General features: G+C 66.2%; 51 protein-coding genes and 1 tRNA gene (1 of these 52 only partly in view). 12 read left to right on the forward strand and 40 right to left on the reverse strand.

All coding sequences use genetic code 11. From position 1 onward, the window contains the following. A partial coding sequence (locus ACIP1U_RS07735) for a glutamine synthetase beta-grasp domain-containing protein (protein WP_400313482.1) occupies positions 1-436 on the reverse strand: 436 nt, incomplete at its 3' end. A 484-nt stretch (positions 437-920) separates the two neighbouring features. On the opposite strand from ACIP1U_RS07735, the gene ACIP1U_RS07740 reads away from it, so the two are divergent. Then, positions 921-1385, forward strand: a complete 465-nt coding sequence (locus ACIP1U_RS07740; RefSeq protein WP_400313484.1) for a rhodanese-like domain-containing protein — start codon at positions 921-923, stop codon at positions 1383-1385. Positions 1386-1465: 80 nt separating this feature from the next. Here the strand turns inward: ACIP1U_RS07740 and ACIP1U_RS07745 are convergent, their stop codons facing one another. From ACIP1U_RS07745 to hrpA, 6 genes are all read right to left on the reverse strand, one after another. Beyond that, positions 1466-2290, reverse strand: a complete 825-nt coding sequence (locus ACIP1U_RS07745; protein WP_400313487.1) for a competence/damage-inducible protein A — start codon at positions 2288-2290, stop codon at positions 1466-1468. Between the two features lie 12 nt (positions 2291-2302). Further along, positions 2303-3205: an EI24 domain-containing protein gene (locus tag ACIP1U_RS07750; protein ID WP_400313490.1), complete on the reverse strand. Its 903-nt coding sequence runs from the start codon at positions 3203-3205 to the stop codon at positions 2303-2305. A 144-nt stretch (positions 3206-3349) separates the two neighbouring features. Continuing rightward, positions 3350-4324 (reverse strand): sterol desaturase family protein, encoded by a 975-nt coding sequence (locus ACIP1U_RS07755; RefSeq protein WP_400313492.1) that lies wholly within the window; start codon positions 4322-4324, stop codon positions 3350-3352. Then, positions 4324-5190, reverse strand: a complete 867-nt coding sequence (locus ACIP1U_RS07760; RefSeq protein WP_400313495.1) for a polysaccharide deacetylase family protein — start codon at positions 5188-5190, stop codon at positions 4324-4326. Before ACIP1U_RS07760 ends, ACIP1U_RS07755 begins: the two co-directional genes overlap by 1 nt. Before the next feature lie 18 nt (positions 5191-5208). Further along, a complete protein-coding gene (locus ACIP1U_RS07765) occupies positions 5209-6195 on the reverse strand; it encodes a beta-propeller fold lactonase family protein (RefSeq protein ID WP_400313497.1) in 987 nt (328 codons plus the stop codon). 142 nt (positions 6196-6337) lie between these two features. Continuing rightward, positions 6338-10471, reverse strand: coding sequence for an ATP-dependent RNA helicase HrpA (hrpA, locus tag ACIP1U_RS07770; RefSeq protein WP_400313500.1), 4134 nt, complete (start codon positions 10469-10471; stop codon positions 6338-6340). Positions 10472-10494: 23 nt separating this feature from the next. Here hrpA and argA point away from each other — a divergent pair, with 23 nt between their 5' ends. Continuing rightward, on the forward strand, positions 10495-11961 hold the full coding sequence (argA, locus tag ACIP1U_RS07775; RefSeq protein ID WP_400313503.1) for an amino-acid N-acetyltransferase: 1467 nt from the start codon (positions 10495-10497) through the stop codon (positions 11959-11961). A gap of 102 nt (positions 11962-12063) precedes the next feature. After that, complete coding sequence (locus ACIP1U_RS07780) at positions 12064-12336, forward strand: oxidative damage protection protein (protein WP_029046163.1); 273 nt, start codon at positions 12064-12066, stop codon at positions 12334-12336. Between the two features lie 70 nt (positions 12337-12406). Here the strand turns inward: ACIP1U_RS07780 and rpiA are convergent, their stop codons facing one another. Continuing rightward, positions 12407-13093, reverse strand: a complete 687-nt coding sequence (gene rpiA / locus ACIP1U_RS07785) for a ribose-5-phosphate isomerase RpiA (RefSeq protein ID WP_400313505.1) — start codon at positions 13091-13093, stop codon at positions 12407-12409. A gap of 166 nt (positions 13094-13259) precedes the next feature. On the opposite strand from rpiA, the gene tal reads away from it, so the two are divergent. Further along, positions 13260-14216, forward strand: a complete 957-nt coding sequence (gene tal / locus ACIP1U_RS07790; protein ID WP_400313507.1) for a transaldolase — start codon at positions 13260-13262, stop codon at positions 14214-14216. Between the two features lie 26 nt (positions 14217-14242). Here the strand turns inward: tal and ACIP1U_RS07795 are convergent, their stop codons facing one another. The 3 genes from ACIP1U_RS07795 to rnr all read right to left on the reverse strand — a co-directional run bounded on the left by ACIP1U_RS07795 (position 14243) and on the right by rnr (position 18433). Next, on the reverse strand, positions 14243-15019 hold the full coding sequence (locus ACIP1U_RS07795) for an SIR2 family NAD-dependent protein deacylase (RefSeq protein ID WP_400313510.1): 777 nt from the start codon (positions 15017-15019) through the stop codon (positions 14243-14245). A 4-nt stretch (positions 15020-15023) separates the two neighbouring features. Then, the gene (rlmB, locus tag ACIP1U_RS07800; protein WP_400313513.1) at positions 15024-15767 is read right to left on the reverse strand and encodes a 23S rRNA (guanosine(2251)-2'-O)-methyltransferase RlmB; all 744 of its coding nucleotides are present in this window, start codon (positions 15765-15767) and stop codon (positions 15024-15026) included. Positions 15768-15835: 68 nt separating this feature from the next. Beyond that, entirely contained in the window at positions 15836-18433 is a 2598-nt protein-coding gene (gene rnr / locus ACIP1U_RS07805; protein WP_400313515.1) for a ribonuclease R, read from the reverse strand. Positions 18434-18503: 70 nt separating this feature from the next. Here rnr and ACIP1U_RS07810 point away from each other — a divergent pair. The 3 genes from ACIP1U_RS07810 to ACIP1U_RS07820 all read left to right on the forward strand — a co-directional run bounded on the left by ACIP1U_RS07810 (position 18504) and on the right by ACIP1U_RS07820 (position 20061). Next, positions 18504-18590: transfer RNA gene (locus ACIP1U_RS07810), tRNA-Leu, on the forward strand. 341 nt (positions 18591-18931) lie between these two features. Further along, positions 18932-19378, forward strand: a complete 447-nt coding sequence (locus ACIP1U_RS07815; protein ID WP_400313517.1) for an Rrf2 family transcriptional regulator — start codon at positions 18932-18934, stop codon at positions 19376-19378. Positions 19379-19449: 71 nt separating this feature from the next. Beyond that, positions 19450-20061: an NAD(P)-dependent oxidoreductase gene (locus ACIP1U_RS07820; RefSeq protein ID WP_400313520.1), complete on the forward strand. Its 612-nt coding sequence runs from the start codon at positions 19450-19452 to the stop codon at positions 20059-20061. A 69-nt stretch (positions 20062-20130) separates the two neighbouring features. Here the strand turns inward: ACIP1U_RS07820 and ACIP1U_RS07825 are convergent, their stop codons facing one another. The 16 genes from ACIP1U_RS07825 to ndk form a co-directional block, all read right to left on the reverse strand. After that, complete coding sequence (locus tag ACIP1U_RS07825) at positions 20131-20700, reverse strand: phosphoribosyltransferase (protein ID WP_400313523.1); 570 nt, start codon at positions 20698-20700, stop codon at positions 20131-20133. Positions 20701-20838: 138 nt separating this feature from the next. Next, complete coding sequence (locus tag ACIP1U_RS07830) at positions 20839-22179, reverse strand: adenylosuccinate synthase (RefSeq protein WP_400313527.1); 1341 nt, start codon at positions 22177-22179, stop codon at positions 20839-20841. Positions 22180-22264: 85 nt separating this feature from the next. Continuing rightward, positions 22265-23416, reverse strand: a complete 1152-nt coding sequence (locus ACIP1U_RS07835; protein ID WP_400313530.1) for an ATP phosphoribosyltransferase regulatory subunit — start codon at positions 23414-23416, stop codon at positions 22265-22267. 194 nt (positions 23417-23610) lie between these two features. Further along, positions 23611-24519: a protease modulator HflC gene (hflC, locus tag ACIP1U_RS07840; RefSeq protein WP_400313533.1), complete on the reverse strand. Its 909-nt coding sequence runs from the start codon at positions 24517-24519 to the stop codon at positions 23611-23613. Between the two features lie 11 nt (positions 24520-24530). Then, positions 24531-25889 (reverse strand): FtsH protease activity modulator HflK, encoded by a 1359-nt coding sequence (gene hflK, locus ACIP1U_RS07845; protein WP_400313537.1) that lies wholly within the window; start codon positions 25887-25889, stop codon positions 24531-24533. Between the two features lie 165 nt (positions 25890-26054). Continuing rightward, a complete protein-coding gene (gene hflX, locus ACIP1U_RS07850; RefSeq protein WP_400313540.1) occupies positions 26055-27305 on the reverse strand; it encodes a GTPase HflX in 1251 nt (416 codons plus the stop codon). A 249-nt stretch (positions 27306-27554) separates the two neighbouring features. After that, positions 27555-27794 (reverse strand): RNA chaperone Hfq, encoded by a 240-nt coding sequence (hfq, locus tag ACIP1U_RS07855; protein ID WP_012353158.1) that lies wholly within the window; start codon positions 27792-27794, stop codon positions 27555-27557. Between the two features lie 211 nt (positions 27795-28005). Continuing rightward, positions 28006-29349 (reverse strand): ribosome biogenesis GTPase Der, encoded by a 1344-nt coding sequence (gene der / locus ACIP1U_RS07860; protein ID WP_400313545.1) that lies wholly within the window; start codon positions 29347-29349, stop codon positions 28006-28008. Positions 29350-29574: 225 nt separating this feature from the next. Further along, positions 29575-30750: an outer membrane protein assembly factor BamB gene (gene bamB / locus ACIP1U_RS07865; protein ID WP_400313547.1), complete on the reverse strand. Its 1176-nt coding sequence runs from the start codon at positions 30748-30750 to the stop codon at positions 29575-29577. 50 nt (positions 30751-30800) lie between these two features. Continuing rightward, the gene (locus tag ACIP1U_RS07870; RefSeq protein WP_400313550.1) at positions 30801-31433 is read right to left on the reverse strand and encodes a YfgM family protein; all 633 of its coding nucleotides are present in this window, start codon (positions 31431-31433) and stop codon (positions 30801-30803) included. 76 nt (positions 31434-31509) lie between these two features. Continuing rightward, a complete protein-coding gene (gene hisS, locus ACIP1U_RS07875) occupies positions 31510-32892 on the reverse strand; it encodes a histidine--tRNA ligase (RefSeq protein WP_400313553.1) in 1383 nt (460 codons plus the stop codon). A 38-nt stretch (positions 32893-32930) separates the two neighbouring features. Beyond that, positions 32931-34223, reverse strand: coding sequence for a flavodoxin-dependent (E)-4-hydroxy-3-methylbut-2-enyl-diphosphate synthase (gene ispG / locus ACIP1U_RS07880; RefSeq protein WP_400313556.1), 1293 nt, complete (start codon positions 34221-34223; stop codon positions 32931-32933). A 52-nt stretch (positions 34224-34275) separates the two neighbouring features. Then, a complete protein-coding gene (locus ACIP1U_RS07885) occupies positions 34276-35277 on the reverse strand; it encodes a helix-turn-helix domain-containing protein (RefSeq protein WP_400313559.1) in 1002 nt (333 codons plus the stop codon). Beyond that, complete coding sequence (gene pilW, locus ACIP1U_RS07890; RefSeq protein WP_400313562.1) at positions 35270-36049, reverse strand: type IV pilus biogenesis/stability protein PilW; 780 nt, start codon at positions 36047-36049, stop codon at positions 35270-35272. Before pilW ends, ACIP1U_RS07885 begins: the two co-directional genes overlap by 8 nt. Beyond that, positions 36046-37200: a 23S rRNA (adenine(2503)-C(2))-methyltransferase RlmN gene (gene rlmN / locus ACIP1U_RS07895; RefSeq protein ID WP_400313564.1), complete on the reverse strand. Its 1155-nt coding sequence runs from the start codon at positions 37198-37200 to the stop codon at positions 36046-36048. Before rlmN ends, pilW begins: the two co-directional genes overlap by 4 nt. A gap of 37 nt (positions 37201-37237) precedes the next feature. Further along, entirely contained in the window at positions 37238-37663 is a 426-nt protein-coding gene (ndk, locus tag ACIP1U_RS07900) for a nucleoside-diphosphate kinase (RefSeq protein WP_400313567.1), read from the reverse strand. Between the two features lie 372 nt (positions 37664-38035). On the opposite strand from ndk, the gene ACIP1U_RS07905 reads away from it, so the two are divergent. Beyond that, complete coding sequence (locus tag ACIP1U_RS07905; RefSeq protein ID WP_342912030.1) at positions 38036-38740, forward strand: Bax inhibitor-1/YccA family protein; 705 nt, start codon at positions 38036-38038, stop codon at positions 38738-38740. A 68-nt stretch (positions 38741-38808) separates the two neighbouring features. On the opposite strand, the gene rlmD is transcribed toward ACIP1U_RS07905, so the two are convergent. Beyond that, the gene (gene rlmD / locus ACIP1U_RS07910; RefSeq protein ID WP_400313841.1) at positions 38809-40113 is read right to left on the reverse strand and encodes a 23S rRNA (uracil(1939)-C(5))-methyltransferase RlmD; all 1305 of its coding nucleotides are present in this window, start codon (positions 40111-40113) and stop codon (positions 38809-38811) included. A gap of 236 nt (positions 40114-40349) precedes the next feature. Here rlmD and ACIP1U_RS07915 point away from each other — a divergent pair, with 236 nt between their 5' ends. Beyond that, positions 40350-41204 (forward strand): endonuclease/exonuclease/phosphatase family protein, encoded by an 855-nt coding sequence (locus ACIP1U_RS07915; protein ID WP_400313570.1) that lies wholly within the window; start codon positions 40350-40352, stop codon positions 41202-41204. A 33-nt stretch (positions 41205-41237) separates the two neighbouring features. Here the strand turns inward: ACIP1U_RS07915 and ACIP1U_RS07920 are convergent, their stop codons facing one another. Genes ACIP1U_RS07920 through surE form a run of 5 tightly spaced genes read right to left on the reverse strand, consistent with a single transcriptional unit; the run spans position 41238 to position 45841 of the window. Continuing rightward, the gene (locus ACIP1U_RS07920; protein ID WP_400313572.1) at positions 41238-42077 is read right to left on the reverse strand and encodes a 3'-5' exonuclease; all 840 of its coding nucleotides are present in this window, start codon (positions 42075-42077) and stop codon (positions 41238-41240) included. Then, entirely contained in the window at positions 42074-43255 is a 1182-nt protein-coding gene (gene rpoS / locus ACIP1U_RS07925) for an RNA polymerase sigma factor RpoS (protein ID WP_400313575.1), read from the reverse strand. Before rpoS ends, ACIP1U_RS07920 begins: the two co-directional genes overlap by 4 nt. A 6-nt stretch (positions 43256-43261) precedes the next feature. Then, positions 43262-44125, reverse strand: coding sequence for a peptidoglycan DD-metalloendopeptidase family protein (locus ACIP1U_RS07930; protein ID WP_400313578.1), 864 nt, complete (start codon positions 44123-44125; stop codon positions 43262-43264). A gap of 8 nt (positions 44126-44133) precedes the next feature. Next, a complete protein-coding gene (locus tag ACIP1U_RS07935) occupies positions 44134-45060 on the reverse strand; it encodes a protein-L-isoaspartate(D-aspartate) O-methyltransferase (RefSeq protein WP_400313581.1) in 927 nt (308 codons plus the stop codon). Between the two features lie 28 nt (positions 45061-45088). Continuing rightward, positions 45089-45841 carry a 5'/3'-nucleotidase SurE gene (surE, locus tag ACIP1U_RS07940; protein WP_400313584.1) on the reverse strand — a complete coding sequence of 251 codons (753 nt, stop codon included), beginning with the start codon at positions 45839-45841 and terminating at the stop codon, positions 45089-45091. Between the two features lie 231 nt (positions 45842-46072). On the opposite strand from surE, the gene ACIP1U_RS07945 reads away from it, so the two are divergent. Continuing rightward, positions 46073-47047 (forward strand): NADPH:quinone oxidoreductase family protein, encoded by a 975-nt coding sequence (locus ACIP1U_RS07945; RefSeq protein WP_116320375.1) that lies wholly within the window; start codon positions 46073-46075, stop codon positions 47045-47047. Between the two features lie 199 nt (positions 47048-47246). Here the strand turns inward: ACIP1U_RS07945 and ACIP1U_RS07950 are convergent, their stop codons facing one another. Beyond that, positions 47247-48305 carry a porin gene (locus ACIP1U_RS07950; protein ID WP_400313587.1) on the reverse strand — a complete coding sequence of 353 codons (1059 nt, stop codon included), beginning with the start codon at positions 48303-48305 and terminating at the stop codon, positions 47247-47249. Between the two features lie 238 nt (positions 48306-48543). Here ACIP1U_RS07950 and ACIP1U_RS07955 point away from each other — a divergent pair, with 238 nt between their 5' ends. After that, the gene (locus ACIP1U_RS07955; RefSeq protein ID WP_400313590.1) at positions 48544-49221 is read left to right on the forward strand and encodes a response regulator; all 678 of its coding nucleotides are present in this window, start codon (positions 48544-48546) and stop codon (positions 49219-49221) included. Positions 49222-49230: 9 nt separating this feature from the next. Next, a complete protein-coding gene (locus ACIP1U_RS07960) occupies positions 49231-50676 on the forward strand; it encodes a sensor histidine kinase N-terminal domain-containing protein (RefSeq protein WP_400313593.1) in 1446 nt (481 codons plus the stop codon). Here the strand turns inward: ACIP1U_RS07960 and ACIP1U_RS07965 are convergent. From ACIP1U_RS07965 to ACIP1U_RS07990, 6 genes are all read right to left on the reverse strand, one after another. After that, the gene (locus ACIP1U_RS07965) at positions 50648-51439 is read right to left on the reverse strand and encodes an ABC transporter permease (protein ID WP_400313596.1); all 792 of its coding nucleotides are present in this window, start codon (positions 51437-51439) and stop codon (positions 50648-50650) included. The two genes, ACIP1U_RS07960 and ACIP1U_RS07965, sit on opposite strands and share 29 nt — an antisense overlap. A gap of 42 nt (positions 51440-51481) precedes the next feature. Then, a complete protein-coding gene (locus tag ACIP1U_RS07970) occupies positions 51482-52294 on the reverse strand; it encodes an ABC transporter ATP-binding protein (protein ID WP_400313599.1) in 813 nt (270 codons plus the stop codon). A gap of 116 nt (positions 52295-52410) precedes the next feature. Next, positions 52411-53454: an ABC transporter substrate-binding protein gene (locus ACIP1U_RS07975; protein WP_400313601.1), complete on the reverse strand. Its 1044-nt coding sequence runs from the start codon at positions 53452-53454 to the stop codon at positions 52411-52413. Positions 53455-53649: 195 nt separating this feature from the next. After that, positions 53650-54681: a Bug family tripartite tricarboxylate transporter substrate binding protein gene (locus tag ACIP1U_RS07980; RefSeq protein ID WP_400313603.1), complete on the reverse strand. Its 1032-nt coding sequence runs from the start codon at positions 54679-54681 to the stop codon at positions 53650-53652. 50 nt (positions 54682-54731) lie between these two features. After that, positions 54732-55700, reverse strand: coding sequence for a hydroxymethylglutaryl-CoA lyase (locus tag ACIP1U_RS07985; protein ID WP_400313606.1), 969 nt, complete (start codon positions 55698-55700; stop codon positions 54732-54734). Further along, positions 55697-56067, reverse strand: partial view of a CaiB/BaiF CoA transferase family protein gene (locus tag ACIP1U_RS07990; RefSeq protein WP_400313609.1) — the 3' portion only. 826 nt of this gene lie beyond the right edge of the window; 371 of the gene's 1197 nt are visible here — the last part of the coding sequence; its start codon lies off the right edge, out of view; its stop codon occupies positions 55697-55699. The genes ACIP1U_RS07985 and ACIP1U_RS07990 overlap by 4 nt, the downstream gene beginning before the upstream one ends.

Genomic DNA, 56067 nt, shown 5'->3' on the forward strand with positions numbered 1-56067 from the left:
CGACGTTCCAGGTCACGCCGTCGAAGATGAAGAACTCGGGTTCCGGACCGAAGAAGGCGGTGTCGCCCAGGCCGGTGCTCTTCAGGTAGGCTTCGGCGCGCTTGGCGATCGAACGCGGGTCGCGGTCATAGCCCTTGCCATCCGACGGCTCGATCACGTCGCACGACAGCACCAGCGTCGGCTCTTCATAGAACGGGTCGATGTGAGCCGTGTTCGAATCCGGCATCAGCAGCATGTCCGAAGCTTCGATACCCTTCCAGCCGGCGATCGACGAGCCGTCGAAAGCGTGGCCGCTTTCGAACTTGTCTTCATCGAAGTGCGACACGGGCACGGACACGTGTTGCTCCTTGCCTTTGGTATCGGTGAAACGGAAGTCGACGAACTTGACGTCGTTTTCCTTCACCAGCTTCATCACGTCTGCAACGCTGTGGGCCATGCCAATCTCCTGGGTATTCGGCAAATGTCTTGAGAAAGCCAATTCTTGGGCCTGTCGCCGGCGGCGCCGCTGCATGTTGCCGCGCTTGCCGACCTTGCCACGAAAGGACGAGGAATGTTAGCAGAAAGCGTGCCAAGCAAACGCCCCACCATCCTCCATGGCCCGAAAAATGTGCAACTCCGGCGAACCGCGCACCGTCGCGGGGTCGGCGCCGCCTGCGACGTCGCCGAACGGAGCGCCCGGGTGGCGCACCATCGACATGCATTCTCGCAGGCCGCCAACCAATAAAACACCACAATGGTGCAATGAGCAATATTTCGCACCTATTTAGTGCGAAAGCACCAAAAACGGTCATGCCATGCCCGGTTCTGACGCCATCGAGTCAGCGCGCCGTGCGTTGAGGCCGCCGGATTGCCGCGTCGCTATAGAATACCGGGTTATGGCCCTTGCGCCCTCCATTCCATCCATTTCATTTGTCACGCAGATGACCACCCGAGACGATCTCCTCCAGGCCGCCCAGCAGCGCCAGCAACAGAACCAGCTCCCGTATTTCGGTGCGCTGTCGCCGCAGGAAGCCTATGCCCTGCTGCAAAACGACCCCGCCGCGGTTCTGGTCGACGTGCGCACGCAGGCCGAACTGGACTGGGTCGGCGGCGTCGATGTACCCGACGCGCAGTTCGCCCATGTCGAATGGATGTCCTACCCGGGCGGCGCGCAGAACGCCCGCTTCGTCGAGGAACTGAAGGCGCTTGTGCCGGCCGACGTGCCGGTGCTGTTCCTGTGCCGCAGCGCGGCCCGCTCCAAGCACGCCGCGCGCGTGGCGACCGAAGCCGGATACCACTTCGCCATGGACGTGCTGGAAGGTTTCGAGGGCAATCGCGACGAGCATCACCACCGCAAGACGGTCGAAGGCTGGTGCGTGCGCGGCCTGCCGTGGCACGGCGCCTGAGCGCCTAGGCGCCGCCGTGCCGGCATGACAAAAGGGGCAGCCTGGCTGCCCCTTCTTGTTTGGTCCGCCGCCGCGAAACCTCAGGCTTGCGTCGATTCCCGCGCCGGCTGCTCAACGACTTCAAACCCCATCGCGCGCACCCCGCCCAGCAGCATGGCATAGGCGGGCGCCACAAGTTCGGCCGGCCCCTTGACCCCCAGGTCGATATGCCGGCGCGCGAAGCGGTCACCGCGCTGCACATCGCCAACCGAAGGCAGGCTGAACACGCGGATGCCGGCAAAGACCGCTTCGACTTTCTCCATCAGCGGCGTCAGCGTGGACTCAGGTGCCTCGAAGACATAGAAGGCGCGCTCCTGATACTGCACCTGGTGGAACAGGTGCGCATACTCGTGGTCGAGTACCCATTCCATCATCGGCCATGCCATTACCGGGAAGCCGGGCATGAAGTGGTGATGTTCCACAGAAAAGCCCGGGATGCGGTTGTAGCTGTTGGGGATGATGCGCGCGCCTTCGGGAAACTCGCCCATCTTGAATCGGTGCTGGTTTTCCGGCTGGCTCAGGTCGGCCTTGACGGGATCGCCGCCGGCGGTCTCCGCAATGCGCAGTGCGATCTGCTCGCGCGCCTCGGGATGCAACCGCAGTGGCACGCCCAGCGCCGCCGCCGCGCACTGGCGCGTATGGTCGTCGGGCGTTGCGCCGATACCGCCGGTGCAGAACACCACGTCAGTTCCGGCGAAGGTGCGCTTGAGCGTGGCGGTAATGCGGCCGCGGTCGTCGCCGACATACTGCGCCCAGTCCAGCGCCAGGCCGCGCGCGCCCAGCAGTTCAATGGTGCGGCGCAGGTGCTTGTCTTCGCGCCGCCCCGACAGAATCTCGTCGCCGATGATAATCAGGCCGAAACCCATGTTGCCCTCGCTTCAGGAATGTTCGATGCGCCGCACGTCGGAGGGCGCCAGGTCGATGATGTCGCCGCCCGCGGACGGACCGGCGGGCTGCTGCGCCGGGGGCTGTGCGTCGCGTTCGGCGGCACGTTCGGCACGCAATTGCGCCAGCGCGCGCAGGCAGAAGTGGCCGAACCACAGTGCTGAAAAGATAAAGATCAGCACGTACAGCCATAGCGTGCCGGCCAGCACGAACGGGAACAGGAAGATCACCGCCGCGGACGACACCCACAGCAGTGTCGGCGCCGAACCCAGCAGACCCACCGCCACGCCGATCACCAGCAGCGGCGTGCGGTGGCGCCGCATCAGCGCCTTGCGCTCTTCCGCGCTGGCATGGTCGGACAGCGCGTCATAGGTCATCACCCGGTAGGTCAGCCAGCCCCACAGCACCGGCGGAATCAGCGCGAAGAACGGTGGCACCAGCCACAGCGGCAGCGTCACCAGCACCAGCAACAGGAACACGACGGTGCTGCCCAGGGACTGGAACACGCTGCCGAGCACGCTGCCGCCGTGAGCCTTGGACAAATCCGGGTAGCTGCGCTCAAGATGGCGCACCACGGCTGGCACCGAGAACACGCCGATGAACATCAGCATCGACGCGATCACCAGCGGCACCGCCAGCGCGGCGACGAACAGCGGCGCCACCACGGCCCGCATCGATTGCAGGCTGAACCAGTCCAGTGCGCTGTAGATCCAGCTGGTCAGCACCGAAGTTTCGAGGAAACCGCGCGTGGCGGTCATGATGGGATCCCAGCCCCACCAGAGCAGCCCGCCCCAGAAGAGCGTGGCCAGGACGAAAGGCAGCACGGTCAGCAGCAGCATGCGGGGATGCAACTGGCTGACAAGCGCGCGGCCAAACGAGCGGAAGATATCGTTCATGCAGCGTGGGTTCGAGCGTGGACTCGACGATTATGCAGTGGAAAACGGAAACAGCCGGCGCGGGGGCCGGCGGCAAACCGGAACACTAGCATACGCCACCTGCCGCCGCCGCGCGGACTGCGGCGCCAGCGGTAGAGGTTCGCTTCAGCGCAGCCGCAGCAGACGCTTGATGCCGTACCACTGGTGGGCGAGGAACCCCGCGCCGTAGTCGTGGCCCTTGCCCAGCGGCGGCGGCAGCTGGTCGCGGATACCGGTGGGGTGGTAGGTCCCGGTGAAGACCGCGGTGCCGAACAGCATGTCCCACCAGGGGAAGATCACGCCGTAGTTGCAGCCGCCCAGCCGTGCCGGGGAACCATCGGCTTCGTGGCCGATGCCGACGGCATGGTGGGTGCGGTGGAAGCGCGGCGAGATCAGCAGGCGTTCGCCGATGGTGCCGAAATGCAGCCGCACGTTGGCATGCTGCAGGCTCTGCAGCAGCTGCGACAGCGCCACCAGCAGCACATATTGCGATGGCTCGACACCCACGCCCAGCGCCACCAGCGCGAACACCAGGTCGCGCAGCATGTCGTCCAGCAGGTGGTTGCGGTTGTCGCTCCACAGCGTCATCTGGCGCTGGCTGTGGTGCACCGCGTGCAGGTGCCACCACCAGCGGAACGTATGCGACAGGCGGTGGTACCAGTAGTCGAGCAGATCGAACAGCAGCAGGTAGACGAAGAAGCTGACCAGCGGCACCGAGGTCACGCCCGGCCACCAGTCCTCGACGTTGATCCGGTGCCAGCCCATCAGACGCAGATGCCCCTCGAGCGAATCCGTCAGCGGCGCCAGCAGGAAGAACATGGCGAGCCGGAACAGCCCGAGGCGGTGGATCGCCGTGTAGAGCATGTCGGTGCGGATCGCGGCGCGGTCGGCCACCGGCTCGACCGGGCGCCATTTTTCCAGCGGCCCCAGAATCAGGAACATCACGGCGATCTGCACCAGCCCCACCAGCAGCCATTCGGTGCCGGTGAAGGCTTCTTCGGCATAGCGGCCAAACCCGAGGTCATAGACCACCGGCAGCACCACGTCCTGGAACAGCGTGCCTTCGATCTGTCCGAACCAGCCGTTGAGCGACTCCCACATTACCGCCTGCCCTCCTGTTGTCCGATGGCCTGCCTGGCGATCCAGTCGCGGTAGGCCGGATGCTCGCGCAGCGTCGCGAAGCAGAAGCCCTTGCGCTCCAGCCCGGACAGCAGCGGCTCCAGCACGCCCGGCGCCCATGGATCCTTGCGCGACCAGATGCCCAGGTGCGCCATGGTGATGTCGCCATCGCGCAGCTTGTCGAGCGCGCGCGCGAGCAGCATTGCATTCGGGTAGCGATCCGACGCCAGCTCATCGCCCAGGAAACCGGCTGGCGCCCAGCCGACGTGGCGGAAGCCGCACTGCTCGGCCCATTGCAGCGTCTGCGGCGCGGTGCGGCCGCCCGGGGCGCGCCAGAGCGGCATCATCTCGGTACCGCTCATGTCGCGGAAGGCGTCGGCGCTGCGGCGCAGTTCGCGGCAGAAGCCGGCAGCATCCATCACCGTGTCCTTGCCGGCCTGCGCGCCGAACTGCGGCCGCATTGTCACCTGGCCGGCGCGCACGCCGCGCAGGTAGACATGGTCGAAGGTATGTGTGCCGAAGGCATGGCCATCAGCGGCCAGCATCTTCCAGTACGGCGCCCAGGACGGGTCGAGCGAACTGTCTTGCCGCACCGTGGGTTCATTGGCCAGGAAGAAGGTCGCGCGGATCTTGTGGCGGCGCAGCGTGTCGGCGATCAGCTTGGCCTGGCTCATGCTGCCGGTATCGAAGGTCAGGTAGAGCGTCCCGGCCGGGCAGGCTTTTGCCGCGGCCCTGTTTGCCTCCGCGGCCTGCGGCGCGGAGGGCAAGGCGCAGGCAAGCGCCACCGCTGCGAGCATCTTGCCGAACCTTCTGAATCGTCCGGACCGCGTAGCCCTGGTATCGCGCATGATCCTGCCCCGACCCGTTTAGTACAGCGGCGCGCGCGTGCGGAAGTAGATACCGTGCGGCGAGCGGCCAACGCGCACGGTCTTGACCAGCTTGCGGCTTGGCACGTCGATCAGCCCGACCGAGCGCGCCCAGCGGAATGTCACCCACAACGTCTTGCCGTCGGCGGTCAGCTCCATGTCGTCCGGCCCGGGCGGCAGGCCCGTGATGTCGCCGATCTTGGCCAGCGTCTGCTGGTCGATGATGCTGATGCTGCCGGTCACGCGATTGCTCAGGAACAGGTGGCGCTTGTCACCTACCGCGCGGAAGTTGTGCGCGCCCTTGCCGGTCTGGATCTGCTTGACCACCGTACGCGTACGCCAGTCGATCACGGCAACGTAGTCCGCGCCGGTCATGCCAACCAGCAGGTATTTCTGGTCAGGCGTGACCCAGATGCCGGCCGGCGCGGAGCCGGTCTCCATCCGCCACAACACGCTCTGGGTGATCAGGTCGATCGCCGCGACCTCATTGGAGTCCTGCAGCGTGATAAAGGCGATGCGGCTGTCGGCGGTAAACGCGATATGGCTAGGCGTCTTGGCCAGCGGGTATTGCTTGGCCATTTTCAGTGCCTTGCCGTCCCAGCGGTAGACATCGACGCGATCGAGCCGGTTGCCGGTGGCGACGAACCACTTCTGGTCGGGCGAGAAGCCGATCTGGTATGGGTCGTCGATATTGGGCACGCGCTGCTGCACCTTGCCGGTTACCGGATCCAGGAACACGAGGTCGTTGCCGACCGCGTTGGCAACGATCAGCGACTTGTCGTCGGGGGTCGCGATCAGGTGGTGCGGCTCCTTGCCAATCGGGAAGGTCTCCAGCACCTTCTGCGTGTCCTTGTCGATCAGCGTGACGGTCGCATCACCCGAATTAAGGATCACCACGACTTCCGCCGATGCCGGCGCGGCCGTCAGGCCCAGCGCGAGCGCGCCCACCGTGATCCCACCAGCCACCAACCGACGCAATGCGAACATAAGACCCGCTACAAGAAGAACTGAACCGGCGATTCTAACGTTTGGGCCGCTAATTCCGCTGACGTCGCGACTGACGGCGGACAAGAATTTGGCAGATTGTTGCGCCGGCACGACCATTTTCCGCCGTACCGGCGCCCGAGCCTCAGCGCTGCATCGATTCCCACACCTTCTGCAGCCGCTTCACCGACATCGGCACGGGAGTGCGAAGCTCCTGCGCGAACAGCGCAATGCGGAGTTCCTCCAGCATCCAGCGGAACTCTTCCAGCCGCGCATCCTCGCCGCCACGGCCTTGCGTGCGCAATTGCTTTTCGGCGCGCTGCCATTGCTGCACCAGCGGCGCCATTTCCTGAATACGCTGGGAATCGCGCGCCGGGTCGCCCTTGAGCTTGTCGATACGCATGGCGATGCCCTTCAGGTAGCGCGGGAAGTGGACCAGCTGCGTGTATGGGGTCTCGTCGATAAAGCGCTTGCTTATCATCCGGCCGAGCTGGGCTTCCATGTCGGCGTAGGCTGCGGCGAACGGCTTGGCCTGCAGCAGCTTGCGCGGCAGCCCGGCGTATTCGGCAAGGATCGCGCCGGCCAGCCGTGCGATCTCCTGCGCCAGCAGCGACAGCCGCGTGCGGCCTTCGTCCTTGCGGGCGTTGAACTCGGCCTCGTTGCGCGGCAGCGGCGACTGCATGCAGGCGCGCTCCAGCGCCAGCATCACGATCTGGTCGCGCAGCATTTCCTGCGTACCCAGCGTCATGTACTGCATCGCCATCTGCTGCAGCCCGGGGATGTTCTTTTCGATGAACTTGACCTGCTCGCGCAGCTGCAGCGCGAACAGCCGGCGCAGCCCCAGGTGGTGGATGCGCGCGGCTTCCTGCGGATCGTCGAAGACCTCGACGTCGCAGTGCGTGCCGCGGTCGACCAGCGCCGGGTAGCCGAACAGCGTCTGGCTGCCCTTGCGGATCTCCAGCAGCTCGGGCAGTTCGCCGAAGGTCCAGCCGGTCAGGTTCTCATACTGGCCAGGCTCGGCGGCCGGCAACTGCGCGGCCTGGTCGGGCGAGCCGGCTTGTGCGGCCACCTGCGCGGCCGCCTGCGCGGCAACGCGCTGGAACGACTGCTGCGCCTGGCCGCCCAGCTCGGCGCGCAGTTGTGCCAGGTTGCGGCCCATGTCGAGCTGGCGGCCGTGCTCGTCGATGACCTTGAAGTTCATCGCATGGTGCGTCGGGAGCGTTTCCAGCTTGAAGTCGGCGCGCTTGACCATGGTGCCGGTCTGTTCGCGGATATCGGCAATCAGCACGTCCAGCAGTTCGCTCTCGCCGAACGGCTGGCGCGAGACAAAGCCGGCGGCGTAGTCCGGCAGCGGCACACAGTGGCGGCGCAGCTTCTGCGGCAGCGACTTCAGCAGCAGGTGGACCTTTTCCTTGATCATGCCCGGCACCAGCCAGTCGGCACGGTCCTGCCGCACCTGGTTGAGCGCGTACAGCGGCACGGTCAGCGTCACACCGTCGCGGTGGCTGCCCGGCTCGAAGTGGTACGTCAGCCCCATGTCCACCCCCGCCACGTTCATGGTCTTGGGGAACAGGTCGGTGGTGATGCCGGCCGCCTCGTGCCGCATCAGCTCGTCGCGGTTCAGGTAGAGCAGCTTGCGGTCCCTGGCGCTTTCGGCCTGGTACCACTGCTCGAAGGTCGTCTGCTGGTTGATCTCCGCCGGGATGGCGCGATCGTAGAAGGCGTAGATCAGCTCGTCGTCGACCAGCACGTCCTGCCTGCGCGACTTGTGCTCCAGATTCTCGATCTCGCGTACCAGGCGCTGGTTGTGCGCGAAGAACGGCAGGCGCGTATCGAATTCGCCTTCAACCAGCGCGCGGCGGATAAAGAGCTCGCGCGCTTCCTGCGAATTCATCGGCCCGTAGTGGACGCGGCGGTGCTGGTAGACCACCAGGCCGTACAGCGTGGCCCGCTCCAGCGCCAGTACCTGGCCGGCCTTCTTTTCCCAGTGCGGATCGCTCCAGCTCACCTTGAGCAGGTGGCCGCCGATCTGCTCCAGCCACTCCGGCTCGATCCGCGCCAGCGTGCGCGCGAACAGCCGGCTGGTCTCGACCAGCTCGGCCGCCACGATCCAGCGGCCGACCTTGCGCGCGATCAGCGAGCCCGGCCACAGGTGGAACTTGATGCCACGCGCGCCCAGGTACTCGCGGCCCTTGCCGTCGCCATCCTCGATGCGCACGCCGACGTTCCCGAGCAGGCCGGTCAGCAGTGCCTTGTGCACCTGCTCGTAGGTCGGTTCGCTCTCGTTCAGGCGCCAGCCCTGCTCCGCCACCGTGGTCAGCAGTTGCGAATGGACATCGCGCCATTCGCGCAGGCGCAGGTGCGACAGGAAATGGGCGCGGCACTGGTCCTGCAGCTGGCGGTTGGATTTCTTGTGCGCGACCGCGTCCTCGAACCACTTCCACAGCTTGACCCAGCCCAGGAACTCGGACTTCTCGTCCATGAACTTGCGGTGCGCCTGGTCGGCGGCTTCCTGCGCTTCCTGCGGGCGGTCGCGCGGATCCTGCACCGACAGCGCGCTGGCGATGATCAGCACCTCGCGCAGGCACTGATGCTCGCGCGCGGCAAGGATCATGCGGCCCACGCGCGGGTCGAGCGGCAGCTTGGCCAGCTGCCGCCCCGTCGGCGTGAGCTGGTTGGCGTCGTCGACCGCGCCCAACTCCTGCAGCAACTGGTAGCCGTCGGCGACGGCGCGACCCAGCGGCGGCTCGATAAACGGGAACGACTCGATATCGGTCAGGCGCAGCGCCTTCATGCGCAGGATCACCGCCGCCAGCGACGAGCGCAGGATTTCCGGATCGGTGAAGCGCGGGCGGCCGGTGAAGTCCGACTCTTCATATAGCCGGATGCACACGCCGTTGGCCACGCGGCCGCAACGGCCGGCGCGCTGGTTGGCGGCGGCCTGCGAGATCGACTCGACCTGCAACTGCTCGACCTTGTTGCGGTACGAATAGCGCTTGACGCGTGCCATTCCGGTATCGACCACGTAGCGGATACCCGGCACCGTCAGCGAGGTCTCGGCGACGTTGGTCGCCAGCACGATGCGGCGCGTGTTGGACGGTTTGAACACCCGCTCCTGCTCCTGCACCGACAGCCGCGCGAACAGCGGCAGGATCTCGGTATGCGGCGGATGGTGCTTGCGCAGCGCCTCGGCGGCCTCGCGGATCTCGCGCTCGCCTGGCAGGAACACCAGCACGTCGCCCGGGCCGACGCGGCACAGTTCATCGACGGCATCGACGATGCCGTCGTACAGGTCGCGCTCGCGCGCCTGCGCGCTGCGCGGCATGGCGCCCGGTGGCGCGTCATCAGCAATCGGGCGGTAGCGCACCTCCACCGGATAGAGCCGGCCGCTGACCTCGATCACGGGCGCGGGCTTGCCATTGAGCGTGAAATGCTCGGCAAAGCGCTGCGCATCGATGGTGGCCGAGGTGATGATCACCTTCAGGTCGGGCCGCTTCGGCAGGATCTGGCGCAGGTAGCCAATCAGGAAGTCGATGTTCAGGCTGCGCTCATGCGCCTCGTCGATGATGAGGGTGTCGTAGGCGCGCAGCAGCGGGTCGTTCTGCGTCTCGGCGAGCAGAATGCCGTCGGTCATCAGCTTGACCGACGCGCCCGCCGACATGGTGTCGTTGAAGCGCACCTGGTAGCCGACATGCTCGCCCACCGGCGACCCCAGCTCCTGGGCGATGCGCTTGGCGGTCGAGGTGGCGGCAATGCGGCGCGGCTGGGTGTGGCCGATCAGCCCCCCGCTCACTTGCCCCGGATCGCGTCCCGGATCGCGTCCCGGACCGCGTCCGATCGACAGGCAGATCTTGGGCAACTGCGTGGTCTTGCCCGAGCCGGTCTCGCCGGACACGATCACGACCTGGCTGGCCAGCAGCGCGGCGGCAATCTCATCGCGGCGGGCCGAGACCGGCAGGGCCTCTGGGAACGTGATCGGGGGCAGCGGATTGACCGCGCGTGGCGGCCGCGGCGGCCGCGGCGGGCGCTCCTGGCGCGGGCCGCGCGGCTGGCGCTGGCCGGGTTCGCCGGCCGGACGGGCGGCAGCGGGTTCCGGGCGGCCGGCGGGCGGCCGGGCCTGGCCCCGGGTCTGCCCGGGGGTCTGCCCGGGGATCTGCCCTTTCGGCGGCCGGGACGGATTGGATGGCGTGGACTGGCCAACACCGGCCGGCGTCTGCGTGGCGGCGGATTGACCTGACCTGACAGGCTTTGCAGCCTTAAAGGGGCGTTGTTCTGACATTGGCCGGGATTATAATCCGCGGGATGAACGCCAGAACCAATACGCCGCAGCCGGCGACCACTCCCGACACGACAGCCGCCACGGCGGCGGAGCCGCCCGCCACGGCCGAACTCCCCCCGACTTCCGCCGAGCCCGCCACCGCAGCGCTACCCGCGGCCGCCGACACCATCGAACGCGGCGGCCCCGACCACCAGCAGTTCGTCGACTGGCTGCGCATGGTGGCGCCGTATATCCATGCCTTCCGCGGCAAGACCTTCGTGATCGCGTTCGCTGGTGAACTGGTCAAGTCGGGCGTGCTTAACGCGCTGGTCAACGACGTGGCACTGCTGCATGCGATGGGCATGCAGATCGTGCTGGTGCACGGCTCGCGCCCCCAGGTAGAAGAGCAACTGGCGCTGCGCCATGTCGAATCGCAATTCGTCGACGGCGTGCGCATCACCGATAACGCTGCGCTCGAATGCGCCAAGGAAGCCGCCGGCGAACTGCGCCTGGACATCGAGGCTGCATTCAGCCAGGGCTTGCCCAATACGCCGATGGCCGGTGCGCAGCTGTCGGTGATTTCCGGCAATTTCGTCACCGCGCGCCCGGTCGGTATCGTCAACGGTACTGACTACCAGCACACCGGGCTGGTGCGCAAGATCGATGCCGAGTCGGTGCGCATGTCGCTGTCGCACGGCAAGGTGGTGCTGCTGTCGCCGCTGGGCTTCTCGCCGACAGGCCAGGCCTTCAACCTGTCGATGGAAGACGTGGCCAGCGCGACCGCCACCGCGCTCAAGGCCGACAAGCTGATCTTCATTACCGAGGTGCCGGGCGTGCCCGACCCGGTCGGCAAGCTGATGCCGGAAATGTCGCTGCGCACGGCCGTGGAGCGACTGCAGAACAACCACCTGCCGCCCGACGTGGCCGACTACCTGCACCACCTGGTCAAGGCGCTCAAGGGCGGCGTGCCGCGTGCGCACCTGATCCCCTATTCGCTGGACGGGTCGGTACTGCTGGAACTGTTCCTGCACGATGGCGTCGGCACCATGCTGTCCGACACCGACCTCGAAAGCCTGCGCGAAGCTTCGCTGGACGACGTCGGCGGCATCCTCCAATTGATCGCGCCGCTGGAAGCGGACGGCACGCTGGTGCCGCGCGGACGCCACCTGATCGAGCGCGATATCGCCAATTTCTCGGTGATCGAGCACGATGGCGTGCTGTTCGGCTGCGCCGCGCTCTATGACTACCCGCGCGAGAACATGGGCGAAATGGCCTGCCTGACGGTCTCCACTGAAGCCCAGGGCACCGGCGACGGCGAGCGCTTGCTCAAGCGCATCGAGCGCCGCGCTCGCGCGCTCGGCCTGGAGCGCCTGTTCGTGCTCACCACGCGCACCGAGCACTGGTTCCTCAAGCGCGGCTTCGTCCACGCCAATGTGGACGATCTCCCGGAAGACAAGCGCAAGCTCTATAACTGGCAGCGCAAGTCGATGGTGCTGATGAAAAAACTGTGACGGCGTAGGGTCAATGGCCGCCGCGCCGCGGCCAGCCGCCTGCTTGGCTACAATAGCGCCAGCGCCCTGAGCCCAGTCTGACGAACGAACAAGGAGTCCCCCATGGCCCGCATGGTCCATTGCATCAAGCTGAACAAGGAAGCCGAAGGCCTCGACTTCCCGCCGCTGCCCGGCGAACTGGGCAAGAAGATCTGGCAAAGCGTGTCAAAGGAAGCGTGGGCCGGCTGGCTCAAGCACCAGACCATGCTGATCAACGAGAACCGCCTCAACATGGCCGACACGCGCGCGCGCCAGTACCTGATCAAGCAGACCGAAAAGTACTTCTTCGGCGAAGGCGCCGACCAGGCGCAGGGCTACGTGCCGCCGCAGTCCTGAATCCGGACAAAAGAAAAAAGGGGTGCCCGAGGCACCCCTTTTTGCTGGGCCGCTGCAGTGGTTCAGTGGCTCAGTAGTCTGTACGCTGCACACCGTCGCCGGTGCCGAGCAGCAGCACGTCCGCGCCGCGCAGCGCGAACAGGCCCGCGGTAACCACGCCCGGCACTTGGTTGACGGTCTGTTCAAGGCCGCGCGGATCGTCGATCTTCAGCCCCGCAACGTCGAGGATCACATTGCCGTTGTCGGTCTTGTAGATGCCGCCTTCCTTGGTCATGCGCAGCTTCGGCTGGCCGCCCAGCGCCTGCAGCTTGCGCGCGACCGCCGCACGTGCCATGGGAATCACCTCGACCGGCAATGGGAAGGCACCCATGGTGCCGACCAGCTTGCTGCCGTCCGCGATGCAGACGAAGCGCCTGGCGACCGAGGCGACGATCTTCTCGCGCGTCAGCGCGCCGCCGCCACCCTTGATCATGGCACCGCTGGCATCGATCTCGTCGGCGCCATCGACGTACACGGGAATCTCGTCGACCTCGTTCAGGTCCAGCACCTTGAACCCGTGCTGCTGCAGGCGGCGCGTGGATGCCTCGGAGCTCGACACGGCACCCGCGAAGCGCTCCTTGAACGCCGCCACGGCATCAATGAAGAGGTTGGCGGTGGAGCCGGTGCCCACGCCCAGCACGGCGCCTTCGGGGACTTCCTGCTTCACATAGTCGGCGGCGGCCTGCGCCACCAACGCCTTGAGTTCATCCTGAGTCATGACAACAGCCAGATTGCGTTGGGGGAAACGCATAGTGTAGCGGATTGAGCGGCATACCCCGCCACCGGCGGTACAATGGATTGGCCGGGCCAGCGCTTGCCGCCCCGCCATCGCAAACCGAATCGTCAACGATTCAGCGCCAATTCAGCGCCAACGACTAAGCGACATGAACCAGCTCGAACAACTCAGGCAGTTCACCACGGTAGTGGCCGACACCGGCGACTTCCAGCTGATGAAGCAATACACCCCGCAGGACGCGACCACCAATCCCTCGCTGATCCTGAAGGCCGTGCAGAAGCCCGAATACCGGCACCTGCTGGAGAAGGCAGTGCAGGATCACCACGGCAACGGCGGCATCGATGCGGTGATGGACGAAGTGCTGATCGCCTTCGGCTGCGAGATCCTGGCGATCGTGCCGGGCCGCGTCTCGACCGAGGTCGACGCGCGCCTGTCGTTCGACACCACCGCCTCCGTCAACAAGGCCCGCCACCTGATCCAGCTGTACGAGCAGCGCGGCATCGCGCGCGAGCGCGTGCTGATCAAGATCGCGTCCACCTGGGAAGGCATCCGCGCGGCCGAGATCCTGCAGCGCGACGGCATCCGCTGCAACATGACGCTGCTGTTCTCGCTGGTGCAGGCAGTGGCCTGCGCAGAGGCCGGCGCGCAGCTGATCTCGCCTTTCGTCGGCCGCATCTTCGACTGGTACAAGAAGCAGGCCGGCGAGCAGTGGGACCCGGTCGCCAACGGCGGCGACAATGATCCCGGCGTGCGCTCGGTACGGCAGATCTACGACTACTACAAGAAGTTCGGCTACCCGACCGAGGTGATGGGCGCCAGCTTCCGCAGTACCGCGCAGATCCTGTCGCTGGCCGGCTGCGACCTGCTGACCATCAGCCCGGAACTGCTGGAACAACTGGCCGCCGGCCAGGGTGCGTCCGAGCGCAAGCTGTCGGTCGACCAGGCGCAGGCAGCCAACATCGCCCGCATCGCGGCGGACGAGGTATCGTTCCGCTGGCAGCTGAATGAAGACGCAATGGCCACCGAGAAACTGGCCGAAGGGATCCGCCTGTTTGCGGCAGATGCGGTCAAGCTGGAGAAGCTGATCGCCGAGATTGCCAAATAAGCGCCAAGTAAGCCGGCGGGGCCGGCTCAGTCCGGGTCGGCACCGGGCTGTGGCCACAGCAGCGGCAGGCAGGCGCCTGCTGCTGCCGGCACCACGAGGTCCGCAGTCTGGTCCAGCGCGGACGGCAGCGGGTTGATCACGATGACGGGAGCGCCGTGCTCCTTCGCCAGCCCCGGCAGCGCGGCAGCAGGGTAGACCAATCCCGACGTCCCCACCACCAGGCACAGATCCGAGGTCTGCGCCGCATGCTCGGCGCGAAATCGCGCCACGCGCGGCAGGTCTTCACCGAACCACACCACCCCCGGGCGCATCAGCGCCCCGCACAAGTGGCAGCGCGGCGGCATGCCGGGCAACGCGCTGGCTTCGTTGCAACGTCCGCACCCCTCCAGCCATTTGTTGGCGAACAGGTTGCCATGCAGCTCGATCACATGCTGGCTGCCGGCGCGCTGGTGCAGGCCGTCGACATTCTGCGTCACCAGCGCGACGCTCTTCTGCGCGGCCAGCGCCACCAGCGCATGGTGCGCCGGATTGGGATGCGCGGCCGCGACCAGCGCGCGCCGGTGCAGGTACCACTCCCACACCAGTTCCGGCTGGCGACGGTAGGCCTCTTCGCTGGCCAGCTCCTCCGGATTGAACCGTTCCCACAGGCCAGTCATCGCATCGCGGAAGGTCGGCACGCCCGACTCGGCGGAAATGCCGGCGCCGGTCAGCACGAAGATGCTGCGCGCCTGGGCGATCAGCCGACGCGCCTCGTCCATCCCGGGCCAGGGCTCCGACGTGGGGCGCAGCGGATCGGCCACCATGGCGTCAGCGCGTCAGCCGCCGCTGGCGCACCGCTTCGTACAGGCAGACGCCGCTGGCCACCGAGACGTTGAGGCTCTCGACGCCGCCGGCCATCGGGATACCGACCAGTTCGTCGCAAGTCTCGCGTGTCAGGCGGCGCATGCCCTCGCCTTCGGCGCCCATCACGATCGCGGTCGGGCCCTTGAAGTCGATGTCGTAGAGGGATTTCTCGGTACCGTCAGCGGTGCCGATCACCCAGATGCCGCGTTCCTGCAGCTCGCGCAGCGTGCGCGCCAGGTTAGTCACGGTGATATACGGCACCGTCTCGGCCGCGCCGCTGGCCACCTTGGCCACGGTTGCATTGAGGCCGACGCTGCGGTCCTTGGGCGCGATCACCGCGTGCGCGCCGGCGCCGTCGGCCACGCGCAGGCAGGCACCCAGGTTGTGGGGATCGGTGACGCCGTCGAGCACCAGCAGCAGCGGCGTGCCTTCGATGCCATCCAACAGTTCGTCCAGGTTCAGCGCGAGGGCAACGTCTTCGGCGCGCGCCACCACGCCCTGGTGGCGGTCGGTGCCAGCCATGCCGCGCAGGCGCTCGGCGTCTACGGGGTGCAGGCGCACGCCCAGGCTTTCGGCCAGGCGAACGAAGTCTTGCATGCGCCGGTCACGGCGGGCGGATTCGATGTAGATATCCGATACGCCCTTGGGATCTTGCCGCAGGCGCGCGGTCACGGCGTGAAAGCCGATCAGAAGTTTTTGTTTAGCCATGGGCGCGATTGTACTCGCCCGTGCGCCGTCCCCGCGCAGGCGGGGACGGCGGTTGGCCCAAACTCGCCTTAACGCTTGCGCGGGGTGCGCTTGGCGGCCGACTTGCCGGCCGTTTTGGCAGGGTGCGACTTGGAAGCCGGCTTGCGCGGCTTCTCCAGGTGCGCGGGCTTGGGCTTGGCCGCGCGCTTGGCCGGCTTGCCGCCGGTCTTGACGTGCGGCCTGAGCGGCGTGATCACCGCTTCAAACACCGGTTGCTCTTCGATGACGCGGTCGAGCGTCTCGTCGAACGACTCTTCCGGCTTGGACGAACCGCCCAGCAACGCCGCCAGCTGGCGACCCTTCTTGCGCGCCGGCACCGCGTGGGCGGCCGGGACGCGCGGCTGGGTGTCGGCGCCGGTCGCGCGCGCACGCAGCGTCCTGGCCGACGGCTCCTGCACCAGGCGGAAGTCGATCTTGCGTGCATCGAGGTCCACACGCGAGACCTGCACGCGCACTCGGTCGGTCAGGCGATAGCGGATGCCGGTGCGCTCGCCGCGCAGTTCGTTGCGGGCCTCGTCGTACTGGAAGTAATCGCTGCCCAGTTCGGTCACGTGCACCAGCCCTTCGACATACAGCTCGTCGAGCTGCACGAAGATGCCGAACGACGTCACCGCGCTGACGGTGCCGGCAAAATCGCTGCCCAGCTTGTCGCGCATGAAGTAGCACTTGAGCCAGGCCTCGACATCGCGCGACGCCTCGTCGGCACGGCGCTCGTTGGCCGAGCAATGCAGGCCAAGCTCGTCCCAGATCGCCTCGTTGCGCTTGGCGCGCGCGGCGGTGAGTTCCGCCTTCTGCTCGGCGTCCTTGGCCTGCAGGCGGCGCGCCTTGGGCGAGATCGCCGTGTTCAGCTCGGTGCCGTGGGCAAACGCCGGCCGGTACTTGGTATGCGCCAGCACCGCCTTGATCGCACGGTGCACCAGCAGGTCGGGATAGCGGCGGATCGGGCTGGTGAAGTGCGCGTAGGCTTCGTACGCCAGGCCGAAATGGCCGATATTGTCGGGGCTGTACACGGCCTGCTGCATTGAGCGCAGCAGCATCGTCTGCAGCATCGGCGCATCCGGGCGGGACTTGATCTTGTCCATCACCTCGGCATAGTCAGACGCCTGCGGCTTGTCGCCTCCGCCCAACGACAGGCCGGAAGTCTTCAGGAACTCACGCAGGTTCTTCAGCTTTTCTTCGCTCGGGCCGGCATGGATGCGGTACAGCGCCGCGTGCTTGAAGCGTTCGAGGAAATCCGCCGCGCACACGTTGGCGGTCAGCATGCATTCCTCGATCAGCCGGTGCGCATCGTTGCGGGTGCGCGGCAGGATCTGTTCGATCTTGCCCTGCGCATTGCAGACGATATAGGTCTCGGTGGTGTCGAAGTCGATCGCGCCGCGCTCGCGCCGCGCCTTGAGCAGGACCTGGAACAGCTCGTACAGGTTCTGCAGGTGGGGCACCAGCTCGGCGCGCTTGTGCGCCTCGGGACCCTTGGTGTTGGACAGGACCGACCAGACCTCGTTGTAGGTCAGGCGCGCGGTCGAGTGCATCACCGCGGGATAGAACTGGTAGCCCTTGAGCTCGCCCTTGGCCGTGAGCACCGCATCGCAGACCATGCACAGCCGGTCGACAGTGGGATTGAGCGAGCACAGCCCGTTGGACAGCTTCTCCGGCAGCATCGGGATGACGCGGCGCGGGAAGTAGACCGAGGTGGCGCGATCCAGCGCATCGGCATCCAGCGGCGTGCCCGGGCGCACGTAATGCGACACATCGGCAATCGCCACGATCAGGCGCCAGCCTTTGGCGCGGCCGATCTTGACCGGCTCGCAGTAGACCGCGTCGTCGAAGTCGCGCGCGTCTTCGCCGTCGATGGTCACCAGCGGGACGTCGCGCAGGTCGATGCGGTGGTCCAGGTCGGCCTGGCGCACCTCGTCCGGCAATGCGGTGGCTTCCTTGGCCGCCGCCGGAGAGAAGGCATGCGGCACGCCATACTTGCGCACCGCGATCTCGATCTCCATGCCGGGATCGTCGATCTCGCCGAGGATCTCCACCACGCGGCCCACCGGCTGCACATAGCGGTCGGGATATTCGATCAGCTCGACGCTGACCACCTGCCCCACGCGCGCCTTGCCCTGCGCCTTGGGCGGGATCAGGATGTCCTGGCTGATGCGCTTGTCCTCGGGCGCGACCACCAGCACGCCGCCCTCGCTGAGCAGGCGCCCGATCACGAAGCGGTTGGCGCGCTCGATGATCTCGACGATCTGCCCCTCGGGCCGGCCGCGGCGGTCGTAGCCCACCACGCGCACTTGCGCGCGGTCGTTGTGCATGGCCTTCTGCAGCTCGCGCTCAGGCAGGAAGATATCGTCTTCGCCATCGTCGCGGATCAGGAAGCCAAAGCCGTCGCGGTGGCCCTGCACACGGCCGGTGACAAAATTAGGCTGATGGGCCAGTTCATAGCGGCCCTTGCGGTTCAGTTCGATCTGCCCGTCGCGTTCCATCGCCGCCAGGCGCTTCTGAAAGCCGTCATGCTCTTTGCGCGTGACCGACAGGGCCTTGGCGATATCGCCTGCCGACTGCGGAGATCCCGACGTTCTCAGCACGCCCAGGATTTCTTCCCGGCTGGGGATCGGATAGTTGTTCTGATTCAATTTTTTCTGGAAACTATTTGACAAAATTCTCGCGCTCTCTATAATGAGCGCTTCGGTTGTTTCGACACCTGCCCAGGTGGCGGAATTGGTAGACGCACTAGGTTCAGGTCCTAGCGGTGGCAACACTGTGGAGGTTCGAGTCCTCTCCTGGGCACCAGATCACCGGGAAACCCGCAGCGCTTTCGAGCCCTGCGGGTTTTTTGTTTTTGGCGCTTTGTTGGCGTACCAGATCCGGCAACTTCCACTCCTTGCTTGGCGGCAATTTGCCGCAGCGTCATACGTGAGCGTACGGGGTTTTCCCCGTCCTTGAAACCGCGCACAGTGCCTTGCGCGGCAACCAAACCACCTCGGTCCGGCAATGTCGAGGAGTGTAACAGCTTCAGTGGCGATTCCGGCATTCCGACGACCACCATATCGCGTCCCTTCCTTACCACCGCCGTCAACGTTGACAGCAACCATGATATGTAACTATCATGGTTTCATATTATCTTCGACATCATGAGCACGAGCAGCCGGTTCGCCGTAGCGGTCCACATCCTTACCTTGCTGGCCAGTTCCGAGGAACCGGTGCCGTCGTCGATGATCGCTGGCAGCGTCGGCACCAACCCCGCCCTGATCCGCCGGCTGGTGGGCCAGCTCGCCGAAGCGGGCCTGGTCAACACCACCATGGGCAGCACCGGCGGCGCCACGCTGGCACGTCCGGCGACATCGATCACGCTGCTTGAAGTGTTCCAGGCGGTGGAAACCACGGCGCTGATCACGCTGCACCAGAGCACGCCAAACCCGGCCTGCATGGTCGGCCGCGAGATCACCGGCGCGCTGCGCAAGGTTGCCGACCGTGCCCAGGCAGCCATGGACGATACGCTGGCAGGCATCACCATTGCCGGGATGCTTGCCGATGTCAAAGGCGCCGGGGAAGGTGCCGGCCAGCGCCGCAAGCGCTGAATTTTTTTACCCCGATATGTAACCAATTTGGTTTCATATTACTTCTACCACCCAGCAAAGAAGGAGTCACCATGCATATCGCAATCATCGGCGCCACCGGGCGCGTCGGCACACGCCTGATCGACGAAGCCCTGCGCCGCGGCCATCAGGTGACGGCCATCGCGCGCCAGGCGAGCCGGTTGCCGGCACGCGCCGGCGTGACCATCAAGGACGTGGATGGCACGGATGGCGCCGCGCTCGCGGCGGCACTGGCAGGCAATGACGTCGTCATCAGCACGGCGCGCTTCGCGCAACTGAACGCGCAGCAGGTCACTTCGGCCGTGCGCCAGGCCGGCGTGCCTCGACTGCTGGTGGTGGGCGGCGCCGGCAGCCTCTATGTGGCACCGGATGTGCAACTGGTCGATACGCCGACCTTCCCTGAGGCGTACAAGCCCGAGGCCCTGGCGGGCCGCGACTTCCTTGACGCGCTGCGTGGCGAGCAACAGATCGACTGGACCTTCCTGTCGCCGTCGGCGCTGTTCGAGCCGGGCGAGCGCACCGGCACGTTCCGTATCGGCGACGAAACCCTGCTGAGCGATGCCGCAGGCAAGAGCTGGATCTCGATGGAGGACTACGCGATTGCGATGCTCACCGAGATCGAAAAGCCGGCGCATTCGCGCCAACGTTACACGGTCGGCTACTGACGCCATTCGTGGCCTTGTTGCGCGGTGGGCGCGGCGGGCGCCGCGGGCACAGGTGCGGCGGAGCGGCGCTCAGGCGCTCGCGTCGTCGTCGAGCAGGCTGGCGCGCTTGCCGCGCTTGAGCCAGGCGCCCAGGTTGTGCGGGCGCAGCGTGTCGTACTCTTCGAACGGCTGGTGGATCCAGGGGTTCGACGGCAGGAAGGCCACGTGATAGTCCGGCTCGATCTTCGAGCAGGCCTTGTACCACAGCACCGCCGAGCGCACCTCGGTCACCGCCGGATAGCGCTCCTTCAGGTGACGGCCCACGCGTTCCAGCGTGATGCCCGAATCGACCAGGTCGTCGACCAGCAGGATCTTGCCCGACAGCTCGCCGCGCGTCATGGTGATGTATTGCGCGATGTCCAGGTCGCCCTGCTGCGTGCCGGCCGCTTCGCGATAGCTGCTGGTAGCCAGGATCGCCAGGGGCACATCGAAGATGCGCGACATCTGGTCGCCCACGCGCAGACCGCCGCGCGCCAGGCACAGGATCTTGTCGAACTTCCAGCCCGACTCATGCACGTTCAGCGACAGGCGTGCGATCAGGCGGTGGTATTCGTCCCACGAGACCCACAGGTTCTCTTCATCGTTGGTTGGCAGGTTCATCGTTTTGCTCTAGATATCTTCGTGGCCGGCTGGCCCGGCGGGCCAATAAGGTTCGGCCCGCTTGCGCGGGCCGATGTTCTGTTGCAGGCCGCGGCGTTCGTGGCGCCGCGGCACTACGTCGTGCTTCTGGTTGCCAGGTCAGACCTTGTACGGGTGACGCAGCAGGATGGTCTCATCGCGGTCCGGGCCGGTCGAGATCATGTCGATCGGGATGCCGACCACCTCTTCCACGCGCCTCAGGTAAACGCGGGCCGCCTCGGGCAGCGCGTCCCACGACTTCACGCCGAAGGTCGACTCGTTCCAGCCCGGGAACTCTTCATAAACCGGCTCGCAGCGCGCCACGGCGTCAGAGCCGCGCGGCAGGATGTCGACGGTCTGGCCGTCGAGCATGTAGCCGACACACAGCTTGATGCTGTCCAGGCCATCCAGCACATCCAGCTTGGTCAGGCACAGGCCCGACACGCCGTTAATCTGCACCGAGCGCTTGAGCGCGGCGGCATCCAGCCAGCCGGTGCGGCGCGGACGGCCGGTGACGGAACCGAATTCCTTGCCGACGTTGGCCAGGCGCACGCCGACCTGATCCTGGCGCTGCGGGTTGTCGTTGTCGTACAGCTCGCTCGGGAACGGGCCCGAGCCCACGCGCGTGCAGTAGGCCTTGGTGATGCCCAGGATGTAGTTCAGGCGGCCCGGACCGACACCGGCCCCCGCGGCGGCCGCACCGGCCACGCAGTTGCTCGAGGTAACGTAGGGATAGGTGCCGTGATCCACGTCCAGCAGCGTGCCTTGCGCGCCTTCGAACATCAGGTTGCCACCGGCGGCGTTGACAGCGTACAACTCGGCCGAGACGTCGGCCACCATCGGGGCCAGGCGCGGCGCAAAGGCCAGCGCATCGTCCAGCGTCTGCTGGAAGTCCACGGCTTCGGCGCCCAGGTACTGGGTCAGCATGAAATTGTGGTAGTCCAGGTTCTCGCGCAGGCGCTCGGCAAACTGCTCGGGGTCGAACAGGTCCTGCACGCGCAGCGCGCGGCGGGCAACCTTGTCTTCATACGCCGGGCCGATACCGCGGCCGGTGGTGCCGATCTTGGCCGCGCCGCGACGGGCTTCGCGTGCCTTGTCGATGGCAACGTGGTACGGCAGGATCAGCGTTGCCGCTTCGGAAATGCGCAGGCGGCTCTGCACCTGCAGGCCGGCGGCTTCGAGTTCTTCGATTTCACGGAACAGCGCCTCGGGCGACAGCACCACACCGTTGCCGATGTAGCAGATCGTGCCTTCGCGCATGATGCCCGACGGGATCAGGCGGAGAATGGTCTTCTTGCCGCCGATGATCAGGGTGTGGCCAGCGTTGTGGCCTCCCTGGAACCGCACCACGCCCTTTGCATGGTCGGTAAGCCAATCGACGATTTTTCCTTTGCCTTCGTCACCCCATTGGGTGCCGATCACGACGACATTGCGTCCCTGGCCTACTGCGGATGCGGACATATTGCTTTGGTCAATAGGTTAAAAACGTATTCTACTCTTGTTGCAGGGCGATTCCCGATTTTTGGCCGGGATTGCTCGCCCGGCGTCAGCGCGGCACCACGGCCCAACCGGAATCCTGGCGCACCAGTTGGCGATCGCAGTTGAATTCGTCGAGTTCGTGGGTATGGCCGGGCAATGACTGGATCACGATCTCGCCGGCAGCGCGCAGCGCCGAAATCGCGGCGCGCAGTGCCGGATCCGCATCCCACGGCGCGAAAATCGCCTGGGCGCGCACTTCCACCGGTGAAAGCGACGCGACTTCGCGCAGGTCGAGCGAAAAACCCGTCGCCGGCCGCGCGCGCCCAAAGGCTTCGCCTACCTTGTCATAGCGCCCACCCCGGGCCACATAGTTGGGCAGCCCCGCCACGTAAGCCGTGAACATCACACCGCTGTGATAGTGGTAACCGCGCAGGTCCGACAGGTCGATATTGACGCTGGCGCCACGCACCTGCACCGCCAGCGCGGCCAGTTCGTCCAGCGCGCGACCGATCGCCGGGCTCGCCGGCAGCGTGGCGCGGGCGCGGTCCAGCACTTCCACCCCGCCGTACAGCGTTGGCAGCGCCAGCAGCGCATCGCGTTCGGTCTGCGGCATGCCCACGGTCAGCTCGCGCAGGGCCGGCACATCCTTGGTCTCGAGCGCGGCAAAAAGGGCGTCCTCGATCTTGCGGATCGACGGCAGCCCGGCCAGCAGCGCCTCCAGGATTGCGGCGTGGCACAGGTCGATGCGGATCTCGGACAGGCCCGCCGCTTGCAGCGCCGCCAGCATCAGCTCCTGGATCTCGACGTCGGCTTCGAGGCCGGCGTGGCCATAGATCTCGGCGCCGATCTGGATCGGCTCGCGCGTGGCGTGGAAGCCCGCCGGCCGCGCGTGCAGCACGTTGCCGGCATAGCACAGGCGGGTCACGCCAGGCCGGTTCAGCAAGTGGGCGTCGATGCGCGCGACCTGCGGCGTGATATCGGCACGCAGGCCCATGGTGCGGCCCGACAGCTGGTCCACCAGCTTGAGCGTGCGCAGGTCCAGGTCATGGCCGGTACCGGTCAGCAGCGACTCCAGGTACTCCAGCATCGGCGGCATCACCAGCTCGTAGCCGTAGGTACGGAACAGGTCGAGCATGCGGCGGCGCAGTTCTTCGATCTTGCGCGCTTCCGACGGCAGCACGTCGGCAATGTTTTCTGGCAGCAGCCAATGGTTGGACATGGTGAATCTCTTCTCGGTCGTTCGGTTACCCAGCGGGCTCGGCGCCCGCGGTGCCGGGCCACGCCCGGGCACATTGTTGCCGCAGTCTTGTCTCACCGCGCGCCCAGCCCATCACTCGGCAATGATGGCTCCAGCCGGACAAAACCCCGGCAAGCCGGGGTTTCGTCAATTCGCCACACGGACAAGCGACGGTGCTAGCGCTTGCCTCCGGACCCGCCCGCGGCAGCCGCCGCGGCGCCACCGCTGGAGCGCATGTAGCGGAAGAAGTCAGAGTTGGGCTCGAGCACCAGCACATCGCGCTTGTCGCGGAAGGTATTGCGATACGCCTCCATGCTGCGCCAGAACTGCGCGAACTGCGGATCACGGCCAAAGGCATCGGCGTAGATCTGCGACGCCTTGGCATCGCCATCGCCCTTGATCTTCTGGGCATCGCGATAGGCTTCGGCCAGCACCACTTCGCGCTGGCGGTCGGCGTCAGCGCGGATCTTCTCGCCTTCGGCCGCGCCGGTGGAACGCAACTCGTTGGCCACGCGCTTGCGCTCGGCTTCCATGCGGCGATACACCGATTCGCTGATCGCGGGCAGCAGGTCGACGCGCTTGAGGCGGACGTCCAGGATCTCGACGCCCACCGACTTGGCGTATTCGACCATGCCATTGCGGATGGCCTGCATCACCTGTTCGCGCTCGCCCGCGACCACGTCGGCCACGGTGCGCCTGCCGAACTCCTCGCGCGCCACGGCGTCGATGCGCTGGGTCATGCGGTCCTGCGCGCCGCGCACGTTGCCGCCGAAGGCGACAAAGAACTTGCGCGGATCGGTGATGCGCCATTTGACGAACCAGTCCACCACCATGCTTTTCTTCTCGGCGGTCAGGAAACGCTCGCTGGCGGCGACGTCGATAGTCTGCAGGCGACGGTCCATGAATACCACGTTCTGGAACGGCGGCGGCAGCTTGAAATGCAAGCCGGGCTCGCGCACCACCTGCTTGATCTCGCCGAAGGCGAACACCACGGCGTACTGGCGCTGGTCAACCACGAACAGCATCGAAGACAGCACCGCCAGCAGGATGAAAAAGCCGATCGCGAAGGAAATCAGTCGGTTCATGACGGGTCTCCTCAGCGCGAGTCGCGGTCACGGTTGCGCAGCGATTCGCGCGACCGGGTATCCGGCGAAGTCTCGGGAACCGGCGCCGGCGTGCCAGCGGCGCCCGGCTGGCCAGGAGCAGCCGCACGGCCATCGCCGCTTTGCGCCATCAGCTTGTCCAGCGGCAGGTAAAGAAGGTTATTGCCCTGGCGCGCATCCACCAGCACCTTGGTCGAATTGGCGTAGATCTGCTGCATGGTTTCAAGATAGATCCGGTCGCGCGTCACCTGCGGCGCCTTGGCGTACTCGGCCTGGACCGAGCGGAAGCGCGAGGCATCGCCCTCGGCCTGCGCCACCACGCGGGAGCGGTAGGCCTCGGCCTCTTCCTTCAGGCGCGCCGCGGTACCCTTGGCGCGGGGGATGATGTCATTGGCATAGGCCTGGCCTTCGCTGATCGCGCGCTCGCGGTCCTGGCTGGCCTTGTTGACGTCATCGAAGGCCGCCTGCACCTGCTCGGGGGGCTGCACGCTCTGCACGTTGACCGACAGCACGCGGATGCCGGTCTTATACGCCGACAGGATGCCCTGGATCGACTTGGCCAGGCCCTGCGTGATCTGCTCGCGGTTCTCGTACAGCACCGCGTCCATCTTGTTGCGGCCGACGATCTCTCGCACCGAGGTCTCGGCGGCCTGGGTCACCAGTTCCTCGTCACCGCCGCGGTCGGTCTTGTTGAAGAACAGGAACTCGGTCGCGTCCTGGATGACGTACTGCACGGTGAAGCGCAAGTCGATGATGTTCTCGTCCTGCGTCAGCATCGACGAGTCTTTCAGGTTGCTGTCCTTGATCGACGTGGTGCGACCCACTTCGACCGAGCGCACCGCCGACAGGTTGACGATCTCGCCCGACTGGATCGGCCAGGGCAGCCGCCAGTTGATGCCGGGGCCGGTCGAATACTTGAACTTGCCGAACTGCAGGATCACGGCGGTCTGGCCTTCCTGCACCATGAAGAAGCCGCTGGCCAGCCAGATGCCGACCACCGCGGCCACGATCACCCCGACGCCCACGCCCGAGCCCTTGCCCGGGGTGCGCGGGCCGCCGAAGCCCTGGTTACCGCCACCGCCATTTTCCTTGCGGCCGAGCAGTCCGTTCAGGCGGCGGTTGAAGTCGCGCCACAGTTCGTCCAGGTCCGGCGGGCCGCCGTCCTGCTGCGGGCGCTGGTTCTGCTGGCGGTTGTCGTCGCGGCCGTCCTTCTTCTCGTCGTCGTCACCGTTACGACCCCAGCGCGGATCGTTCAGCGAGAAGATGGCGCGCAGGCGCTGCCAGCCCGCGCGTGGCGCGAAGCGGCTGCCTGGTGTCAGGCTCGAATCAGCATTCCGGGAAAACTGGGGCATGAAGTGCACGGGTCCGGGGAAGTTTGTAACAGGGGGATTCTAGCAGTCATCTGCGCCACATTTGCCCAAATCGCGACCAATCCATGGAAAGGTCGTCTGAACCGGGCCGAAGAAGCACCTCCACGGCGCCCAAGTCGCGAAAAACTGCCGCGCCACCGCGGCGGCCTAGGACCTGCGTCCCACCTCCGCCTGGGCGCCCTCGTCGCCGTCACCGGCGCCGTCCAAGTCGTCGCTGTCGTCCTCATACAGATGGGCCTCGCCCAGGCGCGGATCGTATGGTGCGGGCTCCGGCGGACGGCTGGCCAGCCACTGGGCCACCTCGACCACCGATTCGCGCAGCGCATCCAGGCCGATCCCTTCGCGGGCGCTCAGGAACACCCGCGTGGGAATGCCATCTTCATCTCGCTCGATGCGCGGTCCCTGCTCCAGCAGTTCTGGCGCCGCGTCGATCTTGTTCATCACCACGATCTGCGGGATATCGGAAGCATCGATCTCGGCCAGCACGCGGTTCACTTGTTCAATCTGCTCATGGCGCACCGGGCTGGATGCATCGACCACATGGAGCAGCAGGTCCGCGTGGACCGTTTCCTCGAGCGTGGCACGGAACGCTGCCACCAGCTGCGTGGGCAGGTCGCGGATGAATCCAACCGTATCGGACAGCACCACGTTGCCAAGCCCATCCAGGAACAGCCGGCGCGAGGTGGTATCGAGCGTGGCGAAGAGCTGGTCGGCCGCATAGGCGCGCGCCTTGGTCAGCGCATTGAACAGCGTCGACTTGCCCGCGTTGGTATAACCCACCAGCGAAATGCTGAGCGTATCGTTGCGCGCGCGTGCACGCCGCTGCGTGCTGTGCTGGCGCTGTAGCCGCGACAGGTCCGACTTGAGCCGCTTGGCGCGGTCGTCCAGCATGCGTCGGTCCAGTTCGAGCTGGCGCTCGCCGGGGCCGCCGCGCATGCCGATACCGCCCTTTTGCCGCTCGAGGTGGCTCCACGCGCGGACCAGCCGAGAGGCGCGGTACTGCACCTGCGCCAGTTCGACCTGCACCTTGCCAACGTGGCTCTGCGCACGCTGCCCAAAGATATCCAGGATCAGGCCGGTACGGTCGATCACGTGGCGGTTCAGGAAGCGCTCGAGGTTACGCTGCTGCGCCGGGCTGAGTGCATGGTTGAACACGACCACATCGGCATCGAGCGTGTCGGCGGCCTCTTTCAGCTCCTCGGCCTTGCCCGAGCCAATGAACAGCGCCGGGTCCGGCCGCGAGCGGCGGCCCGTCAGCGTGTGCACCGGCACCGAGCCGGCGGTGGAGGTCAGCAAGGCCAGCTCGCTGAGGCTTTCCTGGAAATCATGCTTGCCGAAATCGACGCCGACAAGGATGGCGCGCCAGGGGGCAGTGTTGGAAGTAGCTCTGGGATCCAAGGGAGGGCGCAAATGCGCTGGGAAATACGGGTTCAGGGGGATGGCCGGCGGAAGTCCGCCCCTGCCTTGCCCCCTGCCGGGACAGCCCCCCACGCGAGGCGGGAGGGGGCAGCGGCTGAATGCGCCGCGGCCAGTCCGGCAGGCACCGGCCGCGCTGGCGAACCGGTGCCGGGCATCGGGGCAGCGCCGCCAGGCGCCGGGCCGATGCCTTGGGTCAGCGGCCGCGTGTTGCGGCGGCCGCCAGGCAGATCAGGCCTCGGCGGAATCATCCACGCGGAAGTTGACCGCGCGCGCCGGAACGACGGTGGAAATCGCATGCTTGTAGACCATCTGCGTCACGGTGTTACGCAGCAGGACGACGTACTGATCGAACGATTCGATATTGCCTTGCAGCTTGATGCCATTGACGAGGTAAATGGACACCGGCACGTGCTCTTTGCGCAGCGCATTCAGGAACGGGTCTTGTAGCAGTTGCCCTTTGTTGCTCATGGCACACTCCAAATTTATAGGTTTAGTGGTGGATGGTGGGGATGGAAATCCCCGATTCAAGTCAATCAGCGCAAAAACGCGCCAGAAAAAAGATCAAAAACGGTACCAAGTCGGCGTCAATGCACAGGGAACCCCCTGCTACCGTGAATTTAGCCGCAGTTCCAAACGAACGCAAACGAAAACTGGCCCCGCCAGGGATCCGATTCCGGACTCAATCCTTCGAGTCCGCGTACGGATTTTTGTTCGTACGAAATTCGATGCGCAGGGGCGTGCCCTTGAGCTTGAATGCCGCACGGAAACGGTTTTCGAGATAGCGCCGGTAAGTCTCGGCAATCCCCGACAGCGCATTGCCGTGGATCACGACGATCGGTGGGTTCGAGCCACCCTGGTGCGCATAGCGCAGCTTGGGACGCGATGCGCCGACCCGCTTGGGCTGCTGGAATTCCACGGCTTCCTGCAGCACGCGCGTCAGTTGCGGCGTCGGCAGCTTGACCATGGCCGCGGCAAAGGCGTCGTCGACGGAACGCATCAGCGCGCCGATGCCGGTGCGCTCGCGCGCCGACACAAAGTGGAAATTCGCGAAATTCAGGAATTGCAGCTTGCGCTCGAGATCGTGCTTGATGCGGTCGCGGGCATGGCCATCCAGCCCGTCCCATTTATTGACGCCGACCACCAGAGCGCGTCCGGATTCAACGATAAAGCCGGCAATATGCGCGTCCTGGTCGGAAATGTCCTGTTGCGCATCCAGCAGCAGGATCACGACGTTGGCATCGGCGATCGATTGCAGCGTCTTGACCACTGAAAATTTTTCAATCGCCTCAAACACCTTGCCGCGCCGGCGCAGGCCAGCCGTATCGATCAGCGTATAAGGCTTGCCGCCGCGTTCGAATTCCACGTAGATGGCGTCGCGGGTAGTGCCCGGCATGTCGAACGCGATCACGCGCTCTTCGCCGATCAGCGTATTGACCAGCGTGGATTTCCCCACGTTGGGGCGCCCGACGATGGCGATCTTGACGCCTTTGCCGTCCGCGGGCTCTTCCGCGGCCAGCTCCGGGTGCTCCTGCACCGCCAGCTCGATCGCTTCGTCGACCAGCTCGCGCACGCCATCGCCGTGGGCAGCGGAGATCGCGTACGGATCGCCCATGCCAAGCTCGTAGAAATCCGCGGCGACCGAGGTGTACTTCATGCCCTCGGCCTTGTTGACCGCCAGCATGATGCGCCGGCCGGTCTTGCGCAGGTAGTCGGCAATGGCGCGGTCCTGCGGCGCCAGGCCCAGGCGGCCGTCGACGATAAAGATCACCACGTCGGCCTCGACCACCGCCTGCTTGGTCTGCTTGGCCATCTCGGCAACGATGCCTTCCTTGACCACCGGCTCGAAGCCGCCGGTATCGATGGCAATGAACGGACGCTCGCCGACGCGCCCCTCACCATAGTGGCGGTCGCGCGTCAGGCCCGGCAGGTCGGCGACGAGAGCGTCGCGCGAGCGGGTCATGCGGTTGAATAGCGTCGACTTCCCTACATTGGGGCGGCCGACAAGTGCGATAACTGGTTTCATGCAATAAACGGAAACGGGGGCCGGCACCTGCCGCCCCCCGGTTACTCCGGAGTCAATGGATCCGACGGCACACGCACCCGGTGGGCGCGCCTTGCCGCTTGTCCTGTCGGGGCGCGGCGCCGGTCAGCGACCCGCTGCGCAATTTGCCGCACGACCAGGGATCATGCTACCGGATTCGGCGCGCACCGTACCGACAGGTGTACGGCAGCGCGCACTGCTTGCTGGTCAGCCCGGCTGGAACCCGAAGACGTCGCCGTCGCGGGTCTGGATCACCAGCGTCTGCCCCGCCACCACCGGCGCGGCGGTGATGGCGCTGCCATCGGTCTTCATGCGGGCGACGACCTGACCGTCCTCGCGCGACAGGAAGTGGACATAGCCTTCGAAGTCACCCATCACCACCGAGCGACCCAGTGCCAGCGGCGCACCCAGGCGGCGGTTGCGCATCTGGTCGTTCTTCCAGCGCTCGCTGCCGTTCTGGCGGTCGAAGGCATGCACCACCGACCGCTCGTCGCTGGCATAGATCGCATTGTCATCCTGCGCGGGGCCGCTCGGCGACGAGAAATCCTTGCCCCATTGCGGCTGGCCGGTGGCCAGCTCCAGGCACGCCACGCGTCCCTGGAAGGTGGTGGCGCAGACCTGGCGGCCGCTGATCATCGGCTGGCCGGTGACATCGTTCAGACGCTCGATCTCGGACACTCCCTTGGGATAGGAGATCGTGCTTTCCCAACGCAGCACGCCGTTGCCCGGCGTCAGCACGCCCAGCTTGCCGCCGGGAAAGCCCATCACAATGCCGTCACCGGCAAATGCCATGCCCATCGCGGCACGCAGGTTCAGCGGCGTCTGCGAGCGCTGGTAGATCCAGCGGCGCTCGCCGGTCTCGGCGTCGAGGCCGAATACGCGCGTGTCGGTGGTGCGCACTACCACCAGACCGTTGCCGACCAGCGGCGCGGACAGCACCTCGCCGTTGACCTGCTTCTTCCAGATCTGCTTGCCGCTGGCGTCGAAGGCGTAGACTGCGCCCTTCTCGCCGGCAACCGCGGTCACCGAGCCATCGCTGCCCGGGCCCGAGGTCAGGTCCAGGTCGGTCTTGGCCATCCACAACACGCGCCCGGAAGCGCCTTCCAGCGCCATCACGTTGCCGTTGTTGGACGACACGTAGACATTGTTGCCCGCCGCGGCCGGCTGCATCGAATACGGGCCGCTCTTGCCCACATCGGCCTTCCACGCCTGGCGCACCGTCAGCGTGGCCGAAACTGGCTTGAGTTCGGCGGGCGGGTGCTTGTTTTCCTTGCTGAACAGCGAGCAGCCGCCCAGCGCGGCCAGGCAGGCAGCCACCACCAGCGCACGGGTCACGGTGCGGACGGGCTGGCGATGTACGGCGCGGGAAAGCACTGACGTCATAAGGTTACGATCCTGGTTTTGCGTGATGCCACAAAGCGCGTGCGGCCGCATCAGGCCGCGCCCAGCGCATCGAGCTTGAACTGGATGATCTGACGCGTGGCCGGCTCGGCCTCGCCCAGCTTGTCCAGCGCCTTGCGATAGGCCGCGCGCGCGTCGTCACGCTTGTCTTGCGCGGCGAGCAAATCGCCGCGGCGGTCGGCATACAGCGACGCGAACGCTGCCGGCGGCTCGTCCTTCAGCAGCGCCAGGCCCTGGTCATAGGCCTTCTCGTCGAGGAGCACGCCGGCCAGGCGCACCCGCGCCAGATGCGCGTATTCTTCGTCGCCGTGGTCGACGGCCCACTGCAGCTGGGTCTTGGCCGCGGCCAGGTCGCCCGCGTCATAGAGCACACGGCCGGCGACCAGCGCGCTCATCTGGCCATAGGCAGTACGCCCGAACTTGGCTTCCAGGTCAGTCGCGGCGCGCTTGACGCGTTCGACGTCGCGCGCCTCGGCAGCCTTGAGCACCTGCTCGTACAGCACCGCGGCCTCGCCGGCCTGTTTGCGCTCCCAGTACTTCCAGCCATTCCAGCCGGCAAACGCCAGCAGCGCGGCGATGAGCACCCAGGTCAGCGCATTGCCGTACTGGCGCCACCAGGCCTTCAGATTCTCAAGCTGTTCCTGTTCTTCTAGATCGTAAGCCATGTCGAGGCAATTACCTGCGTTGGTTGGATACGGACATCTTGTGATGACGGTGCGGCCGATTGCGCTGATGCCGCGCTTATTCGCTGGCGCCGACCATGGCGTCGATCAGGTAGTCAACCAGGCCCTCGGCCTGCACGGTGGCCTGCTGCCCACCGCCTTCGGCCTGATCGCGCTGGCGAAGTTCCTTGACCTGGACCACGCCAGCGGCCACTTCATCGTCGCCAATGATAACGGCATAGGCTGCACCGCTTGCGTCGGCGCGCTTCATCTGCGACTTGAAGCTGCCGCCCTTGCCGTCGGCGCTGGCATGCAGCACCACGTCGAGGCCGGTGTCGCGCAGGCGCTCGGCCGCGACCATGGCCTGCTGCGCGGCCGCTTCGCCCTGATGCACGAGGTAGACATCGCATCCCACGGCATCGGGCACCACGCCCTCTTCGCGGATCAGCTCGATGATGCGCTCGACACCCATGGCCCAGCCGCAAGCCGGTGCCGGCTTGCCGCCCATCTGCGCGATCAGCGGGTCATAGCGGCCGCCGCCGGCGATAGTGCCCTGCGCGCCGAGCTTGTCGGTGATCCACTCGAACACCGTCAGGTTGTAGTAGTCCAGCCCGCGCACCAGGCGCGGATTGATCTTGAACGGGATATTGTTGGCCTTGAGCAAGCGCTGCACGCCCTCGAAGTGAGCCAGCGACTCTTCGCCCAGGAAGTCGATCAGCTTGGGCGCATTGGCTGCCATTTCCTGCAGCGCCGGATTCTTGGTATCCAGCACGCGCAGCGGGTTGGTGTACAGGCGGCGCTTGCTGTCCTCGTCCAGGATGTCCTGGAAGCCTTCCAGGTACCCGATCAGCTCCTCGCGGTGAGCGGCACGCTCATCGGCCTGCCCCAGCGAATTGATCTCCAGGCGCACGCCGACCAGCCCCAGGTCGTCCCACAGGCGCTGGCACATCAGGATGATCTCGGCGTCGACGTCCGGACCGGCGAAGCCCAGCGCCTCGGCGCCAAGCTGATGGAACTGGCGATAGCGGCCGCGCTGCGGACGCTCGTGGCGGAACATCGGGCCGGTGTACCACAGGCGCTTGGGGCCGTCGTACAGCAGATTGTGCTCGATGGTCGCGCGCACGGCGGCGGCGGTGCCTTCGGGTCGCAACGTCAGCTGCTCGCCGTTGAGCGCATCGGTGAAGGAGTACATCTCCTTCTCGACGATGTCGGTCACCTCGCCGATGCCGCGCACGAACAGCTGCGTGTGCTCGACGATCGGCGTGCGCAGCTGCTGGTAGCCGTAGGCGCGCAGCATGGCACGCGCGGCATTTTCGAAATGCTCCCACAGCGGCGCGTCGGCCGGCAGCATGTCGTTCATGCCCTTCACGCCCTGCAAGGCCTTGGCGGGCCTCACCTTCTGCTCGGCTTTCGGTTCAGTCTTGGCAGCGCCGGTGGCGGCTGCGTTGTCGGATTGCGTCATTCTGTTCTTGTCAGCTTCTCGGGCCCGGCCGGTGCGGCTCAGGCGGCCACTTCTTTATCGGCCCGCGCAGCGCCCGGGCCGTAATGCGTGCGAACGTACTCGTCGACGATCGCCTGGAATTCCTCTGCGATGCGCTCGCCGCGCAGCGTCTTCACCTTGACGCCGTCGACGAACACCGGCGCCGCCGGCGACTCGCCCGAGCCCGGCAGCGAAATGCCGATATTGGCGTGCTTGCTCTCGCCCGGGCCGTTGACGATGCAGCCCATCACGGCCACATCCATTTCCTCGACGCCGGGATAGGCGGTTTTCCAATGCGGCATCTGCTCGCGCAGGTACGTCTGGATGCTCGCCGCAAGCTCCTGGAACACCGTGCTGGTGGTGCGACCACATCCCGGACAGGCAATCACCATCGGGGTGAAGTTGCGCAGGCCCATGGTCTGCAGGATTTCCTGCCCCACATACACTTCCTTCTCGCGCGGCGCGCCGGGTTCCGGCGTCAGCGAGATGCGGACGGTGTCGCCGATGCCTTCCTGCAGCAGCACCGACAGCGCCGCGGTGGAGGCAACAATGCCCTTGCTGCCCATGCCGGCCTCGGTCAGGCCCAGGTGCAGCGCATAGTCGCAGCGGCGCGCCAGTTCGCGGTAGACCGCGATCAACTCCTGCACCTGCGATACCTTGCAAGACAGGATAATCTGGTGGCCCGGCAGGCCGATCTCTTCGGCCTTCTTCGCCGAATCGATCGCCGACGTGATCAGCGCCTCGATCATCACGCTCTGCGCCGGCCAAGGCTCGGCGCGCGACGCGTTCTCGTCCATGATGCGCGCCAGCAGGTCCTGGTCCAGGCTGCCCCAGTTCACGCCGATGCGCACCGGCTTGTTGTAGCGGCACGCCATCTCGATCATCTGCGCGAACTGCGTGTCGCGCTTGGCGCCCTGCCCCACGTTGCCGGGGTTGATGCGGTACTTGGACAGTGCCTCGGCGCAGGCCGGATAGTCCTGCAGCAGCTTGTGACCGTTGTAGTGGAAGTCGCCCACCAGCGGCACGTCGACGCCCATGCGGTCGAGCTGCTCGCGGATCGACGGCACTGCGGCGGCGGCCTCAGGCGTGTTCACCGTGATGCGCACGATTTCCGAACCCGCGCGTGCCAGGTCCTTGACCTGGATCGCCGTGCCGATGGCGTCAACCGTGTCCGTGTTGGTCATCGACTGCACGCGCACCGGGGCGTCGCCGCCGATGGTCACCACGTTATCGCCCCACACGACGCGCGCCTGGCGCGTCTGGCGGCGGGGCAGCGAGCCGGGCAGGACCGGGAGACAGAGCTGTTGGTTCATAGCATTACCACCTTGCAAAGACGCACTGCGCCACACCTCTCGCCGGCCCGGATCAGGGCAGCGTCAGGCGCGCCACGTTGTTGCGGTTGCCTGCCTTCAGGTCGACCGGCTCGCCGTTGCGCGTCATTGACTCGACACCCTTGACGTTGCCGATCACCACCTTGTATGGAGCCTTGCCGCCACCGGCCACGGCCTGGCCGGCCCTGGCCGTGCCACCCAGCACGATCTTGCCGCTGCTGTCGCGGATTTCATACCAGGTGTCGCCGGCGAAGCGGATCTGCAGTTCACCCTCGCCTGCAGGCACTGCGGGCGCTGCGGGCGCCGGTGCAGGTGTTGCCACGGCCGGCGCAGCGGCAGGCACAGCAGCGAGCACGACCGTCGCGGCCGATGCCGGCGCGGCAGTCGCGCCCACGGCGCTGGCCGGTGTGGTTTCAGCCGAGGGTGCCGGCGAGTCGGCGGCGGCCATGACCGGCGGCAGCGCCGCCGTCACCGTGCCGGGCTCGGTCGATTGCGCGGCGGCATGTTCTTCCGTCGTGGCAGTCTCGGTCACGCTGCTGCGGGTCTCGATCCACTGGCGGATATGGTCCAGGCCGAACCAGCCACCGGCGGCCAGCACCACCGCCACCAGCGCCAGCCAGACCCAGCGCCCGCCGGCTCCGCCGGTGCGGAAGCGATTGCGGTCGTCGAACGCCGCATTGAGGCTGCCCTCGCGCTGGCGTGCAATTTCGGTGACCGGTGCCACCGGAGGCTGGAAGCGCGCCAGCAGCGCGTCGATATCGACATGCAGCATGCGCGCATAGGCCCGCATCACGCCCTTGGCGAAAGTGACGTCGGGCAGCGCCTGCAGGTCGCCGGCTTCGATCGCACGCAGCTTCGGCGCCGCCACTTTCAGGCGTGCGCTGACGTCTTCCACCGACAGCCGCTGCGCTTCGCGCTCGCGCGCCAGTGCCGCGCCAATCTCGCGCGCCGCGGCTTCGCGGTCTCCTTCGTGCGCGCCACCGCCGACGTATTGCGTCGGTACGGCCTGGCCTGCGGCGCGGTCGTGCTCACTCATCCCATGCTCCTTGTTCGTAGGCGGTCAACTCACGCGAATCGGGGAAGCGGCTGCGCAGCTGCGCGACCAGCGCATCCTGCGTGCGGCCATCGCCCTGGCGGTGTGCAATGCGCGCTCCCAGCCAGAGGGATTGCGCACTGGCAAATTGGCTGCTGTTGACGCGCTGGGCATACTGCCGGGCCTGCGCGAAATCGCCGCGCCGGTAGTAGACCAGCGCCAGATTGGTGTTTGCCACCGGGTTGTTGCGGTCGTAGCCGAGCGCGGCCTTCAAATTCTTCTCCGCCTCGGCGCTGTTGCCGCGACGCAGCTCGCACGCACCCAGGCTGATCAGCGGCTTCACCGGGCCGCCCGCCGACGGTGCAGACACAGCGCGCTGCAGCATCGGCGCGGCCTCGCCATAGCGGCCCGACTGGCACAGGAACCAGCCATAGTTGTTGAGCAGGTCGCCGTCGTTGCCACGCATTGACACCGCGGTGCGGAAGCTGTCGTCGGCCAGCGCCTGCTCGTTCATGTTCATATAGATCAGCGCGCGCACATGGTAGGCATCCGCCAGCGACGGATCGATGGCGATCGCCTGCTTGATCTCGTCAAGCGCGACCGCACTCTGGCCCGCCTCGAGATAGCTGGTGGCCAGCTGCAGCCGGATGCTGGCACGTCGCCTTGCATCGGTCTGGTCTGAAGCGGTCTGGAGATCCTGCGCCGGTGTGTGCGGGAGCTGGCAGCCGGACAACATCAGCAGCCCGAACAGGGCTGCAGCGATCAGACGGATCATGCAGGGCGAGCCTCCCGAGGCTGGCCGGCGCTGTTGACCGGCACCAGTGGCGTGATCTTGCCGAACTTGCCGCGCTCAGCCAGGCGGGTACGGTCCTTCACTTCCCCGGCCAGCTGGCCACAAGCGGCGTCGATGTCGTCGCCGCGCGTCTTGCGGATGGTGGTCACGATGCCGGCGTCCATCAGCACCTGCGCGAAGCGCCGGATCTGCTCGTTGTTGGAGCGCCTCAGGCCCGACTCGGGGAACGGGTTGAACGGGATCAGGTTGAACTTGCACGGCACGTCGGCGACAAGCTTCAGCAGTTCCCGCGCGTGCTCGACACCATCGTTGACGCCGTCCAGCATGCAGTATTCGAAAGTAATGAAATCGCGCGGCGCGAATTCCAGGTAGCGACGGCATGCCGCCATCAGTTCGGCCAGCGGGTACTTCTTGTTCAACGGTACCAGCACGTCGCGCAAGGCGTCGTTGGACGCGTGCAGCGACACGGCAAGGGCCACCGGCAGGTCTTTCGACAGCCGGTCCATCATCGGCACCACGCCTGAGGTGGACAGTGTCACGCGGCGGCGCGACAGGCCGTAGGCGTTGTCGTCCAGCATCAGCCGCATGGCCGGCACCACGGCATCGTAGTTCAGCAGCGGCTCGCCCATGCCCATCATCACCACGTTGGAGATGACGCGGTCGTCCTTGGGGCCACGGCCCAGCTGCTCGCGCATGGCGAACTCCGCCATCCACAGCTGGCCAATGATCTCGCCCGTGGTCAGGTTGCGCGAAAAGCCCTGCTTGCCGGTCGAGCAGAAGCGGCAGTTGACCGCGCAGCCCGCCTGCGAGGAGACGCACAGCGTACCGCGCGTTTCCTCGGGGATGTACACCGTTTCCACCGCGTTGCCCTCGCCGACGTCGAGCAGCCATTTGCGCGTGCCGTCGGCCGACAGGTTGTCGGTGATGGCGGCAGGCGCACGGATCTCCGCCCGGGTCGACAGCTTTTCGCGCAGCGACTTGGCGAGATCCGACATGGCATCGAAGCGGCTGGCACCATAGTGATGAATCCAGCGTTGCAGTTGCCGCGCACGGAACGGCTTCTCGCCGAGCTCACCGCAATAGGCGGTGAGCGCGTCCGCGTCGTAGTCGAGCAGGTTGACGAGATCGTTCATGACGGCAAACTCAGCTTCAGTGTCAGTCAGCAGCCAATCAGCGGCTGTAGACGTTCATGCCCGGGAAGAAGAAGGCGATTTCGACGGCAGCGGTTTCCGCGGCGTCCGAGCCGTGCACGGCGTTGGCGTCGATGCTGTCGGCGAAGTCGGCGCGGATGGTGCCCTTGTCGGCCTTCTTCGGGTCGGTGGCGCCCATCAGGTCACGGTGCTTGGCGATAGCGCTTTCGCCTTCCAGAGCCTGGATGATGACCGGGCCCGAAACCATGAAGTCGACCAGGTCCTTGAAGAACGGGCGCTCCTTGTGGACAGCATAGAACTGCTCGGCTTCGCCGCGCGACAGGTGCACCATCTTGGCAGCAACGATCTTCAGGCCGGCGGCCTCGAAACGGGCGTAGATCTGGCCAATGACGTTCTTGGCCACGGCATCCGGCTTGATAATCGACAGGGTGCGTTCGATCGCCATGAAAAACTCCGAAAAATGAAGGGGTTACAAATGGATTAAACGTGCAATTCTAGCACGAAGACGATGACCCTTTCGAGGGTCTGGGCCGCTCTGGCGCGGGTGTTACGGGTCCGGAGGTCCATTCCGGCCACAAGTAGCATTGGCAGCACATTACATCCTTGTCATGTCCGGAACGCGACGCCCCACCCTCCGTCAAACGAAGGCGGCGCTGAGGCGCCTGAAACAGCAATGCGGGTGCCCGCTGGGTTACCCCGCCCTTGCAATTCCGCCAGCCAGATGCCACATTGACGATGGTTCCGTCCGCGGTCGATCCGAAAATTCTCTTTCTTTCGGACAAGCCCGGCGCCTCATCGTTTCGAGACAGGAGTCACCATGGATAACAAGCTGAATACCTACGGTTTCGGCAACAGTGCGTCGACCGTCACTGACGTCGTCGTTCGCAATCGGGTCTTGCGCAACACTTACTGGCTGCTGGCCCTTTCGATGATCCCCACCGTGCTCGGTGCGTGGGTCGGCGTGGCCACCGGCTTCAGCTTCATGGCGGGCAGCCCCGGCCTGTCGCTGATCCTGTTCCTGGCGATCGCGTTCGGGTTCTTCTTCGCCATCGAGAAAACCAAGAACAGCAGCATGGGCGTGGTGCTGTTGCTGGCGTTCACGTTCTTCATGGGACTGATGCTGTCGCGCCTGATCAGCGCAACGCTGGCGTTTTCCAACGGACCGGCGCTGATCATGTACGCCTTTGGCGGCACGGCGGCCGTGTTCGGCGCGATGGCGACCATCGCCACCGTCAGCAAGCGCGATTTCTCCGGCCTGGGCAAGTTCCTGTTCGTCGGCGTGATCCTGCTGATCCTGGCCAGCGTTGCCAACATCTGGCTGCAACTGCCGTCGCTGATGATCACGGTGTCCGTGATTGCGATCGGTATCTTCTCGGCGTACATCCTGTTCGATGTACAGCGCGTGGTGAATGGCGGCGAGACCAACTACATTACCGCCACGCTGGCGATCTACCTGGACGTGTACAACGTCTTCGCCAACCTGCTGGCACTGCTGGGCATTTTCGGCGGCAACCGGGAATGACAGCAAACGCCGCAGCATGAAAAAGCCGGCCAGATGGCCGGCTTTTTCTTTGAGCGCCCGCCGCGCGCTCAGTCGCGGTCGAACACCGCGATCGACTCCACATGGGATGTGTGCGGGAACATATTGACCACGCCAGCGCCGCTCAGGCGGTAGCCCGCCTCGTGCACCAGCAGGCCGGCATCGCGCGCCAGCGTGGCGGGACTGCACGATACATAGACGATGCGCCGCGGCAGCACGTCGCTGCCCTGCTGCGCCAGCTCGCCGAGCGCCTTGCTCACCGCGAGCGCGCCTTCGCGCGGCGGGTCGACCAGCCAGCGATCGAAGCGGCCCAGCGCAGCGATGTCGTCGGCCGTGACTTCGAACAGATTGCGGCACGCGAACTCGGTCTTGGCGGCCAGCCCGTTGTACTCCGCATTGGCCAGCGCGCGCGTGGTCAGCGCCTCGCTGCCTTCGATGCCCATCACCGACTTGCCCTGCGTGGCCAGCGGCAGCGTGAAGTTGCCGATGCCGCAAAACAGGTCGAGCAGGCGGTCGCCCGGCTGCGCGTCCAGCAGGCGCAGCGCGCGGCCGATCAGTACGCGGTTGATCTGGTGGTTCACCTGCGTAAAGTCGGTCGGCTTGAACGGCATGCGGATGCCGAATTCCGGCAGCGTATAAGCCAGCTCGACGTCGGTCGGGTAAAACGGGTAGACCGTGTCAGGCCCCTTCGGCTGCAGCCAGAACTGCACCTGATGCGCATCGGCGAAGGCGCGCAGCAGGTCCTTGTCGGCGTCGGTCAGCGGCTCGAGGATCCGCAGCACCAGCGCCGTCACTTCGTGCCCGACGGCCAGCTCGATCTGCGGCATGCGGTCGCGGATCGACAGCCCCAACACCAGTTCGCGCAGCGGCACCAGCATCGCCGACACATGCGGCGGAAGGATTTCGCAACGGGTCATATCGGCCACATAACTGCTCTTGCGCTCGTGGAAGCCCACCAGCACGCCGCCCTTCTTTACCACGTGGCGCACCGTCAGGCGCGCGCGGTAGCGGTAGCCCCAGTCCGGCCCGGCGATCGGCCGGAACACCACGTCGGGCTTGACCTTGGAAAGGTGCCACAGGTTGTCTTCCAGCACCCGCTGCTTGATCGCGAGTTGCGCGCGCGAATCCAGATGCTGCATCGAGCACCCGCCGCAGACGCCGAAATACTGGCAGCCCGGCTTCACGCGCATCACCGATTCCTTCAGGACTTCGCCGAGGTGTGCCTGCTCGTAGCTGGGCTTGCGCCGGAAGCTGCGATAGCTGACGGTTTCCCCGGGCAGCGCGCCCTCGACAAAGATCACTTTGCCTGGCGTGCCATCCTCGTTCACCAGGCGGCCGACGCCGCGCGCTTCCATGTCGAGGCTGTCGATCGACACCACGGGGTCGGCGCCGGGAGCATTGCCATTGGCCTTGCCACGGCCACGGGCCTCTCCTGCGGCGGGAGCGGCACTCGGTGCGGCTGATTCGGGCGCGACGGCGGACGTTTCTTGTGGGGAGGACACGGCTTGAGACACCAGATAAAACCTGACGTATTGTTTTACGAAAGCGCGATTGTATGCCAGACCGGTCGGGTCAAACGACGGAGCGTTGCATGGAACTGATTTCGTGGAATATCCAATGGGGCCGCGGCGCGGACGGGCGCGTGGATCTGGCGCGACAGGTGGACACGCTGCGCGCGATGGCCGACGCCGATGTGATCTGCCTGCAAGAAGTCACGCGCGGATTCGGTGAACTACGCGGCCAGCCGGGGCAGGACCAGGTGGCCGAGCTGACCGCGCTGCTGCCAGGTTATCACTTGCTGTTTGCGTCAGGCGTCGACCGGCGCGACCGCAACGGCGCGCACAAGCAATTCGGCAACCTGATCGCGACGAAGCTGCCGGTGCGCGAAGTATTCCGGCACGCATTGCCGTGGCCTGCAGACCCGCAAGTGGCGTCGATGCCGCGCGTAGCTCTGGAAGTTACGATAGAAGCCGGCACGCAGCGGCTGCGCGTGATCTGCACGCACCTTGAGTATTACTCGGCGCTCCAGCGCGCGGCGCAGGCCGAAGCCCTGCGCGGCTGCCATGCCGAGGCCTGCGACCACGCGCGACGCCCAGGCCGCAGCGAGAAGTGGCCGGGGCCGTTTACGCCGGAACCGCGCGCCGCCGACGCCATCCTCTGCGGCGATTTCAACAGCAAACCCGACGACATTGCCTACCGACGCATGCTGGAGCCGTTCGACGACGCCACCACGCCATGGCGCGACGCCTGGCTGCTCACACACCCCGGCCAGCAGCATGCGCCGACCTGCGCCATCCATGACAAGGAGCAATGGCCCGAGCCACCGTTCGCCTGCGACTTCATGTTCGTGACGGATAGTCTGGCCGCGCGGATCCAGCGTTGCGAAGTCAATGCGGACACCGCCGATTCGGACCACCAGCCGATCCAGCTGTCGCTGGACGTGTAGGGCTGTGGCGCACGCCGGCGGGCGCCGGCGCGATCAGTCCTCGAAGTCGTCGACTTCGGGCGTGAGGCGCTGCAGCCGGAAGGCCTGCAGGTATTCCATCCACTGTTCGCCGGGCAGTTCCGCCAGCGATTCCTGGACAAGATCCATCTCCATGTCGAATTCGCGCGGCGACATGCCGCCGCGCATCAGCTGGAAACGGCAGTACATCAGGTAGGTGTTGACGACGTCGGTCTCGCAATAGGCGCGGATCTCGTCGAGCTGGCCAGCCTGGAAAGCATGCCAGACCTTGCTGCCGTCCATCCCCATCTTGCCGGGGAAACCGCACAGCTTGGCCAGGTCATCCAACGGCGCGCTGGCGCGCGGCTGGTACATCGCCAGCAGATCCATCAGGTCTAGGTGCCGCATGTGGTAACGGCTGATGTAGTTGTTCCACTTGAAGTCACGACTGTCTTCATCGCGGCCCTCGCCCATCTCCCAGTAGCGCGGCGCGGTGACGCCGTTGACCAGGCCGCGGTAATGCAGCACAGGGAGATCGAATCCGCCACCGTTCCATGAAACCAGTTGCGGGCTGTAGCGGGCGATCAGTTCGTAGAACTTCTGGATCAGCGTGGCTTCGTTGTCCTCGATGGTGCCGAGCGAGCCCACGTGGAACACCGCCGAGCCATCGCGGTGCGTGCGCCGCAGCACGCAGGAAATCGCGGCGACGCGCTGCAGGTAGTGCGGCAGGAAATCGCTGCCGGTTTTCTCGCGGCGGGCGGCGAAGGCGTGTTCGGCAACTTCGCCGTCGCTCATCGCGTCGGGATGGTCATGCAAACGGCGCAGGCCGGCGACATCGGGAATGGTCTCGATGTCGAATACCAGCACAGGGGTCATAAAACGGCGTCCTTCCTGACACCTTGCGAAGCGAAATGCCGCTTGAGCTTGACCAGCGCCTCCTGCTGGATCTGGCGTACGCGCTCGCGCGTGAGGCCCATCTCCTCGGCGAGCTCTTCCAGCGTGGCTGGCTCGATATGGTTGAGGCCGAAGCGGCGCTCCACCACATAGCGATGCTTTTCCGACAGGCGCGCCAGCCAGAGCTTCATCAGCCCTTCCAGCTCGCGGTGCGCCACCTCCTGGTCAGGGGCGGCGTTGTGCTCGTCGGAGAGGAAATCCAGGAGGCTCGAGCCGGGATCGAGGTCGAACGGCGTATCGAGCGAGGTGGTGTGTTCGTTGAGTGCCAGGACGTCCTGCACTTCGTCCGGCGTCTTGCCCAGCAGGTGGGCGATATCTTCCAGGCTGGCGTCGCGCCCGTCGGTGCCGCCCTTCTCCAGATGGCGCTTGGCGCGCAGCACCTGGTTCAGTTCGCGGATCACGTGCACCGGCAGGCGAACGGTGCGGGCCTGGTTCATGATGGCGCGCTCGATGCTCTGGCGGATCCACCAGGTCGCATAGGTCGAAAAACGGAACCCGCGCGACGGATCGAATTTCTCGATCGCATGCATCAGGCCGAGGTTGCCTTCCTCGATCAGGTCGAGCAGCGGCACGCCGCGATTGAGATAGCCCTTGGCGATGCTGACCACCAGCCGCAGGTTGCGCTCGATCATGACCTGGCGCGCGGCAAAATCGCCGTCCTTGGCCAGCGTGGAGAAATGCAGTTCTTCCGGCGCGGACAACAGCGGCTTGATGCTGATGCGATTCAGGTAATGCTGGACGGTGTCGGCGGCCAGTTCGGTATGCAGCACCGTGCGGAAGTCGTCGTGCTCAGCCGCTGCGCCGTCGCTGCCGTTCTCGCCTTCGCTCTCTTCCTCGTCTTCGGACTCGTCATCGTCGTCATCGCGCAGATGGCGGTCGTTGTCGTCGGCAAGCAGGTCCGCTTCGCGCAGGCCCACCGAAGTGGACGTGGCGATCGGCTCGTCGGTCACGGGAATCAGGTCGGCAGCGAGATCCGGCTCGAACGCTTGCGCGTCGGCGTGCTCGTCGGGATGTGCCACACCAGCCTTCACTTCCGGCTGCTTGGGACGGCGAGCCCTGCTGACAGTTGTTCCGGAGGAGACAGTTTTCTGGCGTGGCATGAACCCTCACTGTGGCGGCAGGTACCGCATCGGATCAACCGGTTTTCCGTTCTTGCGAACTTCGAAGTGAAGCTTCACCCGGTCGGTATCACTGTTGCCCATCTCCGCAATCTTCTGGCCCTTGCGGACCGCGGATTGCTCTGCCACGAGCACCTTTTCGTTGTGCCCGTACGCAGTAAGAAATGTCTCGTTGTGTTTGATGATGACAAGATTCCCGTAGCCGCGCAAGGGGCCAACGTGAATCACTCGGCCATCATCGGCGGCCAATACCGCGTCGCCCTTCTTGCCCGCAATATCGATGCCTTTATTACCCTTGTCATCGAATTTGGCGACCATCTGGCCGGTCGCCGGCCAGGCCAGCTTCATCGCGCCATCCGCAACCGGTGCGGCCGAGGTGGCCGCCGCTGCCGCGGGCGTTGCCGGCGCAACCGGTGCGGCCGCTGGCGGTGGCACAGGCGCGGCCGCCGGGCGCGCCTGGTCGATCGGCTGCCCCTGTACCGTGGCCGGGGCGATCGGCGTAGTGGAAACCCCGGGCGCGGCGTTGACGTCGGCACCCGGAGGCATGATGCGCAACAACTGGCCAACTTCGATCTGGTTCACATTGGACAGGTTGTTCCAGGTCGCGACATCGCGGTACGACTGGCCGTTTTCCAGCGCGATTCGATAAAGCGTATCACCTCGCTTGACCCGATAGTATCCCGGCGGGGCCGGCTCCATCGACGCAGCGGCCGCGCCCGACGTGGAGGTGCGGTCAACGACAGGGGCCGGCATCGGCGAATTAGCGCAGGCGGCCAGCAGGGCCGTCAGCGCAGAAGCCGTAAAAAGTTGACCGGCGCGTGCGAAATATTGCGATTTCACGATGTTGTGCATAGTTCGACTCAGATGGTGCCCGATTTTAAGGGCACAAAGAAAACGGCTTCAAGCGCGGTTCGGTGAAAGCGATGGCGGTTGCGACGCTCGATCAGCAGCAGTTGCTGCGTCACCGTCTGGCCGGGTACGCCTGCCGGCGGCACCACGGCCACCGGGGCGATCAATCGCCCGCCTACCTCCAGTTGGTCCAGCAGCGCCTGTGGCACCTCCATGCCGGCGGCGGCCAGGATAACGGCCGAGAACGGCGCCGCCTGCGGCAGCCCGAGCATGCCGTCGCCATAGTGCAGGCGCAGGTTGGGCACGCGCAGCGGACGCAGGTTCGCCTTGGCCTGCTCGTGCAGTGGCCGGATGCGCTCGATCGAGAAGACTTCGCGCGCCACCTGGCTCAGCACCGCGGCCTGGTAGCCGCAGCCGGTGCCGATCTCCAGCACGCGCTCCAGCGGTGTGTCGGCGGCCAGGCCGTCGCGCAGCAACTCGATCATGCGCGCCACCACCGATGGCTTGGAAATGGTCTGCTGGTGGCCGATCGGCAGCGCGGCGTCTTCATACGCCTGCGATGCCAGTCCCGGCTCGACGAACAGGTGGCGCGGCACCGTGGCGATGGCCGACAGCACGCGCTCGTCGCGGATGCCGCCGGCCCGCAGCCGGGCCGCCAGCGCGGCACGCGCACGCGCGGACGCCATGCCGCCGCCGCCGGCCGTGGCCGCCGAGGCGCGCTGCTCCACCGCGCTCGCGGGTGCGGGCACCGGTGCCGGTGCCGCGGTGCGCGGCAGCCTTGGCTTGGCCTGCGCGGGTGGTATGGGCGGCGGCGCGGACGTGCCCGTGCGCCGCGCGTCGACGGCAGGCATACCGGCGGTGCGGGCCGGTGCGGGCTTGCGTTCGACGACTGCGTCCAGCGGCAGGGGGAACTTGTTGCGTCGGGGCGTGGAACTCATCGGGGGCGCGACACTGCGAAGCGGCTGCCTATTTCAGCCACTGGTCGAGCGCATCGAGCTGCCCGCGATGGGTCAGGTCGAGCTGCAACGGCGTCAGCGAAACGTAACCGGCGGCGGTGGCATGGAAGTCAGTGCCTTCGCTGGCATCGCGCGCATCGCCGGCCGGACCGATCCAGTAGTTGGTGTCGCCTCGCGGATTCACCTGCGTGATCACCGGCTGCGAAGGATGGCGCTTGCCCAGGCGCGTGGCGCGATAGCCCTTGATGTGTTCGAACGGCAGGCTGGGGATATTGACGTTGAGCAGGAAGGGCTCGGCGGGCGGCTGGCCGATAATGCGTTCGACCACGGTGCGCGCCACGCGCGCGGCTGCATCGAGATGCTCCCAGCCCTTGTCGACCTGCGAGAAGGCCACGGACGGGATGCCGAGCAGGTAGCCTTCGATGGCGGCGGCGACGGTGCCGGAATACAGCACGTCCTCGCCCATGTTCTGTCCCTGGTTGATGCCGGACACCACCAGGTCGGGCTTCTCTTCCAGCAGCCCGGTCAGCGCAATGTGCACGCAGTCGGTCGGCGTGCCGTTGACGAAGCGGAATCCCTTCTGCACGCCTTCGCGCGCTTCGTAGATCGAAAGCGGGCGCTGCAGCGTCAGAGAGTTGGATGCGCCGCTGTGGTTCTGCTCGGGCGCAATGACCGTGATCCGGCCCAGCGGGGCGAGCGCAGCATGCAGAACGGCCAGTCCCGGCGCGAGATAACCGTCATCGTTGGCAAGGAGGATATGCATGGCGCGATTGTACCTGAGCGCGCGCCGCACAAGCGCCCCGTGCGCCGCGCCGGCATCGCGTCCCGTTGCCCTGCGCGAGCCGGTATGCAGGGCGCAAATAACCGCCCCCGCGCCTTCGGCATGGAACAGAACGACCGTGCTATTTGTACGCTACACTTGCCCTGCCCGCCCGCATACGCTTGACTGGCGCGGAATGCCACACGAATGCCACATATATCGAACGGAGACAAGATGAAAGCCGTACTGTGCAAAGCCTGGGGCCCCCCTGATTCGCTGACCGTGGAAACCCTGCCTGACCTGGTGCCGGGCGCGGGCGAAGTGGTCATCGACGTGAAGGCGGCAGCGGTCAACTTCCCGGATGTGCTCATCATCCAGAACAAATACCAGGCCAAGCCTGCCCTGCCGTTCAGCCCCGGCTCCGAACTGGCGGGCGTGGTCAATGCCGTGGGCGAAGGCGTCACCCACGTCAAGCCGGGCGACAAAGTCATCGCCTACCTGGGCAACGGCGCATTTGCCACGCAGGCCAAGGCGCCCGCCGCTTCAGTGGTGCCGATGCCGCCCGGCATCGACTTCGAGACCGCCGCGGCCTTCACGCTGACCTACGGCACGTCGCACCATGCGGTGATCGACCGCGGCGAGCTGAAGGCGGGCCAGACCATGCTCGTGCTGGGCGCCGCCGGCGGCGTGGGCATCGCGGCGATCGAGATCGGCAAGGCCATCGGCGCGCGCGTGATCGCCGCCGCGTCGACCGACGAAAAGCTGGCGGTGTGCAAGGAACACGGTGCCGATGCGCTGATCAACTACAGCACCGAAGACCTGCGCGAGCGCGTCAAGGCGCTGACCGACGGCAAGGGCCCGGATGTCGTCTACGACCCGGTGGGCGGCATCTATGCCGAGCCGGCGTTCCGCTCGATCGGCTGGCGCGGCCGCTACCTGGTGGTGGGTTTTGCCAACGGCGAGATCCCGAAGCTGCCGCTGAACCTGGCGCTGCTCAAGGGCGCGTCGCTGGTGGGCGTGTTCTGGGGCGACTTCGTGCGCCGCGAGCCCAAGGCCAACCAGGCCAACATGGCGCAGATGCTGGGCTGGATGAAGGAAGGCAAGATCCGCCCGCATATCTCGGCGCGCTATCCGCTGGAACAGGCACCGCAGGCCCTCAAGGACATGGAAGCGCGCAAGGTGACCGGCAAGATCGTGATCGTGCCATGAGCGTGCCCTGAAGCACGCGCGAGGCGGCGGGCACCCTTCCCGGCCGCCCATAAAAGAAGGGCGCAGGACGTGCGGCAACGCCCTGCGCCCGCTGAGGCAACGCGCCTCAAGCTGCCTGCCGTCCTTGTCGGCGTACACCCCTACGCCAGGACGGCAGGCAGTTCCCAATCGTCAATCGTCAGTCGGCAAGCCTCTCCCGTCAGAAGCGGTGCTGCAGGCCGGCCATCACGCCGGTCTGGTTGTTGGCAAAGCCGACCAGGTCGCGCGACACGCTGACGTTCTGCCCATTGCGCGCCTCCGCATAGCCCACCGACAGGTAGGCCAGCGTGCGCTTGGACAGCGCGTACTGGCCGCGCAGCGAGAACAGGATCGGGTCGGCGTTGTTATCGCCCTTGATGTTCTGCTTGTAGACCGCGCCGTACAGCGTGAACGCCGGCGTGAAGTCGTAGCTGGCGCCGCCCCAGTACATATCGCTGCGGGCGTCGGCCGCGCCGGTGGTAAAGGTGCGCTTGTAGTTGCGGTAGCCGGCGAACAGCTTCAGGCCGCCGAAGTCGTAGCTGGCGCCCGCGTGGATGCCCTGGATGTAGTCGGTGCTGTCGGCTGGCGTGGTGCTGGTGCCGGTGCCATTCTGGCGGTCCCAGGTCGCCGCTGCGGCAAATTTGCCGGCGTTGTAGCCGACGCCGAGCGCGTACTTGGACGAACTCTTGAAATCGCCCGCCACTTCGCCCAACGCCACCGTGGCGCCCAGCTTCAGGCCGCCGAAGCTGCCGTCATAGCGGATCGCGTTGGACGCGCGCGAAAACAGACCGTCCTTGCGGCCTCCGGTGGCGGTCGACGACGTGGCCCACGAGTAGGCCGGCGCATAGCCCATCGGGTCGAACGGCAGCATGAAGTCGTAGGTCGTGGTGAAGGTGCGGCCGAGCACGACCTGGCCATACCGACTCGACAGCCCCACGGTGGCGCGGCGGTCGAACAGCGTGTTGTCGGTATCCAGCCGCCCGGTATCGATGGCGATGCCGCTTTCGAGGTTGAAGATGGCCTTGAGCCCGCCGCCCAGGTCTTCGCTGCCTCGGATACCCCAGCGGGACGTGTTCTTGCCGCCCGAGGTCAGCTTTACCGCCGACCCGTCCGGGCCGGCATGGCTGACGTATTCGATGCCGGCGTCCACCAGCCCGTACAGGGTCACGCTCGACTGGGCGGATGCCGACCCGGCTGCAGCCAGTCCCATCGTCGCGATTGCCATGGCCGTACGCTTCATGCTGTCTCCTTTGTTTGTGTGCTTGTTGTGGTCTTGATGCTGGAACGGGGCGGATGGTAGGCGACGCGCACTTTCAGTTCGCTTTCGGAATCGGCGCAATTTGCGCGTGCCGGCGCCGGGCGGGGTTGGGGGTTTCCCTAGCTTCTAAGGCGCAGCAGATCGCTGTATCAGTCTGGCCTCGGTCATCCGGCCGGATGGCCTTGCCGTTTTGCCGATCTTTTCGCTCTATCCCCGTTCCATGCGTATCCTGCTTGCCGAAGACAATGTGATGCTGGCCAACTCGCTGAACCAGGCTTTGGGCCAGGCCGGCTTCACAGTCGACTGCATGCACGACGGCCGCAGCGCCGACAGCCTGCTGTGCACGCAGGACTACGCCCTGCTGATCCTGGACCTCGGCCTGCCCGGACTCGACGGGCTGGAGGTGCTGCGCCGCCTGCGCCAGCGCCGCAACCCGCTGCCGGTGCTGATCCTGACAGCGCATGGCTCGGTGGAGGACCGCGTGCGCGGCCTCGACCTCGGCGCCGACGACTACCTGGCCAAGCCGTTCGACCTGTCCGAACTGGAGGCGCGCGCCCGCGCGCTGATCCGCCGCAGCCACGGGCATGACAACACGCAGCTGGCGTTCGGCCCGCTGCACTACGACAGCATCAGCCGCGCCTTCACGCTGCACGGCGAGCTGCTGGCGCTGACCGGCCGCGAGCGCGCCGTGCTGGAAGTGCTGATGCTGCGCGACGGGCGCGCGGTCAACAAGGCGGCGCTGTCGGAGAAGATCTTCGGCATCGACGAATCCGTGAACCCGGACGCGATCGAGATCTACGTGCACCGGCTGCGCAAGAAGCTCGATGGCAGCGGCGTGGCCATTGTCACGTTGCGCGGACTCGGCTACCTGCTCGAGTCGCGGCCGGCGTCGGCCTGAGCGACCGCGATGAAGATACCGCGCCAGCCACCAAGCCTGCGGCTGCAGCTGTCGCTGTGGCTGCTGGTGCCGCTGATGGTCCTGCTCGCGTTCGATGCCTGGCTCACGTACCAGCGTGCGATGTCGGCCGCGCATACCGCCTTCGACCGCACGCTGGAGGCGTCGCTGCGCGCCATGCGCGAAGGCATCCGGCTGCGCGAGGGGCGGCTCGACGTGGACCTGCCCAATCTTGCGCTGGAGCTGTTCGACGACCAGGCCGGCCCGCACATCTACTACCGCATCCGCGACGAAGACGGCGCCACCGTGACCGGCTACGACGACCTGCCGATGCCCGCCGAGGCGCCGCTGCAGCTCTACCGCACCGTGTTCTACGACACCGTGTTCCGCGAACAGCCGCTGCGCATGGCGGCGCAGCCCCTGCCGATCCACGACGTCGGCTCGGCGCGCACGCGGCTGGTGTGGGTGCTGGTCGGCGAAACCATCGAGCCGCGCCAGCTGCTGGCGCGCGATATCCTGGTCGGCTCGCTGCTGCAGGAGCTGATGCTGGTGACGCTGGCGCTGGCCATTGTCTGGTTCGGCGTGCGGCGCGGGCTGCGGCCACTGCACCGGCTCTCCGACGCGGTCGGGCGCCGCGGCACCCAGCTCGACCCGATCGAGCAAAAGGACCTGCCTGCGGAGATGAAGCCGCTGGTGCAGGCGCTCAACCAGTACATGGCGCGGCTATACAGTATGGTGCAGGCGCGCAAGCGCTTCTTCGCCGATGCCGCGCACCAGCTCAAGACACCGCTGGCGATCATCCAGGCGCAATCCGAACTGGCATTGCGCGAACGCGATGGCGAACGCGTGCGCGAGCATATGCGGCTGCTGCACGGCACCGTGCGGCATGCGTCCAAGGGCGTGCAGCAGTTGCTGTCGCTGTCGCGGCTGGAGCCCGATGCGGGCTACGCGCCGACGCTGCGGCCGCTGCGGCTCGATACGCTGGCGCAAGCCGTGGCGCTGGAATGGGCACCAGTGGCACGGGGCAAGGAGGTCGACCTGGGATTCGAGCAGGACGGGCCGGTGCAGCTCGACGGACAGGCAGAGCTGCTGCAGGAAATGACGGGCAACCTGATCGACAATGCGATCCGCTATGCGGGCCGTGGCGCGGTGGTCACCGTACGTGTTGCACTGTCAGGCGGCATGCCTGTGCTGCAGGTGGTGGACAACGGGCCAGGCATTGCGCCTGCCGAACGCGATGCGGTGTTCCGCCGCTTCTATCGCGGCGAGAGCGGACAGTCTGCGGAGGGCTCCGGGCTGGGCCTGTCGATAGTGCGCGAGATCGCGCGGCTGCACGGCGCCAGCGTGGTGCTGTCCGAGACGCCCGGTGGTGGCCTGACCGCCTCAGTCCGCTTCGGCGTCGCGGAAGCCGAGGATGCGTCCGAATGGCTTACAGTTTCTCCGTCTCCCCGCTCCTAGGCTGCCACTTCATCAGCCGCTTCTCGCCGATGCCGACCATCCAGTCCAGCATCAACGCAAACGCCGTCAGCACCACGATGCCGGCGAACACCGTGTTGATGTCGAAGGTGCCCTCGGCTTGCAGGATCAGGTAGCCCACGCCGCGCGCCGAGCCCAGGTACTCGCCCACCACCGCCCCGACAAAGGCCAGCCCGACCGAGGTATGCAGTGACGAAAACACCCAACTGGTCGCGCTCGGCAGGTACACATGGCGCAGCAGCTGATGCTGGTTGGCGCCCAGCATGCGCGCATTGGCGAGCACCACCGGGCTCACTTCCTTGACGCCCTGGTAGACGTTGAAGAAGACGATAAAGAAAACCAGCGTCACCGCCAGCGCCACCTTCGACCAGATCCCCAGGCCGAACCACACCGCGAAGATCGGCGCCAGGATCACGCGCGGCATCGAGTTCATCGCCTTGACGTAGGGATCCAGGATGGCCGACGTCATCGGGCTCAGCGCCAGCCACAGGCCCACGCCGAGGCCCGCCAGCGTGCCGATGCCGAAGGCCAGCACGGTCTCGAGCAGCGTCACGCCCAGGTGCAGGTAGATATCGCGTTCAATGAAGAACCAGTTCCAGATCCGCTGCGCGACCATCAGCGGTTCGCCGAAGAAGAAGGCAACCTGCTGCGAGCGCGTGGCGATATGCCAGACGCCCAGGATCACCAGCAGCACCAGCAGCTGCCAGACACGCAGCATGCCATTGGAGTCGTTACGGAATGCCATCGGGTTTCAGGTGTTGTTGTGATGACGTTGTGGAGGCCGGGCTCAGGCGACCTTGCGCTGCTGCGCATAGCCCTTGAGCACTTCCTCGCGCAGCACGTCCCAGATCGCGGCGTGCAGTTCGACAAAGCGCGGATGGTTGCGGATCTCGGCCACGTCACGCGGGCGCGGCAGGTCGATGGCGAACTCGCCGATGGGATGCGTCGCCGGGCCTGCCGACAACACCACCACGCGATCGCTCATGGCGATGGCCTCGTCCAGATCGTGGGTGATGAACAGCACGGCCTTGCGCTTGGCGGCCCACAGGTCCAGCACCTCGTTCTCCATCAGCTGTCGCGTCTGGATATCGAGCGCGGAGAACGGCTCGTCCATCAGGATGATGTCCGGATCCAGCACCAACGTCTGCGCCAGCGCCACACGCTTGCGCATGCCGCCGGAAAGCTGGTGCGGATAACGGTCACCGAAGCCGCCCAGGCCCACGCGCCGCAGCCATTCCTCGCCCTGCCGCACGGCCTCCGCGCGCGCCACGCCGCGGAATTCGAGCCCCGCGACGACGTTGTCGAGCGCGCTGCGCCATGGCATCAGCGCCTCGGTCTGGAACATGTAGCCGGCGCGCCGGTTGATGCCGCGCAGCGGCTCGCCAAACACGCGTATCTCGCCGCTGGAGGGCTCCAGCAGGCCGGCGCCGACGTTCAGCAGCGTCGACTTGCCGCAGCCGGTCGGACCGACCACCGAGACGAACTCGCCCGGCTGGATCGACAGCGTGACGTCCTTGACCGCGGTATAGCGCTGGCTGCGGTCATCGCGCGAGACAAAGGTGCAGGTGACCTTGTCGAGGGAAAGTGCGGGAATGCTCATGGTGCGCCGTGTCGTTCGCCGTCCGTGCCGCTGGCGAGTGATGAGGGGGTTGCCGCTTCCGCCGCAAAGCAAAGGCCCGCTGCGGGCAGCGGGCCGGTGTCGTGCGCGATACGGTCTTACTTGTACTTCGCGTTGGCCTTCTGCACGAAGGCGTTGGTGTAGGTCTCTTCCAGCTTGATCGGCTTGCCCTTGAGCTCGGCATCGAACTGCTGCAGCGTGCTCAGCGCGGTGCGCGGGCCATCGGCCGGCATGGTGCCGTCCGGCGAGATCGCTTCCTTGACCTTGTCCCACGCAGCCAGGTACAGCGCGCGGTCGCCCAGCAGGTAGCTTTCCGGCACGGTCTTGACGATGTCCGACGGGCCGGCCTTCTGCAGCCACTTCAGCGCGCGCACCATGGCGTTGGTCAGCGCCTGCGTGGTGTTGGGATTCTGCTGGATAAAGGCCTGCGACGCATACAGGCAGCCCGACGGCATGTTGCCGCCGAACACCGCCTGCGTGTCCTTGAGCGTGCGCGTGTCCGAAGCGATGCGCACCTCGTTCTTCTGCGTCAGCATCGAGACTACCGGGTCGAGGTTGGCCATGGCATCGATCTGCCCCGAGCGCATCGCCGCCACCGCGCCGGCGCTGGCGCCCACGCCGATGAACGAGACGTCCGACGGCTTCAGGCCATGCTTGGCCAGCACGAAGTTGGCCATCATGTTGGTCGACGATCCCGGCGCGGTCACGCCGATCTTCTTGCCCTTCAGGTCGGCGATCGACTTGAAGTTGGGCATGGTCTTGTTCGACACCACCAGAACGATCTGCGGCGCACGGCCTTGCAGCACGAATTCCTGGTAGCGCTGGCCCTTGGCCTGCAGGTTGATGGTGTGCTCGTAGGCGCCCGAGACCACGTCGGCGCTGCCGCCCACCACGGCCTGCAGCGCCTTGGCACCGCCGGCGAAGTCGACGATCTCGACGTCCAGGCCTTCGTCCTTGAAGTAGCCCTGGCGCTCGGCGATGGTCAGCGGCAGGTAGTAGAACAGGTTCTTGCCGCCGACCGCGATGGTGACCTTGGTTTTCTCCGGCTTGCCCTGCGCCTGCGCATAACTGAAGGTGAACCAGCCGGCCAGGAACAGCGCCAGCGCGATCAGAAACTGCTTCCAGAATTTGTTGTTATACATGCTTGCCTCCTACCCGTTTCCTGTCCGTTTGGATTCGGACGGCGATGCGTGAAAGCACGGCGTGCCGCCGTGCGGCAAGTTGCGATGCTACCCGGCGGATTTCCGGTTCGCATCGGTATCTCTACCTATCCGAACGTCGCCACACGGCAGAATGGGCCGCACGTCGCGGCCCGTCCTGCTGCACTGCCCTGCTTCTTATTCGGCGTGGATATCGGCGGACTTGATCACCTTGCCCCAGCGCACCAGTTCCGCCTTCTGATACTGCGCCAGCTGCTGCGGGTTCATGTACTTCGCCTCGGCGCCCAGTTCCTCGGCCTTCTTGCGGAAGGCTTCGGTACGCATGATCTTCTCGATCTCGCCGGTGAGCTTGTCAACCACGGCCTTGGGCGTGCCGGCCGGCGCATACATCGCGAACCACGACGACACGTCGAGGTCAGGGTAGCCGGCCTCGGGTGCCGACGGCACGTCCTTCAGGCTGGGCAGGCGCGTCTTGCTGGTCACCACCAGCGGGCGCAGCTTGCCGGCGGCGATATGGCCCATCAGCGGCGGCGGCGTGGTCATGGTGAGGTCGACCGTACCGCCCAGCAGGTCGGTGATGGCCGGCCCGGTGCCCTTGTACGGAACGTGCGCGATCCTGGTGCCGGCCATCTGGTTCAGCAGCTCGGTCGAGACGTGCTGCAGCGAACCGTTGCCCGACGACGCGTAGTTGAGCTTGTCCGGGTTGGCCTTGGCGTACGCGACCAGTTCCTTCAGCGACTTGACCGGCAGGTTCTGGCGCACCACCAGCACCTGCGGCGCCGACAGGATATTGGCCACCGGCGCGAAGTCCTTGACCGGATCCCACGACAGGTTCTTCATCAGCAGCGGCGTGATGACGTGGAAGCCCGAGTACTGCAGCATCAGCGTGTAGCCGTCAGGCTTGGCGCGCGCCACCAGTTGCGCGGCGATGCCGCCGTTGCCGCCGGGCCGGTTGTCGACCACGACCGGCTGGCCAAGCGCCTTGGACAGCGGCTCCGAAATCATCCGTGCCGCGATGTCGGTGGTGCCGCCTGCCGCGGCGGATACCACCAGCGTGATCGGGCGGCTGGGATAGGCGTCCTGCGCCAGCGCAGAAGGCGCCAGCCACGCGGCACCAAGCGCCGCCAGCGTGGCAGCGACGGCCTTGCGCCGGGCGGTGAAGGTGGACGTGGCGGGCGTGGCTGCGTTGCGTTGAAGGAATTGCTTCATGAGGGTCTCCATTTGTATTGCCAATGTCTTGTTGTTGTCCGGGTGCGGCACTAGGCTTGCGCCGCGAAATGCTCCGCCATCCATGCCGGCGGCTGGTGCGTGCGCAGGCGCGGGCCAGCGCTGAGCAACTGGCTGTGGATGTCGCGTCCGACCAGCGCCGGCAGGCCGGCCACCGCGTCGAGCAGCGCACCGAGGCTGACGCCGGTCTGCACGCCCATGCAGTCGAACATGTGGACCAGGTCCTCGGTGCTGACGTTGCCGCTGGCACCGGGCGCGTACGGGCAGCCGCCCAGGCCGCCGGCGGCCGCGTCGAAGCGGGTCACGCCGGTCTCCCATGCCGCCAGTGCATTGGCCAGGCCCATGCCGCGCGTGTTGTGCAGATGGATGGTCAGGCCGGTGCCGGGCAGCGCTGCCTGGAACCGCTCGCACAGCGCGGCCACTTGCGTGGGATAGGCCATGCCGGTGGTGTCGCACAGCGTGATGCCCGCCGCGCCGGCTTCGGCAAAGCGCGTGGCCAGCGCCATCACCGCGTCGGCATCGACCTCGCCCTCGAAGGGGCAACCGAACACCGTCGACAGCGAGATGTTGACCGGCACGCCGGCCGTGCCGGCGGCTTCGATCATCGCCAGCAACTGCGCCTGCGACTGCTCGCGCGTCATGCGCAGGTTGGCGCGGTTGTGGATCTCGCTGGCCGACATCACCAGGTTGACCTCGTCAGGCCAGCACGACAGCGCGCGTTCCAGGCCGCGCAGGTTGGGCACCAGGACGGTGTAGCGCACGCCGGGATGGCGCTGCATGCGGTGCATCACCGCTTCGGCATCGGCCAGCGCGGGGATGGCCCGCGCCGACGTGAACGAGGTGGCTTCGATGCGGGCGAAGCCGCAGGCCGACAGCGCATCGACGAAGGCGACCTTGCCGTCGGTACGCACCACCACCGGCTCGATCTGCAGGCCGTCGCGCGGCGCGACTTCATTGATTTCGACACGGGCCGGGCCGCGCAGCTGGGCGGCGGCGCTCATGCGATCACCTTGCGCGCGCGCAGGTCGGCAATGGCGGCATCATCGAAGCCCGCCTGCTTCAGCACCGCATCGGTATGCTCGCCCAGCGCAGGCGCGCGATCATGGATGCCGCCCGGGCTCGCCGACAGCTTGGGCACCACGCCCGGCACTTCCACGGTCAGGCCGCCGGCCGAGGTCACCGACTCGATCACGCCGCGGGCGCGGTAGTGCGGGTCTTCGGCAATGTCCTTGACGGTATAGATGCGCCCCGACGGCACCTGCGCCTCGCGCAGTACCGCCAGCACCGATTCCACCGTCTGCGTGCGGGTCCAGTCGGCGATGGCGGCATCGATCTCGTCAACGCGTTTCACGCGGCCGTCGTTCTGCG

Origin of the sequence: Cupriavidus sp. NPDC089707, assembly GCF_044748965.1 — a bacterium.
In the GTDB taxonomy this organism is placed as follows: Bacteria; Pseudomonadota; Gammaproteobacteria; order Burkholderiales; family Burkholderiaceae; genus Cupriavidus.

Bases quoted from the DNA above. Each gene is read 5' to 3' on its own strand.
- ACIP1U_RS07740 (WP_400313484.1), top strand. From the start codon at position 921: ATGACCACCCGAGACGATCTCCTCCAGGCCGCCCAGCAGCGCCAGCAA.
- ACIP1U_RS07745 (WP_400313487.1), bottom strand. From the start codon at position 2,290: ATGGGTTTCGGCCTGATTATCATCGGCGACGAGATTCTGTCGGGGCGG.
- ACIP1U_RS07750 (WP_400313490.1), bottom strand. From the start codon at position 3,205: ATGAACGATATCTTCCGCTCGTTTGGCCGCGCGCTTGTCAGCCAGTTG.
- ACIP1U_RS07755 (WP_400313492.1), bottom strand. From the start codon at position 4,324: ATGTGGGAGTCGCTCAACGGCTGGTTCGGACAGATCGAAGGCACGCTG.
- ACIP1U_RS07760 (WP_400313495.1), bottom strand. From the start codon at position 5,190: ATGCGCGATACCAGGGCTACGCGGTCCGGACGATTCAGAAGGTTCGGC.
- ACIP1U_RS07765 (WP_400313497.1), bottom strand. From the start codon at position 6,195: ATGTTCGCATTGCGTCGGTTGGTGGCTGGTGGGATCACGGTGGGCGCG.
- hrpA (WP_400313500.1), bottom strand. From the start codon at position 10,471: ATGTCAGAACAACGCCCCTTTAAGGCTGCAAAGCCTGTCAGGTCAGGT.
- argA (WP_400313503.1), top strand. From the start codon at position 10,495: ATGAACGCCAGAACCAATACGCCGCAGCCGGCGACCACTCCCGACACG.
- ACIP1U_RS07780 (WP_029046163.1), top strand. From the start codon at position 12,064: ATGGCCCGCATGGTCCATTGCATCAAGCTGAACAAGGAAGCCGAAGGC.
- rpiA (WP_400313505.1), bottom strand. From the start codon at position 13,093: ATGACTCAGGATGAACTCAAGGCGTTGGTGGCGCAGGCCGCCGCCGAC.
- tal (WP_400313507.1), top strand. From the start codon at position 13,260: ATGAACCAGCTCGAACAACTCAGGCAGTTCACCACGGTAGTGGCCGAC.
- ACIP1U_RS07795 (WP_400313510.1), bottom strand. From the start codon at position 15,019: ATGGTGGCCGATCCGCTGCGCCCCACGTCGGAGCCCTGGCCCGGGATG.
- rlmB (WP_400313513.1), bottom strand. From the start codon at position 15,767: ATGGCTAAACAAAAACTTCTGATCGGCTTTCACGCCGTGACCGCGCGC.
- ACIP1U_RS07815 (WP_400313517.1), top strand. From the start codon at position 18,932: ATGAGCACGAGCAGCCGGTTCGCCGTAGCGGTCCACATCCTTACCTTG.
- ACIP1U_RS07820 (WP_400313520.1), top strand. From the start codon at position 19,450: ATGCATATCGCAATCATCGGCGCCACCGGGCGCGTCGGCACACGCCTG.
- ACIP1U_RS07825 (WP_400313523.1), bottom strand. From the start codon at position 20,700: ATGAACCTGCCAACCAACGATGAAGAGAACCTGTGGGTCTCGTGGGAC.
- ACIP1U_RS07830 (WP_400313527.1), bottom strand. From the start codon at position 22,179: ATGTCCGCATCCGCAGTAGGCCAGGGACGCAATGTCGTCGTGATCGGC.
- ACIP1U_RS07835 (WP_400313530.1), bottom strand. From the start codon at position 23,416: ATGTCCAACCATTGGCTGCTGCCAGAAAACATTGCCGACGTGCTGCCG.
- hflC (WP_400313533.1), bottom strand. From the start codon at position 24,519: ATGAACCGACTGATTTCCTTCGCGATCGGCTTTTTCATCCTGCTGGCG.
- hflK (WP_400313537.1), bottom strand. From the start codon at position 25,889: ATGCCCCAGTTTTCCCGGAATGCTGATTCGAGCCTGACACCAGGCAGC.
- hfq (WP_012353158.1), bottom strand. From the start codon at position 27,794: ATGAGCAACAAAGGGCAACTGCTACAAGACCCGTTCCTGAATGCGCTG.
- der (WP_400313545.1), bottom strand. From the start codon at position 29,349: ATGAAACCAGTTATCGCACTTGTCGGCCGCCCCAATGTAGGGAAGTCG.
- bamB (WP_400313547.1), bottom strand. From the start codon at position 30,750: ATGACGTCAGTGCTTTCCCGCGCCGTACATCGCCAGCCCGTCCGCACC.
- ACIP1U_RS07870 (WP_400313550.1), bottom strand. From the start codon at position 31,433: ATGGCTTACGATCTAGAAGAACAGGAACAGCTTGAGAATCTGAAGGCC.
- hisS (WP_400313553.1), bottom strand. From the start codon at position 32,892: ATGACGCAATCCGACAACGCAGCCGCCACCGGCGCTGCCAAGACTGAA.
- ispG (WP_400313556.1), bottom strand. From the start codon at position 34,223: ATGAACCAACAGCTCTGTCTCCCGGTCCTGCCCGGCTCGCTGCCCCGC.
- ACIP1U_RS07885 (WP_400313559.1), bottom strand. From the start codon at position 35,277: ATGAGTGAGCACGACCGCGCCGCAGGCCAGGCCGTACCGACGCAATAC.
- pilW (WP_400313562.1), bottom strand. From the start codon at position 36,049: ATGATCCGTCTGATCGCTGCAGCCCTGTTCGGGCTGCTGATGTTGTCC.
- rlmN (WP_400313564.1), bottom strand. From the start codon at position 37,200: ATGAACGATCTCGTCAACCTGCTCGACTACGACGCGGACGCGCTCACC.
- ndk (WP_400313567.1), bottom strand. From the start codon at position 37,663: ATGGCGATCGAACGCACCCTGTCGATTATCAAGCCGGATGCCGTGGCC.
- ACIP1U_RS07905 (WP_342912030.1), top strand. From the start codon at position 38,036: ATGGATAACAAGCTGAATACCTACGGTTTCGGCAACAGTGCGTCGACC.
- rlmD (WP_400313841.1), bottom strand. From the start codon at position 40,113: ATGGAAGCGCGCGGCGTCGGCCGCCTGGTGAACGAGGATGGCACGCCA.
- ACIP1U_RS07915 (WP_400313570.1), top strand. From the start codon at position 40,350: ATGGAACTGATTTCGTGGAATATCCAATGGGGCCGCGGCGCGGACGGG.
- ACIP1U_RS07920 (WP_400313572.1), bottom strand. From the start codon at position 42,077: ATGACCCCTGTGCTGGTATTCGACATCGAGACCATTCCCGATGTCGCC.
- rpoS (WP_400313575.1), bottom strand. From the start codon at position 43,255: ATGCCACGCCAGAAAACTGTCTCCTCCGGAACAACTGTCAGCAGGGCT.
- ACIP1U_RS07930 (WP_400313578.1), bottom strand. From the start codon at position 44,125: ATGCACAACATCGTGAAATCGCAATATTTCGCACGCGCCGGTCAACTT.
- ACIP1U_RS07935 (WP_400313581.1), bottom strand. From the start codon at position 45,060: ATGAGTTCCACGCCCCGACGCAACAAGTTCCCCCTGCCGCTGGACGCA.
- surE (WP_400313584.1), bottom strand. From the start codon at position 45,841: ATGCATATCCTCCTTGCCAACGATGACGGTTATCTCGCGCCGGGACTG.
- ACIP1U_RS07945 (WP_116320375.1), top strand. From the start codon at position 46,073: ATGAAAGCCGTACTGTGCAAAGCCTGGGGCCCCCCTGATTCGCTGACC.
- ACIP1U_RS07950 (WP_400313587.1), bottom strand. From the start codon at position 48,305: ATGAAGCGTACGGCCATGGCAATCGCGACGATGGGACTGGCTGCAGCC.
- ACIP1U_RS07955 (WP_400313590.1), top strand. From the start codon at position 48,544: ATGCGTATCCTGCTTGCCGAAGACAATGTGATGCTGGCCAACTCGCTG.
- ACIP1U_RS07960 (WP_400313593.1), top strand. From the start codon at position 49,231: ATGAAGATACCGCGCCAGCCACCAAGCCTGCGGCTGCAGCTGTCGCTG.
- ACIP1U_RS07965 (WP_400313596.1), bottom strand. From the start codon at position 51,439: ATGGCATTCCGTAACGACTCCAATGGCATGCTGCGTGTCTGGCAGCTG.
- ACIP1U_RS07970 (WP_400313599.1), bottom strand. From the start codon at position 52,294: ATGAGCATTCCCGCACTTTCCCTCGACAAGGTCACCTGCACCTTTGTC.
- ACIP1U_RS07975 (WP_400313601.1), bottom strand. From the start codon at position 53,454: ATGTATAACAACAAATTCTGGAAGCAGTTTCTGATCGCGCTGGCGCTG.
- ACIP1U_RS07980 (WP_400313603.1), bottom strand. From the start codon at position 54,681: ATGAAGCAATTCCTTCAACGCAACGCAGCCACGCCCGCCACGTCCACC.
- ACIP1U_RS07985 (WP_400313606.1), bottom strand. From the start codon at position 55,700: ATGAGCGCCGCCGCCCAGCTGCGCGGCCCGGCCCGTGTCGAAATCAAT.